The organism is Azospirillum brasilense (assembly GCF_022023855.1).
Taxonomy (GTDB): domain Bacteria; phylum Pseudomonadota; class Alphaproteobacteria; order Azospirillales; family Azospirillaceae; genus Azospirillum; species Azospirillum brasilense_F.
Genome location: NZ_CP059453.1, coordinates 305,185 through 362,855, shown reverse-complemented (window position 1 = coordinate 362,855; position 57,671 = coordinate 305,185). Strand labels below are relative to the sequence as shown.

The 57,671-nt window shown below is 68.5% G+C and carries 43 protein-coding genes and 1 tRNA gene (2 of these 44 only partly in view); 25 read left to right on the top strand and 19 right to left on the bottom strand.

The features are described from left to right. From H1Q64_RS31390 to H1Q64_RS31355, 8 genes are all read left to right on the top strand, one after another. On the top strand, positions 1–2,604 hold the 3' portion of the coding sequence (locus tag H1Q64_RS31390) for a PAS domain S-box protein (RefSeq protein ID WP_237907758.1). Its footprint begins 39 nt before the window's first position; 2,604 of the gene's 2,643 nt are visible here — the last part of the coding sequence; the start codon falls outside the window, past its left edge; its stop codon occupies positions 2,602–2,604. A gap of 116 nt (positions 2,605–2,720) precedes the next feature. Further along, the gene (locus tag H1Q64_RS31385) at positions 2,721–3,314 is read left to right on the top strand and encodes a hypothetical protein (RefSeq protein WP_237907757.1); all 594 of its coding nucleotides are present in this window, start codon (positions 2,721–2,723) and stop codon (positions 3,312–3,314) included. 279 nt (positions 3,315–3,593) lie between these two features. Further along, positions 3,594–5,087, top strand: coding sequence for an ATPase domain-containing protein (locus H1Q64_RS31380; protein ID WP_269145439.1), 1,494 nt, complete (start codon positions 3,594–3,596; stop codon positions 5,085–5,087). A gap of 9 nt (positions 5,088–5,096) precedes the next feature. Further along, complete coding sequence (locus tag H1Q64_RS31375; protein ID WP_237907756.1) at positions 5,097–6,764, top strand: ATP-binding protein; 1,668 nt, start codon at positions 5,097–5,099, stop codon at positions 6,762–6,764. 94 nt (positions 6,765–6,858) lie between these two features. Continuing rightward, entirely contained in the window at positions 6,859–7,356 is a 498-nt protein-coding gene (locus H1Q64_RS31370) for a DUF2946 domain-containing protein (protein WP_237907755.1), read from the top strand. 39 nt (positions 7,357–7,395) lie between these two features. Further along, entirely contained in the window at positions 7,396–7,902 is a 507-nt protein-coding gene (locus H1Q64_RS31365) for a copper chaperone PCu(A)C (protein WP_170295955.1), read from the top strand. Between the two features lie 180 nt (positions 7,903–8,082). Next, positions 8,083–9,000 carry a DMT family transporter gene (locus H1Q64_RS31360; RefSeq protein ID WP_237907754.1) on the top strand — a complete coding sequence of 306 codons (918 nt, stop codon included), beginning with the start codon at positions 8,083–8,085 and terminating at the stop codon, positions 8,998–9,000. A gap of 169 nt (positions 9,001–9,169) precedes the next feature. Further along, positions 9,170–9,367 (top strand): hypothetical protein, encoded by a 198-nt coding sequence (locus H1Q64_RS31355; protein ID WP_237907753.1) that lies wholly within the window; start codon positions 9,170–9,172, stop codon positions 9,365–9,367. A 90-nt stretch (positions 9,368–9,457) separates the two neighbouring features. Here H1Q64_RS31355 and H1Q64_RS31350 read toward each other — a convergent pair whose 3' ends face one another. Together H1Q64_RS31350 and H1Q64_RS31345 are read right to left on the bottom strand one after the other, a co-directional pair. After that, the gene (locus H1Q64_RS31350) at positions 9,458–10,960 is read right to left on the bottom strand and encodes an aldehyde dehydrogenase family protein (protein ID WP_237907752.1); all 1,503 of its coding nucleotides are present in this window, start codon (positions 10,958–10,960) and stop codon (positions 9,458–9,460) included. A 116-nt stretch (positions 10,961–11,076) separates the two neighbouring features. Continuing rightward, positions 11,077–12,735 (bottom strand): thiamine pyrophosphate-binding protein, encoded by a 1,659-nt coding sequence (locus H1Q64_RS31345; RefSeq protein WP_237907751.1) that lies wholly within the window; start codon positions 12,733–12,735, stop codon positions 11,077–11,079. Positions 12,736–12,844: 109 nt separating this feature from the next. Here H1Q64_RS31345 and gcvA point away from each other — a divergent pair, with 109 nt between their 5' ends. Next, complete coding sequence (gene gcvA, locus H1Q64_RS31340; RefSeq protein ID WP_237907750.1) at positions 12,845–13,759, top strand: transcriptional regulator GcvA; 915 nt, start codon at positions 12,845–12,847, stop codon at positions 13,757–13,759. Between the two features lie 166 nt (positions 13,760–13,925). Here the strand turns inward: gcvA and H1Q64_RS31335 are convergent, their stop codons facing one another. After that, positions 13,926–14,561 (bottom strand): hypothetical protein, encoded by a 636-nt coding sequence (locus H1Q64_RS31335; RefSeq protein ID WP_237907749.1) that lies wholly within the window; start codon positions 14,559–14,561, stop codon positions 13,926–13,928. A gap of 594 nt (positions 14,562–15,155) precedes the next feature. Further along, positions 15,156–15,231: transfer RNA gene (locus H1Q64_RS31325), tRNA-Phe, on the bottom strand. Positions 15,232–15,570: 339 nt separating this feature from the next. Here H1Q64_RS31325 and adhE point away from each other — a divergent pair. Next, positions 15,571–18,231, top strand: coding sequence for a bifunctional acetaldehyde-CoA/alcohol dehydrogenase (gene adhE / locus H1Q64_RS31320; protein ID WP_237907748.1), 2,661 nt, complete (start codon positions 15,571–15,573; stop codon positions 18,229–18,231). A 294-nt stretch (positions 18,232–18,525) separates the two neighbouring features. Further along, the gene (locus H1Q64_RS31315) at positions 18,526–20,187 is read left to right on the top strand and encodes an AraC family transcriptional regulator (RefSeq protein ID WP_237907747.1); all 1,662 of its coding nucleotides are present in this window, start codon (positions 18,526–18,528) and stop codon (positions 20,185–20,187) included. Positions 20,188–20,341: 154 nt separating this feature from the next. Here the strand turns inward: H1Q64_RS31315 and H1Q64_RS31310 are convergent, their stop codons facing one another. The 11 genes from H1Q64_RS31310 to H1Q64_RS31260 form a co-directional block, all read right to left on the bottom strand. Then, positions 20,342–25,465: a hypothetical protein gene (locus H1Q64_RS31310; RefSeq protein ID WP_237907746.1), complete on the bottom strand. Its 5,124-nt coding sequence runs from the start codon at positions 25,463–25,465 to the stop codon at positions 20,342–20,344. Between the two features lie 123 nt (positions 25,466–25,588). Beyond that, positions 25,589–26,005: a hypothetical protein gene (locus H1Q64_RS31305; RefSeq protein ID WP_237907745.1), complete on the bottom strand. Its 417-nt coding sequence runs from the start codon at positions 26,003–26,005 to the stop codon at positions 25,589–25,591. Positions 26,006–26,250: 245 nt separating this feature from the next. Then, positions 26,251–27,330 (bottom strand): hypothetical protein, encoded by a 1,080-nt coding sequence (locus H1Q64_RS31300; protein ID WP_237907744.1) that lies wholly within the window; start codon positions 27,328–27,330, stop codon positions 26,251–26,253. 22 nt (positions 27,331–27,352) lie between these two features. Continuing rightward, positions 27,353–27,703: a hypothetical protein gene (locus H1Q64_RS31295; protein ID WP_014200165.1), complete on the bottom strand. Its 351-nt coding sequence runs from the start codon at positions 27,701–27,703 to the stop codon at positions 27,353–27,355. Positions 27,704–27,764: 61 nt separating this feature from the next. Continuing rightward, positions 27,765–28,232 (bottom strand): RebB family R body protein, encoded by a 468-nt coding sequence (locus tag H1Q64_RS31290; protein ID WP_237907743.1) that lies wholly within the window; start codon positions 28,230–28,232, stop codon positions 27,765–27,767. After that, positions 28,229–28,462, bottom strand: a complete 234-nt coding sequence (locus H1Q64_RS31285) for a RebB family R body protein (RefSeq protein WP_014200163.1) — start codon at positions 28,460–28,462, stop codon at positions 28,229–28,231. The genes H1Q64_RS31290 and H1Q64_RS31285 overlap by 4 nt, the downstream gene beginning before the upstream one ends. Before the next feature lie 125 nt (positions 28,463–28,587). Further along, positions 28,588–28,860 (bottom strand): RebB family R body protein, encoded by a 273-nt coding sequence (locus H1Q64_RS31280; RefSeq protein WP_014200162.1) that lies wholly within the window; start codon positions 28,858–28,860, stop codon positions 28,588–28,590. 96 nt (positions 28,861–28,956) lie between these two features. After that, positions 28,957–29,223 (bottom strand): RebB family R body protein, encoded by a 267-nt coding sequence (locus H1Q64_RS31275; RefSeq protein WP_014200161.1) that lies wholly within the window; start codon positions 29,221–29,223, stop codon positions 28,957–28,959. Between the two features lie 91 nt (positions 29,224–29,314). Next, positions 29,315–29,584 carry a RebB family R body protein gene (locus H1Q64_RS31270; protein ID WP_014200160.1) on the bottom strand — a complete coding sequence of 90 codons (270 nt, stop codon included), beginning with the start codon at positions 29,582–29,584 and terminating at the stop codon, positions 29,315–29,317. Between the two features lie 100 nt (positions 29,585–29,684). Beyond that, the gene (locus H1Q64_RS31265) at positions 29,685–29,975 is read right to left on the bottom strand and encodes a RebB family R body protein (RefSeq protein WP_014200159.1); all 291 of its coding nucleotides are present in this window, start codon (positions 29,973–29,975) and stop codon (positions 29,685–29,687) included. A gap of 407 nt (positions 29,976–30,382) precedes the next feature. Then, on the bottom strand, positions 30,383–30,595 hold the full coding sequence (locus H1Q64_RS31260; protein WP_237907742.1) for a hypothetical protein: 213 nt from the start codon (positions 30,593–30,595) through the stop codon (positions 30,383–30,385). Position 30,596: 1 nt separating this feature from the next. Between H1Q64_RS31260 and H1Q64_RS31255 the strand changes: the two genes are divergently transcribed. Continuing rightward, a complete protein-coding gene (locus H1Q64_RS31255) occupies positions 30,597–31,112 on the top strand; it encodes a YitT family protein (protein ID WP_237907741.1) in 516 nt (171 codons plus the stop codon). Between the two features lie 125 nt (positions 31,113–31,237). On the opposite strand, the gene H1Q64_RS31250 is transcribed toward H1Q64_RS31255, so the two are convergent. Next, positions 31,238–31,546: a GIY-YIG nuclease family protein gene (locus H1Q64_RS31250; RefSeq protein WP_419468878.1), complete on the bottom strand. Its 309-nt coding sequence runs from the start codon at positions 31,544–31,546 to the stop codon at positions 31,238–31,240. Between the two features lie 171 nt (positions 31,547–31,717). On the opposite strand from H1Q64_RS31250, the gene H1Q64_RS31245 reads away from it, so the two are divergent. Beyond that, on the top strand, positions 31,718–32,350 hold the full coding sequence (locus H1Q64_RS31245) for a DUF2239 family protein (protein WP_237907739.1): 633 nt from the start codon (positions 31,718–31,720) through the stop codon (positions 32,348–32,350). 235 nt (positions 32,351–32,585) lie between these two features. Further along, positions 32,586–33,794, top strand: a complete 1,209-nt coding sequence (locus tag H1Q64_RS31240) for an arabinose transporter (RefSeq protein ID WP_237907738.1) — start codon at positions 32,586–32,588, stop codon at positions 33,792–33,794. Between the two features lies 1 nt (position 33,795). On the opposite strand, the gene H1Q64_RS31235 is transcribed toward H1Q64_RS31240, so the two are convergent. The 3 genes from H1Q64_RS31235 to H1Q64_RS31225 form a co-directional block, all read right to left on the bottom strand. Further along, positions 33,796–34,746 (bottom strand): flagellar motor protein MotB, encoded by a 951-nt coding sequence (locus tag H1Q64_RS31235; RefSeq protein ID WP_237907737.1) that lies wholly within the window; start codon positions 34,744–34,746, stop codon positions 33,796–33,798. A 9-nt stretch (positions 34,747–34,755) separates the two neighbouring features. After that, positions 34,756–35,643 (bottom strand): flagellar motor stator protein MotA, encoded by an 888-nt coding sequence (gene motA, locus H1Q64_RS31230; protein WP_237907736.1) that lies wholly within the window; start codon positions 35,641–35,643, stop codon positions 34,756–34,758. Between the two features lie 70 nt (positions 35,644–35,713). After that, on the bottom strand, positions 35,714–38,098 hold the full coding sequence (locus H1Q64_RS31225) for a tetratricopeptide repeat protein (RefSeq protein ID WP_237907735.1): 2,385 nt from the start codon (positions 38,096–38,098) through the stop codon (positions 35,714–35,716). Between the two features lie 143 nt (positions 38,099–38,241). Between H1Q64_RS31225 and flgF the strand changes: the two genes are divergently transcribed. The 11 genes from flgF to H1Q64_RS34050 form a co-directional block, all read left to right on the top strand. Beyond that, entirely contained in the window at positions 38,242–38,970 is a 729-nt protein-coding gene (gene flgF, locus H1Q64_RS31220) for a flagellar basal-body rod protein FlgF (protein WP_237907734.1), read from the top strand. Between the two features lie 18 nt (positions 38,971–38,988). Then, positions 38,989–39,774 carry a flagellar basal-body rod protein FlgG gene (gene flgG, locus H1Q64_RS31215; protein ID WP_094305780.1) on the top strand — a complete coding sequence of 262 codons (786 nt, stop codon included), beginning with the start codon at positions 38,989–38,991 and terminating at the stop codon, positions 39,772–39,774. A gap of 5 nt (positions 39,775–39,779) precedes the next feature. Then, complete coding sequence (gene flgA, locus H1Q64_RS31210) at positions 39,780–40,511, top strand: flagellar basal body P-ring formation chaperone FlgA (protein WP_237907733.1); 732 nt, start codon at positions 39,780–39,782, stop codon at positions 40,509–40,511. Between the two features lie 23 nt (positions 40,512–40,534). Further along, on the top strand, positions 40,535–41,281 hold the full coding sequence (gene flgH, locus H1Q64_RS31205) for a flagellar basal body L-ring protein FlgH (protein WP_237907732.1): 747 nt from the start codon (positions 40,535–40,537) through the stop codon (positions 41,279–41,281). A gap of 18 nt (positions 41,282–41,299) precedes the next feature. Beyond that, positions 41,300–41,794 carry a hypothetical protein gene (locus tag H1Q64_RS31200; protein ID WP_237908172.1) on the top strand — a complete coding sequence of 165 codons (495 nt, stop codon included), beginning with the start codon at positions 41,300–41,302 and terminating at the stop codon, positions 41,792–41,794. Between the two features lie 211 nt (positions 41,795–42,005). Beyond that, complete coding sequence (locus tag H1Q64_RS31195) at positions 42,006–42,182, top strand: periplasmic nitrate reductase, NapE protein (protein ID WP_237908171.1); 177 nt, start codon at positions 42,006–42,008, stop codon at positions 42,180–42,182. A 7-nt stretch (positions 42,183–42,189) separates the two neighbouring features. After that, on the top strand, positions 42,190–42,483 hold the full coding sequence (locus tag H1Q64_RS31190) for a chaperone NapD (protein ID WP_237908170.1): 294 nt from the start codon (positions 42,190–42,192) through the stop codon (positions 42,481–42,483). Between the two features lie 44 nt (positions 42,484–42,527). Next, positions 42,528–45,038 carry a nitrate reductase catalytic subunit NapA gene (gene napA, locus H1Q64_RS31185; protein ID WP_237908169.1) on the top strand — a complete coding sequence of 837 codons (2,511 nt, stop codon included), beginning with the start codon at positions 42,528–42,530 and terminating at the stop codon, positions 45,036–45,038. Between the two features lie 11 nt (positions 45,039–45,049). Then, positions 45,050–45,532 (top strand): nitrate reductase cytochrome c-type subunit, encoded by a 483-nt coding sequence (locus H1Q64_RS31180; RefSeq protein WP_035682930.1) that lies wholly within the window; start codon positions 45,050–45,052, stop codon positions 45,530–45,532. After that, on the top strand, positions 45,529–46,149 hold the full coding sequence (locus H1Q64_RS31175; RefSeq protein ID WP_014200142.1) for a NapC/NirT family cytochrome c: 621 nt from the start codon (positions 45,529–45,531) through the stop codon (positions 46,147–46,149). The genes H1Q64_RS31180 and H1Q64_RS31175 overlap by 4 nt, the downstream gene beginning before the upstream one ends. Positions 46,150–46,654: 505 nt before the next feature. Beyond that, positions 46,655–57,671, top strand: partial view of a Calx-beta domain-containing protein gene (locus tag H1Q64_RS34050; protein WP_330874665.1) — the 5' portion only. It continues 3,896 nt past the right edge of the window; 11,017 of the gene's 14,913 nt are visible here — the first part of the coding sequence; its start codon is at positions 46,655–46,657; the stop codon falls past the right edge of the window.

The following is a 57,671-nucleotide window of genomic DNA, read 5'->3' as shown; positions in this document are numbered from 1 at the left end:
CTGCGCGGGTACCTGCTGAGGCTTGTGCTCGTGACGCTGGTGCCGATGCTCCTGCTCGGTGGCATGCTCATTGGCTGGCTGGTGCAGCAGCAGCGGGACGCCGTCGAGAACAACATGTCCGACACGGCGGAGGCGCTGGCCCTGATCGTCGACCGGGAGTTGGAAGCGACCATCGAGGCGCTGCGGGCGCTGTCCCGCACGGACGCTCTGGCGGCCGACGATCCCGCCGGTTTCTATGAGCGGGCGACGCTGGCGCTGACTCAGCACCCCTCCTGGACCAACATCGCGCTGATCGACCCGTCGGGGCGACAGATCGTCAACACGGCGGTCAGGCTCGGCGCTCCGCTGCCGGATGTGCCCCAGCGCGACGCGCTGCAACGGCTGACCGTGACCCGCCAGCCGGCGGTGTCCGATCTGGTCACCGCGACGGCGGCGGAGCGCCCGACGATCGCCGTCATGGTGCCGGTGCTGCGCGACGGCAGCCTGCGCTACATCCTGTCGGCGGTGGTCGATCCGCAGACCTGGAGCAATCTGCTGGAGGGCTTCGAGACGCGGTCCGGCCTGATCGCCGCGATCATCGACGGCCAGGACCGGATCGCCGCCCGCTCGCGCGAGCATGCGGAGTATCTGGGGCGGACGGTGCCCGACTGGTTCCTGGCGGCGCGCGGCACGGCGGAGACCGGCAACTACCGCGGCGCCACGCTGGACGGGGTGGAGATCATCGGCGCCTTTCACCGCTCGCTACGCGCAGACTGGACCCTGGTCGCTGCGACGCCGACGGAGGCCGTGCTCAATCCCCTGAACCGCACGGTGGTGCTGGCGTTGGGGCTCGGACTGGTCCTGCTGGCCGTGTCTCTGGCGTCGGCGGGGGTCTTCGCGCGTCGGCTCGCCCACCCCGTCCGTGAACTGGCCGCCCATGGCGGCAGCCTGATGGAGGGGCGGGCCATCCGCTATGACGGCGGCGTTCCGGTGCGCGAGATCGACGAGTTGCACCGCGTCCTGGCCGAGGCAAGCGCCGCGCTGGTCGGCGCCAGCGAATCCGTGGCCCATGCGGAGGCCCGCTACCGCTCCATCGTCGACACGGCGGTGGACGCCATCGTGGTCATCGACCGGGCCGGCGTCCTGCACAGCTTCAACCGCGCCGCCGAGCGGATCTTCGGTTACGCCGCGGACGAGGTGATGGGCCGCAACGTCAGCATGCTGATGCCCGATCCCGACCGCAGCGCGCACGACGGTTATTTGAAGCGCTACCACCGCACGGGGGAGCGGCGGATCATCGGCATCGGGCGCGAGGTGACGGGCCAGCGCAAGGACGGGTCGGTGTTCCCTCTGGAGCTGTCCGTCGCCGAATGGAAGGCCGACGGCGAGGTGCGCTTCACAGGCATCGTCCGCGACATCACCGCCCGCAAGACGGCGGAGGAGGCGTTGCTTGCCGCCAAGGAAGCGGCGGAGCAGGCGATGGAGCGCGCGCTGGCCGCGGCGGACGAGGCCCGGCGGGAGAAGAACCGCGCCGAGAAGGCGGAGCGGGCGAAGACTCAGTTCCTGGCGGCGGCCAGTCACGACCTGCGCCAGCCCGTGCAGTCGCTCTACTTCTTCGCGCAGGTGCTGGGCGACAAGCTGCACGGCCATCCCGGCCACGAGCTGGTGGCCAGCATGGGCCATTCTCTGGACGCGCTGAAGCTCCTGCTCGACGGACTTCTCGACGTGTCGCGGCTCGACGCCGGAGCGGTGGAGCCCAGCGTCACCGAATGCGCGGTCGGGCCGCTGCTCGACCGGCTGGCCGCGGAATACGGACCGCAGGCGGAGGGGCAGGGGCTGCGGCTGCGGATCGTGCCGACCTCGCTGTGGGCGCGCACCGACCCGATGCTGCTGGAACGCATCCTGCGCAACCTGATCGAGAACGCGCTGCGCTACACCGAGCGGGGCGGCGTCGTGGTTGGCTGCCGGCGCGGCAACGGTGCATTGCGCATCGAGGTGGCCGACAGCGGCGTCGGCGTGCCGGAGGACCTGCAGCAGGTCGTCTTCGAAGAGTTCTTCCAGATCGGCAACCAGGAGCGCGACCGTGCCAAGGGGCTGGGTCTCGGCCTCGCCATCGTGAAACGGCTGGCCGGGCTGCTCGGCCACACGATCGCCCTGCGCTCGCGGCCCGGACGGGGCAGCGTCTTCTCGGTGGAGCTTCCCTCCGTGCGCGCCCGCGCCATCCTGCGCCGCAACGGGCCGGACCGGGCCAACGACGACGGGCAGGGATTGGTGGTGGTCATCGACGACGAGGCCATCGTGCTGCTCAGCCTGCGCACTCTGCTGGAACAGTGGGGCTACGAGGTGGTGGCCGCCGTGTCGGCGGAGGAGGCGGTTGACGTCCTGCACGGGCTGGGCCGGCTGCCGGACCTCATCATCGCCGATTACCGCCTGCGCGAGGGGCGGACGGGCGTGGAGGCGATCCGCGACATCCACGGCGTCTGCGGCGTGCGCATCCCCGCCGTCGTGCTGACCGGCGACACCGCGCCCGAACGCATCACCGAAATCCGCGGCGCCGGCTTCCGCCTCGTCCACAAGCCGATCACCCCGCACATCCTGCGCGAATTGTTGAAGCCCGCGGCCTGATCCGGGACGGTTGATCGACCAAAGGCCGGTTTTTGACCCTGGCTGCCCGCCGGCCGGGTCTTTAGTTTTTCCGCCTCCTTGGGGAAGAGCCTCCTTGGGCAAGAGGGAGACGGGACATGAATTGGAGCAAGGGCCTGTGGCGGGGCTGGCTGGCTGCCGCCCTGCTGTGGGGGGCGGTGGTCGCCGCCTTCGCCGCCGCCGATCTGCAGGGGCGCCATCCTTTCGCCGGTCTCTACGCCTATTCGGACGCAAGGGACGCCTTTCTGCCGCAGCACTACGCCGCCGACGAGGCGGTGGTGGAGGATGGGGTGAGGCGGGGCGTCGTGGCACGGACGGACTTCCCCGACGGCACCAGCCTTGCCGCCCCGCCGGGCCTCGGCGAGGAGCGCGTGCGGCAGATCGCCGAGCGTTTCTGGGCGGAGCGCTGGACGCGCCGGGCGGAGGTTCTGTGGCCCTGGGGCCTGCGCGCCGCCGTGCCGCCGCTGCTGCTTCTGCTGTCCGGCGCGCTCGTCCTGTGGATCGCCCGCGGCTTCGGCAGGGCGAACGCTGCCCCGGAGACGGCCATGGAAGAGGCGGCGATGCCGGAGAAAGCGGAGGAGGACGCGCCGAAGGCGGTCTTCAACACGCGGTCGGCCGGCGGATTGCCGCCCTTTATCCGCTCGCTGGGACCGGACCCCAAGCGCCGCCGCGTGCTGGGGTCGGGCCGGTAAAGGTCGCGCCAGTCGAACCCAGGCGTCGTTCGCACCGCCGCCCAACATCGCGGTAACCCGCGGCGACGTCCAAGCATCCCCGACGGTCGGCATCCCGAAGGCACAAAGGAACAGGAACCCCGGCATTGGGTTGATGGTGGCGGAGCCGCGCCCGCGGGGCGTGGATGTCCTCCGAGGCTGTGCGTTTGTCCGTCCGTCCAGGCGTTCGGGCCGTTCACCACATCACGGCGGCGTGTGGCGCGAGGCGCTGCCAGCGGGCCAGACCAAGAGGAGACCTGGGTGTCGGAGCCGACCAAGACGGACAAGATCCTGACCGGAATTCCAGAATTCGACATGGTCCTGAGGGGGGGCCTGCCGCGCGCGCGGCTGCATCTTCTGGAGGGCGCGCCGGGAACCGGCAAGACGACCATCGCGCTTCAATTCCTGCTGAAGGGCCTGCGCGACGGCAAGCGGGGCCTGTATGTGACCCTGTCGGAAACCGAGACGGAGTTGCGCGCCTCGGCCGCCAGCCACGGCTGGTCGCTGGACGGCATCGGCATCTTTGAACTCGTCCCGCTGGAGGCGCAGCTCGACCGCCAGCAGAGCGTGCTCTACCCGTCGGAAGTCGAGCTGGGCGAAACCATGCGCCTGATCACCGAGCGGATCGAGGCCGACAAGCCGGACCTCGTGGTGATCGATTCCCTGTCGGAGCTGCGCCTGCTCGCCCAGGACCAGCTTCGCTACCGGCGGCAGATCCTGGCGCTCAAGCAGTTCCTGCAAGGACGCCACTGCACCACGCTGGCGCTGGACGATCTGACCAGCCAGACCGGCTCCATGGAACTGCACAGCCTGATGCACGGCGTGGTCAGCCTGGAGCAGATCGAGCGTTCCTACGGCGCGGCGCGGCGGCGCCTGCGGATCGCCAAGATGCGCGGCTCCGAATACCAGAGCGGCTGGCACGATTTCGCCATCACGCCGGGCAACGTGCTGATCTTCCCGAGCCTGATCGCCGACGAGCACAAGGCGGAGTTCGAGCCGACCTCCGTGTCGAGCAGCCTGAGTGGGCTGGACGAGCTGATGGGCGGCGGGCTGACACGCGGCACGACGACGATGCTCGTCGGTCCGTCGGGCGTCGGCAAATCGTCCATCGCCCTGCAATATGTCGCGGCGGCGGTGCGCCGTGGTGAGCACGCCGCCTATTTCTCCTTCGACGAGTCCTTCGAAACCCTGGCGCTGCGCAGCACCGCACTCGGCATCGACATTGAGGAGGCGGTGCGCAAGGGCGAACTGGGCTGGGAGCGCGCGAACCCGTCGCGCCTGTCGCCGGGCCAGTTCGTCTGGCAGGTCCGCCGCCAAGTGGAGGACCGGAAGGCGCGCGTCGTGGTCATCGACAGCCTCAATTCGTACCTCAGCACCATGCCGGAAGAAAAGGCGCTCATCCTGCAGATGCATGAACTGCTGACCTATCTGAACAACCAGGGTGTCGTGACCATTCTGATCCTGGCCCAGCAGGGCATCGTCGGGGACATCCAGAATCCCGTGGACCTGTCCTTCATGAGCGACACCGTGGTTCTGCTGCGCTTCTTCGAGGCGGCGGGACAGGTGCGCAAGGCGATCTCGGTGGTCAAGAAGCGCACTGGCGTCCATGAGCTGGCGATCCGCGAGTTCCGTCTGTTCCCCGATGGCATGCAGGTCGGCCCGCAGCTTCTTGAATTTCAGGGGGTGCTCACCGGCGTGCCCAGCTATGACGGGGCGGCAGACCCGTTGTTGCGCGGGCAGAGCGAGACGGGTTGACGGCAGCGCATGGACGCCCCGATCCTCGTGCTCGCCCCGCATGGCCGGGACGCGGAGGTCATCCGCCTCGTGCTGGACGAGGTCGGGCTGACCACGCAGTTCTGCGTCGATCTGCCGGCTCTGTGCGATGGCCTGACGAGGGACGTCACGGCCCTGCTCCTCTCCGAAGGCGCGTTGCTGAGGGCGGGGATGGAGCCTCTGGTCGCCTGTCTGGAGGCCCAGCCGCCCTGGTCGGACCTGCCTGTTCTGGTGCTCACCGCGCGCGGCAACCGGTCGGCCAGCAAGGCGCGATGGACGCAGTTCCAGCGGCTCGGCAACGTCACGCTGCTGGACCCGCCTCTGCATGCCGAAGCCCTGCAAAGCGCGGCACAGTCCGCGGCGCGGACACGCCTGCGCCAATATCGCATGCGGACGCTTCTGGCCGACATCGAGCGGGCCAACAATGAACTGGAAGGACGGGTGGCGGAGCGCACCCAGTCCCTGCAGACCGAGATGCGGGAACGCCGCAAGGCCGAGGAGGCGTTGCAGCAGGCCCAGAAGATGGAGGCGGTCGGCCAGCTCACCGGCGGGATCGCCCACGACTTCAACAACCTGCTGCAGGTCATGCTCGGCAACCTGCACATGCTGCAAAGCACGCTGCGTGCCGATGATCCGCTGCTGCGGCACGTTGCCATGGCCGTCACGGCGGGCGACCGCGCCGCGGCGCTTACCCGGCACCTTCTCGCCTTCGCCCGGCGCCAGCCGCTGACGCCCCGCAGCCTGGACCTGAACACTCTGGTCGCCGCCATGAGCGGCCTGATCCAACAGTCCGTCGGCGAGTCGATCCGGGTGGAAACGGCGTTGGCCGACGGGCTTTGGCGGACCTGGGCGGACGCCAACCAAGTCGAAAGTGCCCTGCTCAACCTCGCCATCAACGCCCGCGACGCCATGCCGGACGGCGGGCTCCTGCGCGTCGAGACGAGCAACACCGTTCTGGACGAGACCGTCTCGGACGCGCAGGGGGATATCCTTCCCGGCCGCTACGTCCTGCTCCGCATCACCGACACCGGAAGCGGCATGCCGCCGGACGTGCTGGAGAGGGCGTTCGAACCCTTCTTCACGACGAAGCCAATCGGCCAGGGCAGCGGCCTCGGGCTGAGCCAGCTCTACGGCTTCGCGCGTCAATCGGGCGGGCACGCGGCCATCCGGTCGCAGCCCGGCCAAGGCACCACCGTCAGCCTGTACCTGCCGCAGCATGACGGTGTGGACGGCGCCGACAGCTCGGCCCCCGTTGCGGACTTGCCGTCGCAGGACCCGTCCCGCAACGATGAAACCATCCTGGTGGTCGAGGACGAAGCCCTCGTCCTGATGCTGTGGGTCGAGGCGCTGGAAGGGCAGGGATACCACGTCTTGCAGGCCGCCGAACCCGAGGCGGCGATCCGCATCCTGGAGTCGGATACGGCGATCGACCTTCTGATCACCGACGTCGGACTGCCCGGAATGACCGGGCGGGATCTGGCCGACGTCGCGCGGGAGCTTCGCCCTGGGTTGAGGGTGCTGTTCGTGACCGGCTACGCGCATTACGCCGCTCTCGAAGCGGACAGCCTGGGAGCGGGCACGCGGATGCTCAGCAAGCCGGTCGGCGTGGACACCTTGCAGATCACGGTGCGTTGTCTGCTGGACGGGGATTCGGCCTGACGTTGCGGTTTCGAGTGAACGGCGGCAACTCGACAAGCTCCACGCACATCGCCTACAACCGGTCATCCGTCCTGTGGGTGGAATGGAAACCGGTTTGAACGGGGCAACGTCAGCACGGCCATCGGCCTCCCCTCTCCGTTCTGGGGAGTGGGGCGGGCTGAGCGGGCATCGCGAGAAGGGCGGCGCCGCGCTCGCGGCGCTTGCGCTCCGCGGGCGATCCGGGCTGGCTGCGGCGCTGGCCGCCGTTCTTCTGCTGATCCTGGCCCAGGTGCCGGGGCAAGCGGTCGCCATGCTGTCCGCCGGTCTGGCGCAGTCCTTCTGGGCGGCGTCCATGTGCGGCCCGGATGGGGCGACGGACCGGATGCCCGGCGCGCCCGACCAGCCGAAGCACGATCTGGAGCATTGCCTGGGCTGCCAGCTCGGCTGCGCGCCGCCGGCGATGCTGACCCCGGTGGACGTCACCGTTCCGCCGCCGCGCCTGTCAGGGGCGCTGCGCGCGCTTCCCCTTCGAACCCGCAAGCTGCGTCGCCGGAGCGTTTTCCGCCCGAACGCCCGTGCTCCGCCGATGATGCGTCCTGCCCCGATCAACTGACCATTCGATTCATCATTCTCTTTGCAGGACTCCGTCATCATGAAGAAGCACGCCCTGGCGCTCGCCGCGCTGATCGCCCTGACCGCCGGCACCGCCCTGGCCCATGGTTTCAAGGCCGGACCGGTTGACATCGAACATCCCTGGGCGCGCGCGACCGCACCCTCGGCCCCGAACGGCTCGGCCTACATGGTGCTGAGCACCCACGGCCCGGACAGCGACCGTCTGCTGTCGGCCAGCACGCCTGTCGCCGACAAGGCCGAGCTGCACACGCACCTGATGGACAACGGCGTCATGAAGATGCGTCAGGTCGACGCCATCGAGGTGTCGCCCGGCTCGCCGACCGCGCTGCAGCCCGGCGGCCTGCACGTCATGCTGTTCGGCCTGAAGCAGCCGCTCGCTCCGGGGAAGGCGTTCCCGCTGACCCTGACCTTCGAGAAGGCCGGGCCGGTGACCGTCCAGGTGGACGTGCAGAGCGCAGGGTCCGCCGCCCCGTCGCATGGCGGTGCCGGCGGGCCGCAGGCCGGCGGCACGCAGCACAAGCACTGACGGGCATGCGCCACGCCGGCCCCTTTCCAATGGCCGGCGTGGCCGCAACTGCAGGTCCGTACTGATATACCAGCATCGCATTTGACCGTCCGGCCCCAGGGGCGCAGGGTGTGGCGCGCCCGTCCGGCATAAGGACCGGCGCGCCACAGGAAGGACCGCCCCGCCCATGAGCGCCGCCCGATGACCACCACCGAAAAGGCCCTGTCCGCAGCCTCCTCCGGGCGGGCCGGCATCGCCTGGATGCTGCTGACCACGCTTCTGTTCGTGACGCAGGACGCGACCCTGCGCGTTCTGGTGCAGACCTATCCCTTCGCCGAGGTCGCCTGGGCGCGCTTCGCGGTGCATCTGGCCATCGCCTTCGCCGTGGTGGCGGTGCGCTCCCCCAGCCATTTGATCGCCAAGCGTCCGGGGATCCAGATCCTTCGCTCCGCCCTGCTGGCGGTGCTGACGCTGCTGGTGGCGGTGTCCTACAAGACGCTGCCCTTCGTGGACGTGGCGGCCATCGCCAACGTGGCGCCGGTCCTGGTCACCGTCCTCTCCGTTCCGCTGCTCAAGGAGAAAGTGGGCTGGCGGCGCGGTCTGGGGGTGCTGGGCTGCTTCATCGGGGCGATGATCATCATCGGCCCGGCCAGCATCGTCTTTCAATGGGCGATCCTGCTGCCGTTGGCCGCCGCGCTGTGCAACGCGCTCTACCAGATCGTCACCCGGCTGCTGCGTGGCGGCGATTCCACCCTGACGACCTTCTTCTACACCAGCATGGCCGGTACGGTGCTCTGCGGGCTGCTGCTGCCCTTCGGCTGGGTGACGCCGGACCTGACGGGGGCGGCGCTGATGATCATGCTCGGCGTGCTGGGGGCGTGCAGCCATTACTGCCTGATCCGCGCCTACACGGTGGCGGACGCGGCGACGGTGGCGCCCTTCGGCTACACGACGCTGATCTGGGCGGTGCTCTACGGCCTGCTGGTCTTCGGGGAATCGCCCAGCGCCTCGACCCTTGCCGGCGGTCTGGTGATCGTCGCCAGCGGCATCTACATCTTCCACCGCGAGCAGGTGCGGGCGCGCGAGGCGGCGGCCAACGAAGCGGCGAACGGGGCCTGAACGGCCCCCGTTTCTCCCGCTGATTCCCTATGCCGGAGGCACGTACACAGGACGTTCAGGTACCCGAAATATCACGGGCCGTACGCGTCGAACTGTAACATGCTCCGCGTACCGTACGCCTGCCGGTGAGGGCCGGCGTTTTTTCAACCCACAAGCAACGAGAACAGCAATGAACGGACTGCCCAAGCAGACGTGGCGCTGCCGCGTTGCCGAACTGTTGAACGACCCGGTGGTCCAGGCCGTGTTGCGCCGGGACCGCCTGACCCACGAGCAGGTTCTGGCACAGCTCACCCCCATTGCCGAGCACCTGCGCCGCAACACTCCCCCCGATCGACCCACAAGGCGGCTTCCGCGCGAAGCCTTCTGACCTTTCGACGACCTTCCAATGAGAAAAGGCCGCCCGGTGAAACGGGCGGCCTTCTTCTTGCGGGACGATTTCTTGCAAGCCGGTTGCGGATCAGCCGGCGATCTCGAACTTAATCCCCTGGGCCAGCGGCAGGGCGCGGGAGTAGTTCACCGTCGCCGTCTGGCGGCGCATGTAGCCCTTCCAGGCGTCCGACCCGGACTCGCGCCCGCCGCCCGTCTCCTTCTCGCCGCCGAAGGCGCCGCCGATTTCAGCACCCGACGGGCCGATGTTGACGTTGGCAATGCCGCAGTCGCTGCCCGACGCCGACAGGAAGCTCTCGGCCTCGCGGATGTCGGTGGTGAAGATGCAGGACGAGAGTCCCTGCGGCACCGCGTTCTGAAGCGCGATGGCCTCCTCGAGCGTCTCGTAGGTCAGGACGTAGAGGATCGGGGCGAAGGTCTCTTGACGGACGATGTCGGTCTGGCCCGGCATCTCGACGATGGCCGGCTGCACGTACCAGGCGTCCGGATACTGGTCGGCGAGCGCACGGCCGCCGCCGGTCACCACGCCGCCGTCGGCCTTGGCCTGCTCCAGCGCGCGCTGCATGCCCTCATAGGCGCCCTTGTCGTTGAGCGGGCCGACCAGCACGCCGGACTCCAGCGGGTTGCCGATGGGAACGGAGCCGTAGGCGGCCTTCAGGCGCGGCAGCAGCGTGTCGCGCACGTCCTTGTGGACGATCAGGCGGCACAGCGTGGTGCAGCGCTGGCCGCAGGTGCCCACCGCCGAGAAGACGATGGCGCGTACCGCCATGTCGAGGTCGGCTGACGGTGCCACGATCATGGCGTTGTTGCCGCCCAGCTCCAGGATCGGGCGGGCGAAGCGCTCCGCCACCTTCAGCGCGACCTCGCGGCCCATGCGGGTCGAGCCGGTGGCCGATACGATGGGGATCAGCGGGCTGGCGACCAGCGCCTCGCCGACGTCGCGGCCGCCGTTGACGACCTGCAGCAGGTCCGCCGGGGCGTCGCCGAAGCGGGCCACCGCGCGCTCGAAGATGCGCTGGCAGGCGAGCGCGGTCAGCGGGGTCTTCTCCGACGGCTTCCAGATCACCGGGTCGCCGCAGACCAGCGCCAGGGCGGCGTTCCAGGCCCAGACCGCGACCGGGAAGTTGAAGGCGGAGATCACCGCGCAGGGGCCCATCGGATGCCAGGTCTCGCGCATCGCGTGGCCCGGACGCTCCGACGCGATGGTCAGGCCGTAGAGCTGGCGGGACAGGCCGACCGCGAAGTCGCAGATGTCGATCATCTCCTGGACCTCGCCCAGGCCCTCCTGGACGATCTTGCCCATCTCCAGCGTGACGAGACGGCCCAGGTCTTCCTTGGCGTCGCGCAGCTCCTCGCCCAGCAGGCGGACCAGCTCGCCGCGGCGCGGCGCCGGGACGGAGCGCCACGCCTCGAAGGCGCGCTGGGCGCGGGCGGCCACCTCTGGGATCTCCGACGCCGGGGTGACCGGCGCCACGCCCAGCGCAGCGCCGTCAATGGGCGAGCGGACGGACAGGCCGGCGCCGTCGGCGGGAAGCTCAAGGCCGAGGCGGGAGAGAAGGTCGCGGTGCTGCATGGAAAAGGTCCTCGGTGTAGGGCAACCGGTGGAGGGGTGGCGCGTGGCGGGAGGTCCGGCAAAAGCGCACCCCCCTCACCCTAACCCTCTCCCCAGAGGGGAGAGGGGACTTTGGGTTAGCGCTGGCGCCCGGCGGCGCGGATGTCGGACAGGCTGCGGTTCGGCGTCAGGGCTTCGGGGTCGAGCTTGACGTGCAGGATGGCCGGCCGGCCGGCGGCGCGGGCGCGCTCGAAGGCCGGGGCGAACTCCTCCGTCCGCTCCACCGTCTCGCCATGGCCGCCATAGGCGCGGGCGAGCGCGGCGAAGTCCGGGTTGGTCAGGGCGGTGCCGGACACGCGGCCCGGATAATCGCGCTCCTGGTGCATGCGGATGGTGCCGTACATGCCGTTGTCGATGACCAGCACGATCAGGTTGGCGCCCTCCTGCACGGCGGTGCCGAACTCCAGCCCGGTCATCTGGAAGCAGCCGTCCCCGGCGAAGCAGACCACCTCGCGCTCCGGGTGCAGCAGCTTGGCCGCCACGGCGGCGGGCAGGCCGTAGCCCATCGAGCCGCAGACCGGCGCCGCCTGCGTGGCGAAGCGGCGGAAGCGCCAGAAGCGGTGGATCCAGGTGGCGTAGTTGCCGGCGCCGTTGGTCAGGATGGCGTCGTCGGGCAGGGTGTCGCGCAGCCAGGACATGACGGCGCCCATCTGGACGTCGCCGGGGATCGTGGCCGGCGGCTCGCTCCAGGCGGTGTAGGCGGCGTGCGCGGTCTCGGCCTGGCCGGCCCAGGCGGGGGAGGCCGGCGCCTCCAGCCCGGCGACGGCGTCGAGGAAACCCCCCGGCGTGGCGTTGATGGCGAGGTCGGGGTTGTAGACGCGGCCCAGCTCCTCCGCCCCCGGATGGACGTGGATCAGCGTCTTGCCGGTTTCCGGGATGCCGAGCAGCCCGTAGCTCTGCGACGGCACCTCCGAGAAGCGGCCGCCGAGCAGCAGGATCACGTCGGCGTCCTTCACCAGGGCGACCAGCTTCGGGTTGATGCCCAGCCCGATGTCGCCCGCGTAGTTCGGGTGCGCGTGGTCGAACAGCATCTGGCGGCGGAAGGTGACGGCCACCGGCAGCGCGAAGGTCTCGGCGAAAACGTGCAGCGAGGCCACCGCGTCCTCGGTCCAGCGGGAGCCACCGGCGATGACCAGCGGGCGCTTCGCCCCGGCGAGCAGACGCCCGACCTCGGCGACCTGGGCGGGGGTGGGGGCGCTGTCCACCGGCTGGGCCGGGCGGGCGGCGGCCGCATCCGCCGTTTCCACCAGCATGTCCTCCGGCAGCACCAGCACGACCGGGCCGGGACGGCCGGCGAGCGCGGTGTGGAAGGCGCGGCTGACCATTTCCGGCACGCGGTCGGCGCTGTCGATCTCCGCCACCCACTTGGCCATGCCGCCGAACATGAGGGTGTAGTCGACCTCCTGGAAGGCGTCGCGCCCGCGCATGCCGCGCTCGATCTGGCCGATGAACAGGATCATCGGGGTGGAGTCCTGCTGCGCCACATGCACGCCCGGCGCGGCGTTGGTGGCGCCGGGGCCGCGGGTGACGAAGCAGATGCCCGGCCGGCCGGTCAGCTTGCCCTCGGCCTCCGCCATCATGGCGGCGCCGCTCTCGTGGCGGGCGTTGATCGTGCGGATCGGGGAATCGTGCAGCGCGTCCAGCACGGCGAGGTAGCTTTCGCCCGGCACGCAGAACACACGCTCGACGCCCTGCGCCTCCAGCGCATCGACGATCAACTGGCCTCCGGTCTTCATGGCGCGCTCGTTCCTCGGCTGGGCGTTCAAATCCTCCTCAATCTGGCGGCAGGCCCCGCCCCGCGCAACCGACTTTCTTTCCCCAGGTCATGAGCTATAGTCATGACCCATGGGTCTGCAACGCCGCCTTCTCCCGTCCATGAGCGCGCTCTCCGCCTTCGAGGCGGCGGCGCGCACCGGCAGCTTCACCGCCGCGGCGCAGGAGTTGGCGCTGACCCAGGGCGCCGTCAGCCGGCAGATCAAGGCGCTGGAGGACCAGCTCGGCGTTCCGCTGTTCGTGCGCCGCGACCAGCGCGTGGCCCTGACGCCGGCCGGCGAGTCCTACGCGGCGGAGGTGCGGGAGGCGCTTCACCGGGTGGGGGCGGCGACGCTCCGGGTCATGACCGCGCCGCAGGGGGGCGTGCTGAAGCTGGCCGTTCTGCCGACCTTCGGCACGCGCTGGCTGGTGCCGCGCCTGCCCGCCTTCCAGGCGGCGCACCCGCAGATCATCATCCATTTCATGACGAAGATGGAGCCCTTCGACTTCCGGTCGGAGGATCTGGACGCCGCCATCCATTTCGGCGCCGCCGACTGGCCCGGCGCGGTGTGCGAGCGGCTGATGGAGGAGGAGGTCCTGCCGCTCTGCGCTCCGTCCTTCCTGGCCGCCCACCCGATCCGCACGGCGTCGGACCTCGTGGCGCTGCCGCTGCTGCACACCACCAGCCGTCCGGAGGCGTGGCGGGACTGGTTCGCCGCCCAGGGCATTGAGCGGCACGAGGGCGCCGGCATGTTCTTCGAACAGTTCTCCACCACTGCCCAGGCGGCGATCACCGGGTTGGGGGTGGCGCTGCTGCCAACCCTGCTGGTGCAGGCCGAGTTGCGGGACGGGGCGCTGGTCCCGGCGCTGGACCGGCCCTACCGAAACCCGGACCGTGCCTATCACCTCGTCCACCCCTCGTCACGGGCGCATCACCCGCCACTGATGGCGTTCCGGGAGTGGTTGCTGGGGGCCTGCGCGTCGGCTTCCGCCGGTCGCGGCCGCTGAAGGCCCATTTCAGGATCGGCGGCTTGTCCGCCGGGCGGGTTCATTGGGTGGTGCGCCCCCGATCCGATTCGCATCGTTGGGAGAAAAATGGGCGCTTCAGCGTGCCGGCCTCACTCTTGGCCATCGCGGCGCAGGGGAGTGCCCCGCTCTTGCCTGCGCGAACATGTTACAATTTGCGGTTGGCCAGGACGTAGGCGACTTTGGCTGTTATCGTGTTGTCAGCCAGCCATTTATTGAACATGCCGCCCAAGTTGTCGATCTTCGGCTTATAGGCGTTGGGGCCGTTGTTGCAGGAAGCATAGGTACCGCTGGGACCGAGGCCGTAAGTGCCGCCACCTTCTGCTTTGATTTGACAGGGATGGTCAACAGACCACTGCTTGTAAAGCCATCCTTCGCTGTCCGTGCCAAATTCAAAAACGACACCGGGATCCGAGTTGGTGACATACTGCATCACGTAGGAAAAACGTGGGGCAATCCCAACAAAGGATTTCTCCGGCAATCCCAGTCTAGAGTAATTGCTGTTGATAAAGTCATTTGCCTGTTGGGTCGGCATGCCGCGGTACCAGAATTTTGCTTTTTCGGCTTCAGCATCCGCGAAAGTTGCATAGTTCCTAACCAATTTCATGGCGTTGACGGTGGTGTTCTTACTATCGAGAATCAGAATGCCTTTTTCATACATTGGGATGAGAACATCCATGTTGTTTCTTTTCAAGGTGTTGATGATATCGCTGGCGGTCATGGTGTCGGCTGCGGCGATGTTGGGCAGCAAAGCCAGGATGATGAAAAACAGGAACCTCTTCATGATCCGTCATTCCTTTCCGAAGTCGCATCGTGGGCTTCTCCGGACCCATGCGCTTGATGCGGTGTCCGTAATGGTGTCCGTCATTCCCACAGGAAAGCGGGCGGCCTGAAGCGAACGAAAGCTTGCATTAGCGGTGGGTCCGCGGCTTTGCTGGGAGCGCCCTAAGCATTGCCTTCAAAAATGACGCCTGAATCGCGTTTTTGTGAATGGAGGCCCGTTTGTTTCTTCGCAGCCGGTTATTCAGACAGCGCAGACAATCGATCGATTTTTGGCAAGATGGTGTCGATGGGCTTGGGCCACGCCAAAGGCTTGGCGTCCTTGTTGCGGGCGCGAATGAGGCGGGCAATGGTGTCCTGTGCATCGGCAACGGATTGCAGGATGCCGCGTGGGATGCGCCGCCCGCAGGGGCTCACACTGCCGCTTTGACTGTGCCACGATTGTGCTGGCACAGCGAAAAATCGACATCATAAAAAAATGGAGATTTCAATGGCTTGGCAGGCGAGGAATGATTTCCTCCGCGACTAGGCCAAGTTCGGGCTGGGCGAGTCGGCTTTACCCGATCCGCCGCCGATGGTTTGATCGGCAAAAGAAAAATGGTGCCCAGGGACGGAGTCGAACCGCCGACACGGGGATTTTCAGTCCCCTGCTCTACCAACTGAGCTACCTGGGCGCCGCTGCGTGCGGGGGCGTCTTATAAGAAGAACCGGGGCGCTTGTCCAGGGCAATTCGTCACCCGTTCGAAAGAGATTTTCCAAGGCGGCCGGGTGGGGCAGGGTTGGCGCTACCCCGAAAGTGGTCATACCAGTTTTGACCTGAGTCATGGTCCTTCCCTCCGCGGTGGGGGATAGTTTCCCTGCCGCGCGGACCGGAAAGAAGCGCCGCCCGGCCATGACCGATTTTCCGTGCGTGCCCCGGATGCCGTTCCACAAGGGCTTCGACCCGTCCGCATCCGGTTTCCCTGTCCGGCCCGAAGGGGCTGGCGGCGCGCCAACCGCAGAGGCGACACGATATGCCCGTCACCACGCTTGCAGACCTCAACGACCTCGTCCTTCGCGTCCGGGAGGCGCAGAAAGTTTACGCCGGCTTCCCGCAGGAGACCGTGGACCGCATCTTCCGCAACGCCGCCCTGGCCGCCGCCAACGCGCGCATCCCGCTGGCGAAGCTGGCGGTTGCCGAGACGCGCATGGGCGTGATGGAGGACAAGGTCGTCAAGAACCACTTCGCCTCCGAATACATCTACAACAAGTACAAGGACGAGAAGACCTGCGGCATCCTCGAGGAGGACCCGGAATACGGCATCATGACGATCGCCGAGCCGGTGGGCCTGATCTGCGCCATCGTGCCGACGACCAACCCGACCTCGACCGCCATCTTCAAGGCGCTGATCAGCCTGAAGACGCGCAACGGCATCGTCTTCTCGCCGCACCCCCGCGCCCGCAAGGCGACCTGCGAGGCCGCTCGGATCGTGCTCCAGGCGGCGGTGGAGGCTGGCGCGCCGCCGGACATCATCGGCTGGATCGACGAGCCCTCGGTGGAATTGTCGAACGCGGTGATGCACCACCCCGACATCAACCTGATCCTGGCGACCGGCGGGCCGGGCATGGTCAAGGCGGCCTACTCCTCGGGCAAGCCGGCCATCGGCGTCGGGGCCGGCAACACCCCGGCGGTGATCGACGAATTCGCCGACATCAAGCGGGCCGTCGCCTCCATCCTGATGTCCAAGACCTTCGACAACGGCGTGGTCTGCGCGTCCGAACAGTCGGCCATCGTCGTGGACGCCGTCTATAACGCGGTGCGCGACCGCTTCGCCCACCATGGCGGCCATATCCTGTCGGCTGGGGACGCCGACGCGGTGCGCAAGGTGCTGCTGAAGAACGGCGCGCTGAACGCCGACATCGTCGGCCAGTCGGCCGGCGCCATCGCCGCCATGGCCGGGGTGAGCGTTCCCGCAAACACCAAGGTGCTGATCGCCGAGGTCGAGGCGGTGACCGAGAACGAGCCCTTCGCCCACGAGAAGCTGTCGCCGACCCTGGCGCTCTACCGCGCCCGCGACTTCATGGACGCCTGTGACAAGGCGGCGGCGCTGGTCGCGCTGGGCGGCATCGGCCACACCTCCGCCCTCTACACCGACCAGGACCAGCAGCCGGAGCGCATCCGCCACTTCGGTCAGGCGATGAAGACCGCGCGCATCCTGATCAACACTCCGTCGTCGCAGGGCGGCATCGGCGACCTCTACAATTTCCGGCTGGCGCCGTCGCTGACGCTCGGCTGCGGTTCCTGGGGCGGCAACTCGATCTCCGAGAATGTCGGGCCGCAGCACCTCATCAACCGCAAGACCGTGGCAAAGCGGGCCGAGAACATGCTGTGGCACAAGCTGCCGAAATCCATCTACTTCCGCCGCGGCTGCCTGCCCTTCGCCCTGGAGGAACTGGGCGGCAAGAAACGCTGCCTGATCGTCACCGACCGCTTCCTGTTCGAAAACGGCCACGTCGACGAGACCGTGCGCATCCTCAAGGGGCTGGGCCTCGCGGTGGAGACTTTCTTCGAGGTCGCCGCCGATCCCACCCTGGCGGTGGTGCGGCGCGGGCTGGCGCTCGCCAACGCCTTCCAGCCGGACGTCATCCTGGCGCTGGGCGGCGGCTCGCCGATGGACGCGGCCAAGATCATGTGGGTGATGTACGAGGCGCCGGACGTCGCCTTCGAGGATCTGGCCCTGCGCTTCATGGACATCCGCAAGCGCATCTACACCTTCCCCAAGCTGGGGGTGAAGGCGCAGTTCGTCGCCGTTCCGACCACGTCCGGCACCGGGTCGGAGGTTACGCCCTTCGCCGTGGTGACCGACGAGCGCACCGGCATCAAGTACCCGATCGCGGACTATGAACTGACGCCGAACATGGCGATCATCGACGCCAATCTGGTGATGGACATGCCGAAGGGCCTGACCGCCGCCGGGGGCATCGATGCGGTGACCCACGCGCTGGAGGCCTACGTCTCCATCCTCGCCAACGAATACACCGACGGGCAGGCGCTGCAGGCGCTGAAGCTGCTGAAGGAGCATCTGCCCTCCGCCTACGCCAACGGCGCCAAGGACCCCAAGGCGCGCGAGCAGGTGCACAGCGCCGCCACGCTGGCCGGCATCGCCTTTGCCAACGCCTTCCTCGGCGTCTGCCATTCGATGGCGCACAAGCTGGGGGCGGAGTTCCACCTGCCGCACGGCGTCGCCAACGCGCTGCTAATCGCCAACGTCATCCGCTACAACGCCGCCGACATCCCGACCAAGCAGACCGCCTTCAGCCAGTACGACCGGCCCAAGGGCGTTGCCCGCTACGCCGAGATCGCCCGGCACCTCGGCCTCGGCGGCAGCCGCGACCATGAGCGGGTGGAGACGCTGGTGGCCTGGGTGGAGGAGCTGAAGCGGACGCTGGACATCCCGGCCTCGATCCAGGCCGCCGGGGTGCCGGAGGCGGAGTTCCTGGCCCGGCTGGACGCCATCGCCGAGGCCGCCTTCGACGACCAGTGCACCGGCGCCAACCCGCGCTTCCCGCTGGTCGCGGAGATCCGGCAGCTCCTGCTCGACAGCTACTACGGCCGCGCCTACGCCGAGGACGCGGGGCGTGTGCAGGAGGCCGGGGCGGAGCGCAAGCCGGTGGCGCTGGTCCGTTCGCGGTGACTCCTTACACGCTGATCTAGGCCTGACGGGCCGCCCGGCGCCGGGACACCGGACGCCGGGCGGCCCATTTGTTTGTCCGGAAAAAAAGCCGGTCTGCCGAAGACTTCACGCCCTGACGCCATGAAGCGTCGATTGGCTGTGAACCCATTGTCTGAAACGGCGGCAGGTGATTCCGGTCATGATTCGATCTTATCAATCCGATTACCGCCATCGCGGCTCCGCGATGCATGCATTTGTCTTCAGGGTCCGGCGTGCGCGGAAGATGCGGCACGGCTTTACCAAGGAGGCGGTGCGATGACTGTATCGGTCTGTGGCACGCTGGACGAGATCCTACACCCGGCCTCGGCCGATTTCCGCAGCCTGCCGGACCTGATCGGCGGGCTGATGGACCGGCTGGCCGACCGCGCGCCGCTGCGCGGCGGAGCGCTGTGGCTCCAGGACATGGGCACGCTGGTGCTCGCCCAGGACCGGGCGGGCGGCCGTCTCTGCTGGACGGCGGACGGCGACCCCAACGACGCCGCGGCCGACCCGGAGGCGGTGGTGGTGCCCATCACCTACGCCGACGCGCCGGTCGGCGAGATGCGGCTGGTTCTCGACCATGCGCCGGACGGCGCCGCGCCCGAAGCGCCCATTCTGCAGGACGTCGCCCGCCAGTGCGGCTATCTGGCCAAGCGCTACGAGGTGCGGCGCTGGGCGGAGCGGCGGTTCGGGCGGCCCCTGATGATGGTCGGCATGAGCCAGGCGCTGCGCGAACTGGACGCCTTTCTGGAACAGGCCGCGCACAGCGCGCTCCCCGTCCTGCTGACCGGGGAGTTCGGAACGGAGAAGGCGCAGCTCGCCGCGGCGATCCACGGCTGCGGACCGCGGCGCGACGGCCCCTTCGTCCAGATCAACGGGGCGGACCCGGCGGGGACTCCCGCCGACTGGTTCGCGCGGGCCGCCGGGGGCACCCTGTTCCTCAGCGGCGTGGACGAGATGACGCCGGCCCTTCAGGGGCAGATCGTCCAGCACATGCCGTCCCAGCTCGGTCAATGGCTCGACGCGCCGGGCGGCTGGACGCACTCCGGCAATGGGGCGGGCAACGGGATGACAAGCGGGATGGCCAACGGAATGGGGAGCCTGCGGGTGATCGCCTCGACGACCGCCGACCTGCGGCGGCTGGCGGAGGAGGGGCGGTTCTCCCGTCCGCTGCTGGCCGAGCTGGATTTCCTGTGCGCCACCGTGCCGCCGCTGCGCGACCGGCCCGCGGATATCGAGCCGCTGGTCCTCGCCGCCCTGGATCGCCACGGCGGACGCGCCGACGAGACGCGGACTGACGAGCTGATCGCCCTGTGCAAGGCCCACAGCTGGCCGGAGAACCTGTTCGAGCTGGAGCGGGTGATCGCCCGGCTTGCGGTGATGACCGGAGGCAAGCCGATCCGCCATGGCGACGTGCGCCGCCACGCCCCCTGGATGGTCGGCGGCGCCATGCCGGCCTACGCGGAGTCCACCATCCAACCGGCTGACCAATCGGTTGGCCAGTCGGAGGCCGCGCCGGTTCCCCCGCCGACCCCGGCGCCTGCCGACCACTGGGTGTATTGCGCGCTGACCCGGGACCCGGCGGCGCTGGCCCGGCTGCACGGCGGCTTGCGCAAGGCGCTGGTGTTCCTGGGCGAGCGCTTCGCCGATCCGATCACGCTGGACGAGCTGTCCCGGCAAGCCCATGTCAGCCCGTCTCACCTCAGCTACCTGTTCCGGACGGAGCTTCACACCTCCTTCAAGGGTCTGCTCGGCCGCATCCGCATTCACAAGGCGCAGGAAATCCTGGCCGCGGATCGCCGCCTCCCTATCACCGAAGTGGCGATGAACGTCGGCTACGGCGACCTCAGCCATTTCGAGAAAAGCTTCCGCCGTATCGTCGGGCAGAGCCCTCGGGAATACCGGCGCAACCTGCCGGGAACCCCCGCGCGCGGCTGATCGGGGGAATCGTGGAAACGGGCCCGCCGGATTTTCTCCCGGCGGGCCCGTTTCATTCGTGCGTCGGTTCGCAGGCCCGCATCGGTGAGCGGATTGTGTGCCGGGCGTCGGAAGATATTGACAGGCTTCAGGCACGTTGTCGGGCGGCAAGCCGTCAGATCCGCATCAGATTGGCCAAGCGCGCCACCAGACCGGGCGTGATGTCCGTGTTGGCCTCGATCACGGCCATGAGCATCCTCACGTCATCGGGGTGGTCCAGAACGATGCCAATGGCGTCGACCTTGGACCTGTTCAGCGATTCCGGTTGGACGCCGACGAGCTGTTTGATCGCGCCTCCGAAGTCCGTTTCCTTCAAATTCAACTCTTTCAGGGCATGGTCGACTTGGCCTTCGAAGGCGATCTCGACCCCGGCATTGAAAATCAAACGTTCGTAGATCGGGAAATGCCCGTTCTCGATCGCCTCGGACAGAGAATAATTGCCGGTCGCCAGCGTGAGCGGCTTGGCCTGCCATTGCAGCGCGTTCATGACCGGGGCCGGCACGCTGTCCGAGATGATGACCGTGGAGCTGGATTTGACTTTGGCCGTCAACGTCGTCAATTGACCGGTCTTCCCTTCGGAATTGGGAATGCGGTCATTGACGAAGAGCGCGTCGCTTCGGTCCATCTGGAACGGCTTGGCGATCTTGGTCGCGCCATAGAGCCCGATGATCAGCGCCGGGCCGCCGGTCCCGGCCACATGCGCGCTGACCGCGTTGATCCAGCCCTGAACGCTGGGCACCGTGTTGGCGTAACCGATGTAGATGGCGGGGTTGCCGTCAATGAGCCGGAGAATTTCAGAGGTGGTCCGGCTGGTCTCGGCAAACGCCTTCAGCACGGCGGGCAGATCGACCGGACCGGACCGGCTTCTCGAATTGTAGAAGGCGCCGATTTCACCATGCCCCATGCCCATGAAGGCGTGATGCGGATCGTTGGCGAAGTTGACCACGTTCATCTTTGAAGCCGGCGTTGTCCCATTCTGCCTTTCCGATTGCACCAATTGGCCTCCCCGGTAATCGAGGGTGCCGTATTCATAGAGCCGCAGATTGCGGACCTCTTCCAACTTGAGATTGGTTTTGCGCATCACATCCACCTGCGTGGGCAGTGATGTGTCTTTGAACATGACCGGATCGGACAACGGCCCCTCGATCACGAAATCCCCAGGCTTGATCTTCTCCAGCATGGTTTCTGAAGTCATGAACCGGTTGGCGTTGAAGGAGGTGCCGGGGGAGAAGGCGCTGTTTTCCTCCTTCACTCCAGTCGCTTTCAAACCGAGTCCCTGGAGCAGACCGACCGTGCGCACGATGAAGGCGGTATCGCCCTGACCCATGGCGCTGAAACCCATCACGTAGAACGTCATGCCCGTGTCGGAGCGCAGAAGCGCCAGATTTTCCTCGTAGGACGGGTCATGCGCGAGGCGCTCGTTGAGGGCCTGCGCCGCTTCCTTCGCCTCGGTCGTTTTGGTCGGCGGACGGTTCGGCAACAGCGCCGGCGGGCGGTACCTGCCCGGTTTGATCATTTGGCGGCGTTTCGCCTCCAGCTTGGAGAATCCAAATTCCTCCTGGGCCTGGGTGGCGCTGTGCATGAACCCCTCCCACGCCCGGCCCGAGCCGGGACTCTGGGCGAGGTTCTCGACCCACCGAAGCGTCGCATTGCCCGGCCCGCGCCGCAGTTCCGCCAGGGCTTCGGTGGCTTGCCGGTCGGCGGACGGCGCCGCGCGGCGGAGCATCCCCTCCAGCTTGCCGTCGAAGGTTTCGAAGGCGGCGTCGAGGCAAAGCTCGCCGGTCCGGGCGCCGTAGAGCGCGATCCGGGACGGGCAGCGCGACAGGCTGGGGTCAAGGGCCAGCAGATGGGCCCAGCGGCTGTCGAGCCGGCTCCACAGATCATCCGATTCCGATCCGGACATTTTCGATCTGAACAGGGGCAGGTCGGCCAGCGCCTTCGGGTCCAGGCCAATCCCCCAGACGGGATCGGTGAGAACCTCCACCACCCGGCTGCGCAGCCGGGTGCGCAGTTGCTCCAGGGCATCCGTCGTCATCGCCCCGACCTCCGTCGGGAAATCCTTCAGAACAGCCTTGTCCGCGTCGGCGAAGTCGTTCCAGGGAAGGGGCGTGGTCCGCAGAGTCCGCAGCATGGTCTCAATGCGGTCGAGCGGCGCGTCGGGACTGCCGAGCGTCTCGCCGAGCGGCTTGAGGCAGCGCAGGAGCGACACCGCGTCCCGCCCGTCGGGATCACCGGTCAGATAGGTGTTGATCTCCGCGTCCGTGGCGGTGAGGAAGCTCTTCAGATGGACTTGACCCGTCATGCCCGTGGTCAGCCACCCGATCCGTCTCTCGATGGTCTCGTCAATGACCGTGTCGGCGGCCTTCGCGTCGTTGTCGGCAAGCGCCGGGCGGACCGACTCCCACAGGCCGCGGTCCATGACGGGTTCGGTGCCGCCGTAGATGATGCCGATGATCCGGCCGGCCGGGGCGCACAGCGGTGCGAAGGCCGGCATCGCCGCCACCGACATCGGATAGTCCAGAATGATCGTCCGGGCTTCCAGCCCCGACTGCGTCAGCGGCTTCACGATGCTGCGGACCATCTCCTCCGTCGTCCACGGCCCCGGCGACAGGCGGTCGCCGCCGCCGCTTCCCTGGTTGACGACCAGCAGCCTGAGGGTCCGGCCGGTGGACCCCTTGACGAGGTCGGAAAGCTGGAGCGCGACCTCCGCCGGATTGGCGCCCAGCGTGATCCTTACGGCGTCGTCGGGATAATAGCTTCGCGGGTAATCGGCGTCGGCGCCCTGCGCCAGCTCCGCGCTGCTCAGCATCAGATGGCGGCATCGGCCCTGGCGCAGAGCCTCCAGCGACGGATCGGCGCCTTCCGGCATTCCGGTGCGCAGGCTTGCGTCGATCAAGGCGTTCAGCGTGCCGGCCAGCCGGTTGTGCACGGCGACATCGTCCGTCAGCACCACGCTTTCGCAGACCGACCGGATCGTGTCGGACAGGGCGGTGACGGGCACTCCGGCGAGCAGCGAGAGGGGTGGCCCGCCTTCCGCGGCAGCCGTCACGGAGAGTGTGGCCCCGACCGGGGCGTAGCGGAAGGGGCCGAGATCCACCTCGGCGTTCCCGACGATGACCAGCCGCCCGCCGTCGCGCTTCAGCGCGAGGTTGCTGCCGTGAGTGACCAGCCAACCCTCGATCAGCGGGGCGGTGGCGGTGAGCAGTTCGTCCGGTTGGCGCCCGGTCTCGCCGTCCTGGAGCAGGATGGCGAGGGGGGCCGCCGTCGCGGCTTTTTCCCGCCGCGGCCCGGAATGCTCCAGATGCAGAACCGCCGCCCAGGGACCTTCGATCATCGGTTGGACGTCCGGGCTTTTCAGCGTCGCTGCCAGGGTGGCCAGCGTGTCGGGGGCGTCGAAGCGGGCGCGCAGGAAGGACGCGCGTTTCTCGATATGGTCCTCCATGACCGTCGACACCCACAGGCCGAAGCCCACGGCGCTCGCGGTGGCCGCGGCCCCGTCGCTCCAGGCTCCTTCGCTCTTGGCCGCCCTGATCGCCTCCGAGACCGTCTCAGGCAGGGTGGCCAGCTCCGCGTAATCGGGAAGCTGGGCGGCGAACCAGCCGTCGAAGGCCGCCGCCAGCGCCTTGTCTGTGGCAAGACCGTAGCCCTGGCAGACCTGCTCCAGCATCACGACGAGCAGCCGCTGGACCGTGGCGTCGTCAAATCCGTCGATGGCCTTCAGCGACAGGGGGACGACGCCCTCGCGGATGCGGGCGCGGATCGCCGCGATGCCGTCCGCCGTCGCCCGATCCTGGCAGGCCAGCAGGCCGTGAAGCCGCGTGATCAGCGCCGGAACGGCATTCTCCGGCGGGAGCGAGGATTGGCACAGCGCATTGATCGCCTGCAGGGCGGAGGTGATCCGGTAGGCCTCTCCTGGGCGGGGCAGGCCGTCCTCAAGCCGCACGTCTCCGGTGAAGCGCCGCCACTGCTGCTGAACGGCCAGCGTGCCGTGACGCGGGATGGTCACGTCGACCAGAACGGCGGCGCAGCCGTTGCGCCCGTAGTCCGAGGCACCCCGGCTTCCGATGCCTGTCACCCCGTCCTCCGTCACCCCGCTGCCTGCGTCGTCCGCTGGGAGTTCCGCGGGCGTCGCGCCGGCGAGCCGGTGCAGCAGCCCGTACAGCTCCAGCTTGAGCGAGAACAGCGCCATGACAAGGATGTTGTGCAGACGCTGGAACAGGGCGAACCAGGACGGCGCCGGCAGGCTGGGGTTGACGAGCAGCTGGACGGTCCAGCCGTCCGCGCCTTCGCCTCCATCCTCCAGGACGATGAACCGGCTGTTTCCGGACGGATCGGTTTCCGCCATCCGCTGCGCCAACGTCCGCAAGCGGCTGCGCATCCACCCCGCCAGTTGCGGATAGCCGCCGTTGAGGAGACGGGTCATCGCGCGGTCGGCGGCGGCCAGCCGGTCCGCGGGCAGCGGGCGATCATGCCGGACCTTGAACCGGATGGCGAGCCGGAGGCGGCAGGCGGCTTCGGCGGCGTAGGACAGATGAACGCCCCCGACGGCCTGCGTCGCGTCGCCCAGCGCGTCGGTGATCCGGGCAAGGCCCGCCACGATGGCCGTCACCGCGTCCCAGCTTCGCGCCGCCGCAATGTCCTGGTCGAGGCCGAGCAGCTGTCGCCGCTCCCCCGCAAAGGGGGCGGTGCCGCCAGCCTCCTCCGGTCCGGCGAACGCGTCGATCAGCGGCATCAGAACGTCGCGGGCGTCGCGCAGCCGGCGCGAAATGGCATCGTCCCCGATGGGCTTGTCGTCCTTCGCCTCTCCGACGACGCGCAACGCCTGCTTCAACAGATCAAGGGCGGCGTTCAGCCGGTCGTCGGGAAGGGGAAAGCGCTCGCCTTCATAGATCGCTCCCGGCGCCACGCCCAGCAGTGCCGCGTTTCCGTCGTCCGCCACGAACAGCCGGTCCATGGCGGCGGTCTGGGCGGTGGCCCGCTCGCCGGGTGCTTCGATCCCCAGGGAGGACTCCCGGACCATCCGCAGCCAGGCGGTCTGAAATGGTTGGAGCGGGTGGACGGCGGCGGCGGTCCAGCCGCGCATTGCGTCGCGTTGGGACGCCACCGTCACCGGCAGGCCCAGCGCCGTCGCGGCGGCGGCCACTGCGTCCATGCTCGCCTCCACCGGGGTGGAGGGCGGGGTGGAGGACGGGGATTCGGACGCGACAACGATCAGTCTCCGGCGCGTGCGGGACGGCATGCAGGATGTCCTTCGGCTCGGTTGGGGGCGTGTTCGGGAATGGGCGGAAACGCGCCCGCCCCGCGCCCCCCGGTGGAGCCGCGCGGCGTCGCGGTCCCACCGGGGCGGCGGATCGTCCGGGCTTTACAGGGCCGGGTCGCCCTTGCTGTTCATCGCCCGCGCGATCTGAGCGCTGGCCGCCGCCATGGCCTGCTGCGCCGCCTCGTTGGCTGCGGTGACAGCCTTCTGCTGCTGCTCGCTGGCCTGCTGCATCGCCTGACCGCCGGCGCCGCTGCTGGCCCGGAGGGCCTGAGACATCGCCTCCTGCGCCTGCGACATGGCGCCCTGCTCGTCGGCATGGCCGCCGGGGGGGGCGGTCAGGCCGGGGATCGCCTCCACGGCGTGGCCGGCGAGCTGGATGGCCTGCTCGACCGCGGACAGGGCCTGCTCGGCGGCGGCGTTCACACTCTTCACCGCATGGTCGAGCAGCGCACTGGCGATTTCGGCGGGCGTCTTGGCGCCGGTTTCGAACGGCGACGCATCGGGCGTCGCATCGGTCACCGGTGTCGTCAATGACGGTGGCGACGGTGGCGGAGCGGCCGGCGGTTCAGGGTTCGGGCTGCTGGGGGGCTGGGAAACGCCCATCCTTCGATCTCCTTCGTCCGTTTCGGTTTTGCGGGGCGCTGGCCGGCGCCTCCGTCGGCGCTGGCGTCTCCGCCGCTGATGCGGTCGGCGTGGATGGCGCAGAGGCTGGCGCGAAAGGCGGTGCAGAAGGCGCCGCCCCGGTCACGGCCGGCAGGGGCGGGTCAGGCGGCGGTGGCGGTGGTGACGGCCGTGGTGGTGGCGGGGGGATCGGGGCGAAAGCAGCGCAGCGAGATCACCCCCGCGGCCCCCATCTGGATTTCCGCCTGAACGCCCTTGCCGAAGACGGGGAAGAGACAGGACGCGCCGTCCTGGCCCATGATGCCGCGTTGCGGCGGCGTCGCCGACAGCAGGGTCTGCGCCCCGGCGAGATAGCCGGCCACCAGCACCCGCACCGCGTCGCCGGTCTCGTCCCGGAAGGCCGTGTCGCGGACGATCTGCAGGGCCCCGTCCGACAGGCGGGCGAAGCCGACCGGCCGGCCGCGCTTCTGCCAGTTGGAGACGGCCCGCGCCACTTCCGCCGGGGCGGCCAGTGGAGCGACCTGCGGGCATTCCAGAAAGCCGAACAACTGTGGAAGGATGGTTTCCAGCGCGCCGCCGGCCCGCTTCTTCCGGTCGTCCGGCGTCGCGGTCAGGGAGCCCAGCCGGTTCACGTAGATCAGATAGAATTGATAATAGTCGGCGAACTCCTGCACGGTGCGCGCCTGGTCCACCGCGAAGGCGGCCGCCTCCCTCTGAAGCTCGGGGTTGGCCGTCCCCTGGCTTTCCTTGCGGTAGAGCAGCTCCTGCACCGCCAGCTGCTCGTCGAAGCCCATGAACTGGAAGACCGGAGCCCCGGAGACCCCCAGCCCGGCGAGGAAGGACGCGCTGGCGGCGAAGTCGTCCTGCGTCAGGAGATTGTGGTCCGCGAGGATGCGTTTGACCTGGGCCGACACCGTGGCGCTGGCGTCGCCGGATTCGGCGTCGGCCAGCGTGCGCAGGCTGTCCACCCCCAGCGTCATCAGCTTCACCGGGCTGACCATCAGCTTCATGGTGGGCAGCAGGGCCAGCCGCGTCGCGTGAAGACCCTGCTGGACCTGCTCCACGAGCGTGCTCTCGTCCGGGAAATCATAGCGCGGACCGGCGTTGCTGATGGCCCAGTCGAGCCACTCCGACCCGCCATCGATGAAGGCGAGCGCAAGCCGCCCCAGGTCGGTGAGCCCGGCGCGGTTCTGGATCATCTTGTTGGCGACAGAGACGGTCATGGTGGGGACACCTGCGTAAGGGTCAGCTCGACGGGAAGCTATTCAGGACCGTGGAGGCCGCGGTACCGATGCTGGTGAAGTCGTTGGCGGCGCTCGTCATCATTCCCTGGGCCTGGGTCAGGGCGGTGACGTATTTCGGGTCGCCCGTCGCCAGGAGCTGCGCCATCGCGACACCGATCGCCGTGGTGGCGATGGTCGAGACGTTGCGCAGCGTGTCCGTCGCGTCCTGCACGGCCATGGCCGTGGACTGGGCGACCGCCTGATAGGCTTTCCCCGCGCCGCTGGTGGTGACGACCTGCTGGCTCATGGTCGCCGTCTGCGTCTGGTTTATGACGTCAATGATCTGCGCATTGACCTTCGTGGGCTCCGACATGAAGGCTCCTTGCTCGTTGTGGCCTGGACGGCCGGCCGCTGGGGGATGGGCGCGGGGTCAATCACGACCCGCCGCTGACGGTGCTGTTTCCGGTTCCGCCGGCGACGGTGCTGTTTCCGGTACCACCGGCGACGGTGCTGTTTCCGGTCCCGCCGGCGACGGTGCTGTTTCCAGAGCCGCCCGCGACCGTGGAGGGCAGGGTGGTGAGCGAGGTCGTCAGCAGCGGGGTCAGCGGCTGCAGGGGTGACGCGTTGCCCCCGGAGGTGGGCGAGCCCGAGGGCGGCGGCGGGGGCGTGGTTGGGAAGGGCACGGACAGCATCTTGGCGCAGGCGGCGGTGACCGCGGCGGAGTTGACCATGCCGGCGTTCTGCTGGCGGTGCACGGCGTTGTGCATCGCCATGCCGAGCGTCTCGACCATCACGGCGTCGAGCATGGCGAACGACTGCGCGGGGGACTGTCCCGTCAAAAGCGTGACGATGTCCGACGTCGCGTCGATCACCTGGGTGTTCACGGTGCCTTCGTCGCTCATGATTTTGCGGTTCCCTTGGTGATGATCAGCGTAAGGACCTGGGCGAGCGCGGCCTCGGTGATGACCTGGGCGCGCTGCTGGTTGGCGACGGCGTTCTGCATGGCCAGGCCGAGGCTGTCGGCCATGGCGACGTAGGTCATGTCCATCGCCAGGGATGGGGTCAGGCCAAGCGGTATCGCCGTGTTCGCCGCGACCGATCCGGCAAGACTGGAGGAACCTCCATCCGGCATTCACGCACTCCTGCCTTCAGGCTCCTGCCACTGGCTTCTGCGGACACGGGCTTATGCGCGACCGGGCGCTTCAACCTGCGGCGGAGGCCGCCCCCGGTGCTCCGAGGGCGGCCTTCCGGCTCTCCTTAGGAGAGGCCCAGGATCTGGGTGGTGACGACGCCGGTCGAGGCCGTGTCGACGGAGTACAGGGTCGACAGGCCCTGCGTGGTGGCCGCCTGCATCACCACGTAGGACTGCTGCTGGTTGTTCGTGGCGTTGTGGGCCGCGTTCGACAGCGCCTGGCTGGTGGCGACGAACAGGTTGCCCATCGCGACGGCCGGGGCGTCGCCCAGGACCTTGGTGTTGACCTGGGAGACCGAGTCCGTGATCTGGTTGTTCAGGGCGGTCGGGAAAGCCATCGTGTTTGCTCCTTACATCGGATGTTGCGTTGGTTTGAGGCCAAAGCGCCGGCGGCGGTCCGGCGGACGGCGGCGGGTGCCGCGTCCGCCGTCCGGTCAGCCGAGGAGCTTCGACGTGGCGGCGCCGGTGGTCGCGGTGTCGATGGAGTAGAGCATCGCGACGCCCGTCGTCGTGGCGGCCTGCGCCGTGACGTACATCTGCTGCTGCGCCAGGGTCGCGTTGTGGGCCGCGTTGGCCAGCGCCTGGGCGGTGGCCTGGTACAGGTTGCCCATGGCGATCGCCGGCGAGCTGCCAACGACCTGGACGTTGCTCTGGGCTACGGAATCGGTGATCTGGCTGTTGACTGCCGTCGGGAAAGCCATCTGACGTTATTCCTTGGCGAATGGTTCGGGATGGATGGCCGATGGCCCGTTCCGGATGCCCGCGGGCGCCCGGTCCTGGCCGGTCGGCTCATCAGCTCCCCAGGATCGACTTGGTGGCGACGCCGGTGGAGGCGGTGTCGATCGAGTAGAGCGTCGCGACGCCCATGGTCGTGGCGGCCTGCATGGTCACGTAGGACTGCTGCTGGTTGTTGGTGGCGTTGTGCGCCGCGTTGGCCAGTGCCTGGGCCGTGGCCTGGAACAGGTTGCCCATGGCGATCGCCGGAGCGTCGCCCAGGACTTTGGTGTTGGCCTGGGTGACGGAATCGGTGATCTGGTCGTTCACGGCGGTCGGGAAAGCCATTTGTTCGTCCTCTTCGGTTGCCTGCCGCCCGCCCGCCGCCCGTCATGGAAGGCGGGGTGGCGCAGGTGGTTTGGAACATCGACGGCGGCGAGGGCCCGGCTTACGAGCCGAGGCCCTTGACGCCGGTGCTGAGGATGCTCTTCGTCGCCACGCCGGTGGAGGCGGTGTCGATCGAGTAGAGCGTGGCCACGCCCTGGGTGGTGGCGGCCTGCGCGGTCACGTAGGACTGCTGCTGGGCGTTGGTGGCGTTGTGGGCCGCGTTGGCCAGCGCCTGGGCCGTGGCCTGGAACAGGTTGCCCATGGCGATCGCCGGAGCGTCGCCCAGGACCTTGGTGTTGGCCTGGGTGACGGAATCGGTGATCTGGTCGTTCACGGCGGTCGGAAATGCCATTGTCTTTCCTCACTGGTGGGGCCGGTTTCAAAGGCGGCCGCTGGTGGCGTCGATCATTCGCGCGGCTCCATGCGACCATGGAGTGCGTGAACAGCGGACGATGCGACTGTAGCGAGGTGCATCGTCGCGCGATTGGTCTATCCGGCGAAAGAAACCGGTAGACCGCGTGATTTTTGTGCGCTTGGGTTGCGCTTTGGCGAGCGATGCGGGGAAAGTGTGTGGCGCCGGCCCGACCGATTCTTGCGCGGCGGGCGCAACGATGGACGCAAGGCCGTGCAATTCCGCGTCCCACCGCCCGCGCCCCCGCGCGGAAAACCGGCGCCATCCGGAGGAATCGACGGCGAGGGGAGGGGCGACGGGAACGTGAAGCGGCGACGCCCCGCGGATTGAGGGGAGTCCCAACGAAATCACGTCGCTCTATTCTTGGTCTGGTCTTTGATGATACTGTCGAAAGGGATTGAAGTCTGGAAGGTGCCGAGCGTGCTCAAGAAAAGTGCAGTATCCGTAGCCGCCAACACTGCCGCTGCAACAAATGAAACCAAACGGGCGTCGCACAGCGCATTTGATAATGCGCAAGGGCAGCTGTTCGGCATCATCATGACCGCGTTCGGGATTTCCATATTGCATGCCGCCGGATTGATCACCGGGCAGGCGGCGGGGCTGTCCTTCGTCATCGCCTATGCCACGGGGCTGGATTTCGGCCCGGTGTTCTTCGTGGTGAACCTGCCCTTCTACGCGCTGGCGCTGGCGCGCATCGGCTGGCGCTTCACCGCGAAATCGCTTCTGGCGGTCACCAGCATCTCGGTGCTGACCACTTTGGCGCCCCACGCGATCCGCTACGACGCGCTGCACCCCTATGTGGCGGCGGTTCTGGCGGGCTTCTGCATCGGCATCGGGGTGATCGGCCTGTTCCGCCACGGCTCCAGCGGCGGCGGGGTGGGCATCCTCGCCTTCTACATCCAGGAGAAGACGGGCTTCCGCGCCGGCTGGCTCCAAGCCCTGTTCGACGTGGTGATCTTCTCCATGGCGGTCTTCGTGATCGATGGGAAGGCGGTGCTGGCCTCGATGCTGGGGGCGGCGGTGCTGAACGCCTTCGTCGCCTTCAACCACCGGACGGACTGGTACGTGGCCCGCTGAAGGCCGTGGATCCGATAAGGATCGGATAGGAGAGGTGCGGCCCCGCACCTCCCGGCACCTTCATCACCGTTTTGTCGGGTGCACCTGCCGCTCATGGCGCTTGACCCGGTCAGGGAAAGCCAAGGTCAAAGCATCACCGCATCCAGCGCTTCGCGCCAATGCTGAACGCGTTTCTTCAAAGCCGCTCTCTGGGCATAAACCAGCGTTTCCTCCTCCAGACGCTCGAGGATCTCGAAACTCAGGCTGTCCGCTCCATGCTCGTTCCAGATGGCCTGGAGGTCACGGCTGGGGCTGGAGTTCTGTTTGAGCTGAAACCACAAGCGGTTCTGGATGGTGCTCAGATCGGGGGCGGCACCCACCCAGACCTTGCCGGCTGCCACGCACCGCAGTGCGTAGACACCGGCGGACACCTTCCGCTCCTTGTAGGCGGTCACGGCCGCCTTTCTGTCCTGACCAGTTGTCATTGTTCCGCTCACTCCGGCTGCGCGGTCTGAACCTCAACGTTCTGGATTTGCCATTTACACCCGGGTAATATTGCGTTCAAGATTTTTATCCGGGTATAAATTGATCACGCTTGCCCACACACATGTCATCGGAGAGCCACCGTGAACGATGCCCCGACCGAGGGACCGTCCTGCACCGCCTTCATCGGTGACGGGCTGTTCGCTGCCGGAACACCGAAGGATGTGGCGCTTGCCATCAAGCGGGCCGCCACGTCCGGCAACGATGCCGTCATCCTTGTCTTCGACGACCAGACCGGGCGCCAAATCGACTTCGATCTGAGCGGAAGTGAGGAAGAGGTCGCCGAACGTCTTCGCACCACGAAGGACGACGTGTCGCCGCAAAGGCAGAGCATGGGTGTGCCGACGCGGGGCCGGCCCAAGCTTGGGGTCGTCGCGCGGGAGGTGACCTTGCTCCCGCGCCACTGGGAGTGGCTCGCCGCGCAACCGGAGGGCGCGTCAGCGGTGATCCGCCGGTTGATCGATGCCGCCCGCAACCAAAGAAGCGGTGTCGAGCGCGCGCGTCAGGCCCAAGCTGCAGCGGACCGTTTCATGATGTCCATGCTGGGCGATCAGCAGGGGTGGGAGGAAGCCTCACGGTCACTTTATGCCGGCGATGGGAAACGCTTCCAAGAGTTGACGGAGTTCTGGCCTGTGGACCTGCGAAACCATGCACGCCGATTGGCGGCGCCGGCCTTTATGACAAAGGTTGAAAATCTGCGGGATTCCGGCACCTGACGTTCCGCATCGGAATGGGACTTCCTCTCTGGGAAGAGGGAACGTCAAAGGCGACAGCCCCGACCGACGCGGCCTGTTGCAATTCTCCGTGGGCTTGGTACCCTGTTCCGCATCGCCAGCCACGCTGGCCGTAAGCGTTCAACGTCAACCAACGCACTCAACGATCCTCGCCGATCGGAGTGCGTTCGCGTGTTCGGACGGACGGCCATCGGCGGGGACCAGTGTGGAGCACACCATGGGTCCCCAAATAAGGCCGGCGTCGGCGCGCGATCCGGCGCAGGGCCGCCTGATCATCCTGACCGCCGTCCTGTTCGTCTCCTACCTCTGTGTCGCCCTGTCCCTTCCCGTCGTGCCGCTGTTCGTGGCCGGGGATCTCGGGATGGGCAATGTCTGGGCCGGGCTGGGCGTGGGAAGCGCCTTCCTCGCCACCATCCTCAGCCGCGGCTTCGCCGGAACCTTCTCCGACCGACGCGGCGCCAAGCGCGCGGTCGGGCGGGGGCTGGCCTTCTATGTGGCCGGCGGGCTGGTCTCGATGGCCGCCGGTCCTCTATCGCTCTCGCCATGGGCGGCCTTTTCCGTGCTGGTGGCGGGCCGCCTGCTCATCGGCGTCGGCGAAAGCCTCGTCGGGGTCGGGGTGGTCGCCTGGGGGATCGGCATCGTCGGACCGCAGCGCTCGGGCCGTGTGCTGGCGCTGATCGGGGCGGCGCTCTACGGCGCCTTCGCGGCGGGCGGACCGCTGGGGCTGGCGCTGCTCGACCGCTTCGGCTTTTCCGGCGTCATGGCGGTCAGCGCGCTGTTGCCCGCCGTCGGGCTTCTCGCGATCCGGCGCATGGAAGGGATCCCGGCCCATTCCGACGCTGAACGCCCGCCCTTCCGCAGCGTGCTGGGGCGGATCTGGCGGCAGGGCGCCATCGTCAGCCTTCAGGGCATCGGCTTCGCCGCCATCGGCGCCTTCTTCTCGTTGCACTTCGTCCGCGAGGGCTGGCCCTACGCCGGGCTCGGCCTGACCGCCTTCGGCCTTGGCTTCGTGCTCGTCCGCTTCGCGCTGGGCCATCTGCCCGACCGCTTCGGCGGGCTGCGCGTGGCGATGGGGTCGCTGGCGGTGGAGGCGGTCGGGCAGGCGCTGCTGTGGACCGCGGGCGACCCCGTCACGGCGCTGGCTGGCGCCTTCCTGACGGGGCTCGGCTGCTCGCTGGTCTTTCCCGCCATGGGGCGGGAGGTCGTCCATCTGGTCGAGCCGCAACTCCGCGGCACCGCGCTCGGCGCCTTCGCGGCGTTCCAGGACGTCGCCTACGGCCTGACCGGACCGCTGGCCGGGCTGCTCGCCGACCGGGTGGGCTACGGCGGCGTCTTCCTGCTGGGGAGCGTCGCCGCCGTCCTGGGTTTTCTGACCACCGTCCAACTGCTCCGTGCGCGGCCGGTTGTGAAGACGAGTCCGACCTGAGCTATTCCCCCGCCGCGGCCTTCAGGAGGGTGATGCTGATCCGCCGGTTCTGCGGGGCCAGCGGGTTGGCGGCGTCGAGATGGTCGAGGTCGGCGCGGCCCTCCACCCGGACGATCCGCCGGGCCGGCACGCCGGCGGCGATCAGCTCGCGGCGGGCGGCGTTGGCGCGGTCGCTGGACAGTTCCCAGTTGCCGTACTTCGCCCCGTCCGCATAGCCCAGCGCGTCGGTGTGGCCAGTGATGCTGAGGCGGTTGGGCGACGACGCGACGGCGCCGGCGACCAGCCGCATCAGGCGCCGCCCTTGCTCGTTCATCTGGGCGGAGCCGACGTTGTACATTGACACCTTCGCCTGATCGGTGAGCTGCACGCGCAGGCCGACGGACGTCTGCTCGATGACCACGCTGCCGGCGAGCGCTCCCAGCTCCGGCATCGTCTCCAGCGCCGTGCGCAGGTCGCGCTCGGCCTTCTCCAAACCCTGCTGTTCGCTCAGCGCCGCGGTCTGGCGGTCGAGCAGGGCCTCCAGTTCCGCCCGCGCGTCGCGGTCCGGCTGGCTTTTGCCGCCTGGCAGGTTGGGCATGGGGTCCTTGCGCCCGGCGGGCTCGCGGTCGCTCTCGCCCAGCGAGGCGACGACGGGCGGGGCGGCGACCGGCACGCTGTGCTCCCCCGGCGCGTTGGGGGTGGACAAAGCCCCCGTCTTGTCCACCGCCCGCCCGGCGAGCATGCCGTCGGCGCCCGAATTGGACTGGGACAGCGCCACCGGGTTGAAATAGTCGGCGATGCCCTTGCGCTGCTCCACCGTGGTGATGTTCATCAGCCACATGATCAGGAAGAAGGTCATCATCGCCGTCACGAAGTCGGCGTAGGCCAGCTTCCAGGCGCTGTTGTGCTCCTCCTCCTCCTCGCCGTAGCGGCGCTTGATGATGATCGTCGGCTCGATGCGCTTGCGGGGCATGGCGGGGCCTCAGGCGGGCTGGCTCGCCTCGCGGGCCTTCGCCTGCGAGGAGAGCGTGGTGGCGACCTCGACCTCGGCGAGACTCGGCTGCGTGTCGGCGAACAGCACCTTGCGGGCGAACTCCGCGCAGACCTGCGGGGGGCTGCCGCGCAGATAGGCGCCGAGCCCCGCGCGCACGCAGATGAACAGCGTCAGCTCCGACTCGCGGCGATGGCGGGCGGCGGCGGCGATCGGGCCGACCAGCCCGTATGACAGCAGCACGCCCAGGAAGGTACCGGTCAGCGCCCCGCCGATCATGTGGCCCAGCACCTCCGGCGGCTCGCTGATCGCGCTCATGGCGTTGATGACGCCCAGCACGGCGGCGACGATGCCCAGCGCCGGCAGCGCGTCGGCCAGATTCTGCAACGCCTTCGGCACCTGGTTCAACTCGCGTCCGATGGTCTCGATCTCCTCGTTCATCAGGGCTTCCAGGTCGTGCGGGTTGTCCTGGCCGAGCGCGATCAGGCGCATGTAGTCGCACAGGAAGGTGACGCAGCGCGGCTGGCGGAAGACCGAGGGATACTGGGCGAAGATCGGGCTGTCGTCCGGCTTGTCGATGTCGCTCTCGATGTTCGACACGCCCTTGGACTTCGCCTGCCGCAGCAGAGCGTAGAGCAGCGAGATCAGGTCCAGATACTCGTCCTTGCTGGTGTGCCGACCGCGGGCCACCGCCCCGATGGTGCGCACGGTGGCGCGCAGCACCGCCATCGAGTTGGCGATGACGTAGCCGCCGATGCCGGCGCCGACGATGATGACGATCTCCACAGGCTGCCACAGCACGCCCATCCGCCCGCCCATGGCGGCGAAGCCGCCGAGCACGCTCAGGAAGACCGCGACGATTCCGAACAGCAAACGCATGATGTGAGTCCTCCGGCTCGGCCGAAAAAGGGGATCGGGCTCAGGGAGCCGTCGTGTGGGGCGGGAGCGTTCAGGGCGACTTCCACCGGCGCACCATGCCGGCCAGCGCGTCGGCGGCGGCCAACTGGCCGCTGACGGTGGCGCTGGACAGCGGCTTGCCCGGCGGGTCGGGCGGGACGGCCAGGGCGTCGAGCAGGCCGGCCCAGCGGGTTCCGGCCAGCGCTTTGCCGTGGCGCTCCGCGGCGGCGACGACCGCCGCGTTGTCACCCGCCCGGAAGGCGGCCAGCGCGTGGAAGGCGATGTCGTCCGGCAGGGGCGCATCCTGCCCGCCCAGCAGCTCGGCGTAGGCGGCGCGGGCCGCCGGCCACTCGCCGGCGCGGAACAGGCTGTCCGCCCGGATGCGCGCCGCTTCAGGGCCGGTCAGGCCGCGCAGCGCGTCGAAGGCGCGCATCGCCTCGCCCTCGGTGGCGAAGGCCTCGGCGCGCAACAGGGCGCGGCGCTCAGCCGCTTGAGCGTCCGGCGCAGGGCCGGCGGTGTGGTCCAGCACGGCCAACGCCTCCGTCCCGCGCCCGGCGTCCAGCAGCACGCGGGCCAGTTCCAGCCCGACCGCCGCGCGCTCGGCGCCGCGCGTGGCCTCGGCGACGGTGTGGAGCAGACGCGCGGCCTCCAGCGTGAAGCCGCCGCGGGCCAGCAGCCGGGCGAGACGGCGCTGCTGCGTTCCGGCATCGTCGTCGGTCAGCGCCACCGTGCGGCCGTAGCGCACCTGGAGGGACAACGCGTCGAGCGCGCTGCCCGGAGTCGTCTCCAGATGGCCGATCACCGCGTCGAGAAGCCCCCGCCCGGTGGTCAGCGCCGCGCGCCCGCGCGCCGTCGCGCCGAAGCGGCGACCCAGCAGGCCGAAGATGTCGAGCGCCGCGTCGATCCGCCCGGCGCGGGTGTAGGCGGCGCCCAGCGCGGCCAGCGCGTCCGTCTCCACATCGCCGCCGCGCCAGGCGTAGCGCAGGCTTTCCAGCTCCGCGATGGCGCCGGGATCGTCCAAAGCGCCGCTGGCCAGCCGCAGCTCGATGGAGCGCACCTGGGCGCGGTGGCCGTAGAGGTTGGGCAGGGCGGCGGCGCGCTTGTAGTGGGTCAGCGCCTCGGCCGTCTCGTTGTGCAACTCCGCCAGACGACCGCGGAAGAAATCGAGCCGCCCGTCGGTGGAGCCGATGCCGTCCAGCGTGATCATCTCCAGCACGATCAGGTTCAGCGACGGACCGTCTGCCGCCTCGCCCGCCGATTCGGCGAGCAGGGTGAGCAGGCGGCCGCGCAGGTCGGCGGGGTAGGACAGCAGCCGCTTCAGCGCGATGGGCAGGCTGGATTTCGCCGCGGTCCAGCGGCTGGGGGCCAGGGTGGCGCTGCGCCAGACATGGTGGTCGGCGGCGGCGGGGGTGGGCTGGGCGCGGACGAACTGGCTGTCGTCGGGATCGGCGGTGCCGTCCAGCGCGCGGAAGGCGTCGCGCAGCAGGCGCAGCTCGTAGCGCTGGTCCGGCCCCGGCGTCAGGCTCTCCGCGGCGTCCAGCGCGGCGCGGCCCTCCTCCGGCAGGGCGCGGGCCAGCGTGAAGCGGGCCATGGCGAGCAGCGCGTCCACCCGCGCGCGGCCCTGGCTTTCGGCAATGCGCTGCTCCAGATGCTGCTTGCGCGCCGGGTAGTCGTCGCCGGCCCAGGCGTCCAGGTCGAAGGCGCGGATCGGCGGGTCGGTCTGGATGGCGGGGGCGGGGGCCTGAGGCACGGCCGGCGGCGGCACGGCGGCCGCCGTCCGGGCGGGTTCCGGCTTCGGCGGCGGCGGGGCCTTGGCGACCTGTTGCGGTTGAACCGGTGGCGGCGCCTGTGCCACGGGCGGGGCTTGTACGACTGGCTGCGCCTGGGCGCTGGCGACCGGGCTCAGCCGCTCGGCGAGGCTGATGGGCGCTGTTGGGGCAGGCGCCGGTTCGGGAACCGGTGGCGGCGCGATCATCGGAAAGACCGACGCGCCGGGCGCCTCGGCCAGCAGGACACCTTCGGACGCCGGGACCGGGGCGCCGGGCTTGCGCGCCGGGCGCGGCGGGTCGGCCACGTCGATGAAGGTGATCCGCCGCTCGCGGCGCACGGTGACGCGGGCGCCGCAGGGCCAGTCCATGGTCAGGCTGCGCCCCTCCTCCCCGGTCTGGAAGCCGGTCAGCCGCCGCGAATAGGTGCCGTTCAGCGCTTCCAGCGGCCAGGGGACCGCCTGCGAGAAGGCAACGCGCCCGCCGCAGCTTCCCACATCGACCGCCGGGGCGCCTTGCGCGTTGACCAGCGCCAGACGCGAGAAGTCGGCGTGGTCGCCCGTCTGCACGGTGATCGCTGCCGGTGCCTCCGCCGCGGCGGGAGGCGCCGTCAGGGCGGTGGTGACCGACAGCAGGGCCAGGGAGATGGACAGGGTCCGGCAGGGATGCATCGCGACTGCCCCAAATTTTATCTAAATCGGAATCAAATCCCCCAAGACACCGGTCAGTTCCCGTCGTGGCGCCTCAGGTTGAAACCCGGCTTTAAACTGCATCACCTAGGTTAAGGCGGCGTTCAAACCGAAGGTGTCCGGCGATGGAGAATCCCCTTTACATTGGATTGTCGCGGCAAGTGGCGTTGCGCCGGCAGCTCGATGTCGTGGCGAACAACATCGCCAACATGAACACTGCGGGATTCCGCGGCGAGCGCATGCTGTTCGAAGCGGCGATGGAGCGCGGCGGCATGAAGCCGTCCGACAAGATCGCCTTCACCATCGACCGCGCCACCTACACCGACTTCACCGCCGGCAGCCTGAAGCCGACCGACAACCCCTATGACGTGGCGCTGGACGGCGATGGCTGGCTCCAGGTGCAGACGCCGGACGGCCCGCGCTACACCCGCGACGGGCGGATGCGGCGCGACGTGGACGGGCAGCTCGTGAACGCCGGCGGCTTCCCCTATCTGGACGACAACCAGCAGCCCATCGTCATCCCGGCCGACCGCAGCCGGATGGAGATCGGCAGCGACGGGCTGGTCTCCGCCGACAACGAGATGATCGCCCGGCTGCGCGTTGTCCGCTTCGAGAGTCCGCAGGCGCTGGCCCAGACCGGCGACGTGCTGTTCGACGCCGTGGACGCCCAGCCGCTGCCGGCCCCCGACACCCGGATTATCCAGGGCAAGGTCGAGCAGTCCAACGTCCAGTCCATCGCCGAGATGTCGCGGATGATGGAGCTGACGCGCGACTACCAGTCGGTCACCCGCATGATGGACGACGGGCAGGACCTGCTGCGCTCCGCCATCAACCGCCTCGGCAAATCCGCTTAAAATCAGGAGATTGCGTCCATGCGCGTGCTCAGCATCGCTTCGACCGGCATGATGGCCCAGCAGTTGAACGTCGAGGTCATCTCCAACAACATCGCCAACATCAACACCACCGCCTTCAAGCGCGGGCGCGCCGAGTTCCAGGACCTGATGTACCAGTCGGAGCGGCGCCAGGGCAGCCAGTCCACCGACGCCGGCACCATCATCCCGACCGGCATCGAGGTCGGCCTCGGCGTGCGTCCGGGGGCGGTCAACCGCATCAACACGACCGGCAACCTGACCTCCACCGGGAACGAGCTGGACCTTGCCATCGAGGGGCGCGGCTACTTCAACATCCGCATGCCGGCGGGCGAGACCGCCTACACCCGCGCCGGCGGCTTCAAGCTGTCGCCGGAGGGCACCATCGTAACCAGCGACGGCCACCCGGTGCTGCCCGAGGTCACCGTGCCGCAGGGCACGCGGGAGATCGCCGTGAACGCGTCGGGCGAGGTGCAGGCCTTCGTCGACGGGCAGACCCGCCCGCGCGTGCTGGGCCAGCTGGTGATGACCGTGTTCGTCAACGAATCCGGGCTGGAGGCGATGGGCGACAACCTCTACCGCGCCACCCCCGCCTCGGGCGAGCCGCAGGACGGCACCGGCGGGCAGGCGGGCTTCGGCACCATCCGGCAGAAGTACCTGGAATCCTCCAACGTCAACGTCGTCCAGGAGATCACCGAACTCATCTCCGCCCAGCGCGCCTACGAGATGAACGCGAAGGTGGTCGAGGCCGGCGACCAGATGGCCTCCACCCTCTCCAACATGCGGTGACCGCCATGCGGCGTTCCGTTCGTCATCTGGCCGGACTCGCGGTCGTCCTGCATCTGCTCGGCGCGCCCGCCCAGGCGGCCACCCTGTCCGACGGCGAGGGGGCCGTGGAGGCACTGCTGGCGCAGGAGCTGGCGGCCTCGCTCGGCCCGACGGTGCCGCCGGACGCGCGGGTGTCGCTGGTGCTGACCGCGCCCTTCTCCGGCCCGGTGGAGGCGGTGCGCGACCTGTCCTACGACCCGCGCGGCGGGCTGGTACGCGCGTTGGTGAGCAGCAACGGGCGCGTCGTCGAGGTGAAGGCCAAGGCCGACATCATGGTGGAGGTGCCGGTGCCGACGCGCCGCATCCTGCCCGGCGAGGTGATCGCCGACAGCGACCTGACCACCATCCCGATGCCGCTGGAGCGGCTGAACGGTGCCGTCATTACTTCCCGCGACAGCTTGGCCGGGCTGGCCAGCCGCCGCCAGCTCTCCGCCGGGCGGCTGATCCAGACCTCGGCGGTCGGCGCCCCGCTGGTGGTCCAGCGCAACAAGCCGGTCAGCCTCGTCTACGAGGACGGGCCGTTGCAACTGATGGCGCGCGGCCGCGCCCTGCAGGACGGCGGGGTGGGGGAGTTGGTGCGGGTGATGAACGTCGCCAGCAACATCGTCGTCACCGGCACCATCACCGGCCCGCAGACCGTCACCGTCAGCGGGCCGCCCGACGCCATGCCCGCCATCGCGGCTCCCGCAAAATTCTGAGTCCAGTCAAGGACACCAACACCATGCGCACCCTGCCGTCCCGCCGCGTCCTGCTTCCCTTCCTCGCCCTGACGGTGGCGCTCGCCGGCTGCGGGCGGCTGGCCGACGTGGGGCAGGCGCCGCGCCTGTCGGAAATCTCCAACCCCGCCATGGCGCCGGAGGCGCGCGTCATCTCCATGCCGATGCCGCGCCCCAACACCAACGAGCAGGTGCCGAGTTCGCTGTGGCGCACCGGGTCCCGCGACTTCTTCCGCGACCCACGGGCCAAGCAGGTGGGCGACCTGCTGACCGTCATCATCAACATCGCCGATCAGGCGCAGTTGCAGAACCAGACGCAGCGCCAGCGCTCCAACGCCGAATCGGCGGCCGTGCCGAACTTCTTCGGGCTGGAGTCGCGGCTGCCCGCGGTGCTGCCCGACGCGGTGAACCCCTCCAGCCTCGTCGACATGGACAGCTCCTCCTCCTCCTCCGGCACCGGGACCATCCAGCGCAACGAGCGCATCGCCATGCGCGCCGCGGCGGTGGTGACCGAGGTGCTGCCCAACGGCAACTTCGTGATCGCCGGGCGGCAGGAGGTGCGGGTGAACTACGAGCTGCGCGAGATGCGCATCGCCGGGGTCATCCGGCCCGAGGACATCACCAACGTGAACACCATCGACTACGACAAGATCGCCGAGGCGCGGATCACCTACGGCGGGCGCGGCCAGATCACCGACGTCCAGCAGCCGCGCTACGGCCAGCAGGTCTTCGACATCATCATGCCCTTCTGAGCGGTGGGAGACGCGACCATGGCGGACCGCCCCGGACCCAGCCGATACTCGGTCTTCGTGCTCTGCGCCGCCCTGGCGGCCGCGGTCGGCTACGGCATCGGACGCCTGCAACTGACGCTCGGCGCCGAGGAGAAGACCGTGGAGCAGACGGCCGGCGCCGGGCCGGACCTGCCCAGCGACGGTCCCGGCCCCTTCTATGTGGAGGTCGGGCAATTGATGGTGCCGGTGCTGGTGGAGGGCCGCACCAACGCCTTCATCCTGACGCAGATCACCCTGCAGACGGGCAGCGTCGAGCAATCCAACCTGCTGCGCCGCCATCTTCCCCACGCGCGCAACGCCCTGCTGCAGGCCCTGTTCGGCATGGCGGGGGCGGGCGCCTTCGACGGCCCGTCGGTCGATCCCGCCGCCGTCGCCAAATCCCTGAAGCAGGCCGCCGCCGAACAGCTCGGCCCCGATCTGGTGCGCGGCGTGCTGATCGACCGCCTGATGCGCCAGGAAAACACCCGGCTGTAACACGCCCGATCCCGGTTCGCTTCCTCAACCCCTCCCCCGCACCCGGCGGGGGAGGGGTTTTGCGTTGGCGTGCGGCAAAACGTCCAGAACGACAAAAGTACCGGTACTTAGGGATTGAGTTGGTACCGACACTTGACCTCGGTCAAGCCACTCATGATGCGAAAGGATGAAGCTCCGCGGCGATACCGTTCGATCAATCCATGGGATCGCCATGAACGCGCCGCCCGCCCGCACCGTCGATACCGCCGCCCCGACCCGCCGCTTCGAGGGGCTGGTCTTCTTCGCTCTTTCCATCCTGATCTGGCCGTTCCTGGCGATCGGGCTGGTCGGGGCCTACGGCTTCTCCGTCTGGATGTACCAGATCCTGTCTCACTCCGGCGGGATGTGAGGCGGCCATGCCCGAACTGCACATTTCCAGCCTCGTCATCCAGCACGCGCCCGACCGCACCGCCGCCCTGAAGGAGGTGGTCTGCGCGCTCGACGGCGCCGACTGGCACGCGTCGGAGAACGGCAAGGCCATCGTCACGCTGGAAACCGCGACGGAAGCCGAGGTCCTGGACCGCATCGCCGACATCAACGCCATGGCGGGCGTCCATACCACCACGCTGGTCTACCACCACTACGAGGATGCCGAGCGCTGCGCGGAGCCGATGCCCGCCGACACCGCTCTCGTTCCCCACGCCCATTGACGTCCGTCCAAGAAAAGACGACCCGCCCCAGGAGGCACCCCCCTATGTCCCTGACCCGCCGTGATTATCTGAAGGTCCAAGCCGCCGTGACAGCGGCGGCGGCGGCCGGTGTGAGCCTGCCGTCCGTCATCCAGCCCGCCGAGGCCGGCGCCCTGACGGCCGGCGCCGACGCCAAGCTCACCTGGTCGAAGGCCCCCTGCCGCTTCTGCGGCACCGGCTGCGGCGTCATGGTCGGTGTGAAGGAGGGGCGCATCGTCGCCACCCACGGCGACGTGAAGGCCGAGGTCAACCGTGGCCTGAACTGCGTGAAGGGCTATTTCCTGTCCAAGATCATGTACGGCGAGGACCGGCTGACCCAGCCGCTGCTGCGCATGAGGGACGGCCAGTTCCACAAGGAAGGCGAATTCACCCCGATCACCTGGGACCAGGCCTTCGACATCATGGCCACCAAGTGGAAGGAGACCCTGAAGAAGAAGGGTCCGACCGCGGTGGGCATGTTCGGCTCCGGCCAGTGGACCATCATGGAAGGCTACGCCGCCTCCAAGTTCATGAAGGCGGGCCTGCGCTCCAACAACCTGGACCCCAACGCCCGCCACTGCATGGCGTCGGCGGTGGTCGGCTTCATGCGCACCTTCGGCATGGACGAGCCGATGGGCTGCTACGACGACATGGAGCAGGCCGACGCCTTCGTGCTGTGGGGCTCCAACATGGCGGAGATGCACCCCATCCTGTGGACCCGCGTCACCGACCGCCGGCTGACCCATGAGGGCTGCAAGGTCGCCGTCCTGTCGACCTACGAGCACCGCAGCTTCGACCTCGCCGACATCGGTCTGGTGTTCACGCCGCAGTCCGATCTGGCGATCCTCAACTACATCGCCAACCACATCATCAAGACGGGCCGGGTGAACCAGGAGTTCATCGCCAAGCACGTCAACTTCAAGCGCGGCCGCGACGACATCGGCTACGGCCTGCGGCCCGAGCATCCGCTGGAGCAGAAGGCGAAGAACGCCGCCAAGGCCACCGAGTCCGACCCGATCTCCTTCGAGGAGTTCGCGAAGTTCGTCGAGCCCTACACGCTGGAGAAGGCGCACGAGCTGTCGGGCGTGCCGAAGAACCGGCTGGAGGCGCTGGCCGAGCTGTACGCCGATCCGAAGGTGAAGGTCATGTCCTTCTGGACCATGGGCTTCAACCAGCACACCCGTGGCGTCTGGGCCAACAACCTCGTCTACAACATCCATCTGCTGACCGGGAAGATCAGCCAGCCGGGCTGCGGCCCCTTCTCGCTGACCGGCCAGCCGTCGGCCTGCGGGACGGCGCGCGAGGTCGGCACCTTCGCCCACCGCCTGCCTGCCGACATGGTGGTCACCAACCCGGAACACCGCAAGCACGCCGAGGAGATCTGGAAGCTGCCGGAAGGCACGATCCCGGACAAGGTCGGATACCACGCCGTCCAGCAGGACCGCATGCTGAAGGACGGCAAGCTCAACGCCTACTGGGTCCAGTGCAACAACAACATGCAGACGGCGCCGAATACGGCGAACGAGACCTATCTGGGCTACCGGAACCCGGAAAACTTCATCGTCGTGTCGGACGCCTATCCGACGGTGACGGCGCTCGCCGCCGACCTGATCCTGCCGACCGCCATGTGGGTGGAGAAGGAAGGCGGCTACGGCAACGCGGAACGCCGCACCCAGGTCTGGCACCAGCTCGTCGGCGCGCCCGGCGAGGCGCGCTCCGACCTCTGGCAGATCATCGAATTCTCCAAGCGCTTCAAGATTGAGGAGGTGTGGCCGGAGGAGCTGATCGCCAAGAAGCCGGAGGTCCGCGGCAAGACGCTCTACGACGTGCTGTACTGCAACGGTCAGGTCAACGCCTTTCCGCTGTCGGACTGCGACCCGGCCTATGAAAACCGGGAATCGCAAGCGTTCGGCTTCTATGTCCATAAGGGCCTGTTCGAGGAATACGCCGCCTTCGGGCGCGGCCATGGCCACGACCTTGCCCCCTACGACATGTACCACCAGGAGCGCGGCCTGCGCTGGCCGGTCGTGAACGGCAAGGAAACGAAGTGGCGCTACCGCGAGGGCTTCGACCCCTACGTCCCGGCGGGCGAGGGCGTGCGCTTCTACGGCAACAAGGACGGCAAGGCGAACATCTTCGCGCTGCCCTATGAGCCGGCGGCGGAATCGCCGGACAAGGACTACCCGTTCTGGCTCTGCACCGGCCGCGTGGTCGAGCATTGGCACTCCGGCTCCATGACGCTGCGCGTTCCGGAGCTGCGCAAGGCCTTCCCCAACGCCGTCGTCTTCATCCATCCCGACGACGCCAAGGACCTGAACCTGCGGCGCGGGCAGGAGGTGCGCATCGCCTCCCGCCGCGGCGAGGTGCGGGTACGGGTCGAGACGCGGGGCCGCAACAAGCCGCCGCGGGGCCTCGTCTTCGTGCCCTTCTTCGACCACACGGTGCTCATCAACAAGGTGACGCTGGACGCCACCGACCCGCTGAGCAAGCAGACCGACTTCAAGAAATGCGCGGTCAAGATCATTCCTGTCGCGTGAGGAGCCCGTCCATGAAGACCCGCATCACCTTTGCCGCCCTCGCGCTGGCCGCGGCCATGCCGCTCCTGGTGTCCGGCGTGTTCGCCGCGGACGGGGCCGCCCCCGCGAAGGTTCCCTCCGGCCCGCACCCGATCACCCAGGAGATCCCCGCCGACCCGATGGCGAAGGAGATCACCGACGATCACAAGCGGGCGCGGAACTACGCCGACCAGCCGCCGCTGATCCCGCACGCGATCCGCGACTACCAGATCGACCTGAACATCAACAAGTGCATGACCTGCCATGACCGCAAGAACACCGAGGGCTCGCAGGCCCCGATGATCTCGGTCACCCACTTCCAGGACCGCGACGGCCAGACGCTGGGCGCGGTCAGCCCGCGGCGCTACTTCTGCACGCAGTGCCACGTGCCGCAGACCGACGCCCAGCCGATCACCGGCAACCGCTTCCGCGACATCGACAGCATCCTGGCCGGCGGAAAGGAAGGCGCCAAATGAAGGGCCTTCTGAGCTTCGCCGGGCGCTTCTGGCGTGTCTTCTCGCGGCCCAGCGTGCATTTCAGCCTGGGCTTCCTGACCCTGGGCGGCTTCCTGGCCGGCGTGATGTTCTGGGGCGGATTCAACACCGCCCTGGAGGTCACCAACAAGGAGGCCTTCTGCATCTCCTGCCACGAGATGAAGAACAACCCCTACGAGGAGTTGAAGCAGACCATCCACTTCACCAACCGCTCCGGCGTGCGCGCCACCTGCCCGGACTGCCACGTCCCGCACGACTGGACGCACAAGATCGGTCGTAAGATGCAGGCGTCGAAGGAGGTCTGGGGCAAGATCTTCGGCACCATCGACACCCGCGAGAAGTTCCTGGACAAGCGGCTGGAACTGGCCACCCACGAATGGGACCGGCTGAAATCCAACAACTCCCTGGAATGCCGCAACTGCCACAGCGCGGAATCCATGGACATCACCCGCCAGAACCCGCGGGCCGCCAAGATGCACGAGACCTACCTGTTCACCGGCGAGCGGACCTGCATCGACTGCCACAAGGGCATCGCCCACCGGCTTCCCGACATGAAGGGCGTGGAGCCCGGCTGGACCGGAACCGTATCGGCGAAGTGAACCATTAAGGGTTGATCTTTGGCTCCGGCCTCTCCGTCTCGCGGCGGAGGGGCCGGAGGCGTTTTGAAAATTATCTATTTTGATAACATATTCGAAGTGCCTGCTCGACTTCAGGGGCAATTTCCGCGTTACGATGTATTCTGTAAGTTGTTTTTCTACGTCACCGGTTGCTCATAAGAAGAAGTACCATGATCGGCGTGGGAGGTCCTTTCTCATGGCATTGTGGCGCTATCTCTAAGGTCCTGTTTTTACGGGAATTTGCATGCGGCATGTTGCCGCATAAGATGTTTTCATGGGATTAAACACAGTTTTTGATTTTGGCGAATGCATCTCATGTTTCTTAATCGCGTAATTCGCAGCATAGATTACATCTGAAAAATACATAGAATTAAACATTTTTAATTTTAAGATGATTTAATCATCATCGAAAAAACTAGAAGTTGATATGACATTCGCACAAAGGTAGGAGGAAAGTAGAAGAAATTTCTTTCCAACGGGGTATTCGATGTCCGAGCTGACTGGCACTTCGGGAAGCGACACGCTGACGGGCGGTAACGGCGACGACACGCTGGACGGTTACGGCGGCTACGACGTCCTGACCGGCGGTGCGGGCAACGATACCTTCCGCTTCTCCAGCCTGAGTGACATCGGCTATGACCGGATCACCGATCTCGCGCCGGGTGACCGCATTGACCTGTCGGCGTTCAACCTGACCTTCATCGGCGACGGGGCCTTCACCGGGTCCCCGCAGAACAGAGGGCCGGCGCAGGTCCGCACGCGCACCGACTTCACCGGCCCGATCTTGGAGATCGACAGCGACGGCGACGGTTTCCCCGATCGGTTCATCACCGTCAGCGGCTCTGTCGTCCTTCGGCAGGTCGACGGCGTGCCCGGCGTGCTGGAGGCCACGCCCGGCCAGTCGCTCACCGGCACGAGCGCGGCGGATATATTGGAAGGCGACGGCGGCCCGGACACCATCAGCGGCGGCGACGGCAACGACACGCTGCGCGGTTTCGCCGGCAACGACAGCCTGAGCGGTGGTGACGGCGACGACACGCTGGACGGCGGCACCGGAAATGACACGTTGACCGGCGGCCTGGGAAACGACACCTTCCTGATCTCCAAGCCCGCCACCATGGGCTACAACGAGGTGCGGATCACCGACCTCGCGCCGGGGGAACGCATCGATCTGTCGGCCTGGAACGCCACCTTCATCGGCGAAGGGGCCTTTACCGGGACGAACGCCGCCCATGGACCGGCTCAGGTGCGCGTGCGCACCGACATGGCCAACACCACGCTGGAGATCGACAGCAACGGTGACGGCTACAACGATTGCTCCATCTACATCGCCGGTTCTCCCGAATTGCAGGCGGTGGCCGGTTCCCCCGGCGTGTTCGAGCGGGTCCGGGACCAGTCGATCACCGGCACCGCGGCGGGCGAGACGCTGGAGGGCGGCGCAGGACGTGACACCATCAGCGGCGGCGGCGGCAACGACCTGCTGCGCGGTCTGGGCGGCCATGACAGCCTCTCCGGCGGCGCCGGCGACGACACGCTTGAGGGCGGCACGGGCAACGATACGCTGACCGGCGGGGCCGGCAACGACATCTTCGTGATTTCCAAGCCGGCCACCGTGAGCTACGGCGAAGCTCGCATCACCGACTTCGCCCAGGGCGACCTTATCGACCTGTCGGCCTGGAACGCCACCTTCATCGGCGAAGAGGCGTTCACCGGGAAAGATTCGGCCCGTGGTTCGGCGCAGGTGCGTGTGCGCACCGACATGTCCGACACCACGCTGGAAATCGACAGCAACGGCGACGGCTGGAACGATTATTCCATCCGGATCGCCGGATCGCCCGGATTGCAGCCGGTGGACGGCTCGTCCGGCCTGCTCGAGCGCGCGCCGGACCAAGCGGTCACCGGCACGGCGGACGGCGAAACGCTGGAGGGGGGCCCCGGGCGCGACACCATCGACGGCGGTGCCGGCAACGATCTGCTGCGCGGCCTGGGCGGCAACGACAGTCTGATTGGCGGTTCGGGGGACGACACGCTGGCCGGCGGCTCCGGCAACGACACGCTGGCCGGCGGGGCGGGCAACGATACCTTCCTGATCTCCAAGCCAAGCACGACGGGTTACAGCGAAAAGCGCATTATCGATTTCGCGCAGGGCGACCGCATCGACCTGTCGGCCTGGAACGCCGCTTTCATCGGTGAGGGGCCCTTCACCGGTTCCTACAAGTGGGATGGGACGACCGCTTCCTACGGGCCGCCGCAGATGCGCGTTCGCGTGGATTCCACTTCCACCGTGCTGGAGATCGACAGCAACGGCGACGGCATGGCCGATCGCTACCTTTACCTAACCGGCGCGCATATGCTGCAGGAGGAGACGGCGGGTTCGGGCGTGTTGGTGCGCATCCCCGACCAGACGCTGACCGGCACGGCGGAAGCCGAGACGCTGGAGGGCGGCGGCGGTCGTGACATCATCAGCGGCGGCGGCGGCAACGACCTGCTGCGCGGTCTGGGAGGCAACGACAGCCTGTCCGGCGGTTCGGGCAACGACACGCTGGACGGCGGGGCCGGCGGCGATACGTTGACCGGCGGCCTCGGCAGCGACACCTTCCTCTTCGCCAACGCGGCCGAGATCAACGGAGACACGATCACCGACTTCGCCCAGGGCGACCGTATCGACCTGTCGGTCTTGAACGCTGCCTTCATTGGCGAGAAGTCTTTCAATGGAGTCTCCATCGTCGGTGGGGGGGCGGCGGAGATCCGTCTCAACCAGAACTATTACGGTTCCACCGCGCTGGAGATTGACAGCAACGGCGACGGCATGGCCGATCGCTACATCTATCTGACCGGCGCGCCTTCCCTGCAGGAAGAGACGGCGGGTTCGGGCGTGCTGGTGCGCATCCCCGACCAGACGCTGACCGGCACGGCGGAGGCCGAGACGCTGGAGGGCGGTGTCGGGCGAGATACCATCGACGGCGGTGCCGGCAACGACCTGCTGCGCGGTCTGGGAGGCAACGACAGCCTGATCGGCGGTTCGGGCGACGACACGCTGGATGGCGGGGCCGGCGGCGACACGCTGACCGGCGGCCTCGGCAGCGACACTTTCCTCTTCGCCAGCGCGGCCGAGATCAACGGAGACACGATCACCGATTTCGGCCAAGGGGACCGCATCGACCTGTCGGCCTTGAACGCCGCCTTCATCGGCGAGGGACCCTTCACCGGCTCCTACAAGTGGGATGGGACAACCGCTTCCTACGGGCCGCCGCAGATGCGTGTTCGCGCGGATTCCGCTTCCACCGTGCTGGAGATCGACAGCAACGGCGACGGTATGGCCGATCGCTACCTTTACCTAACCGGCGGGCAAGCGCTGCAGGAGGAGACAGCGGGTTCGGGTGTGCTGGTGCGCATCCCCGACCAGATGCTCGCCGGCACGGCGGAAGCCGAGACGCTGGAGGGTGGTGCAGGTCGCGACACCATCAGCGGCGGCGGCGGCAACGACCTGCTGCGCGGTCTGGGAGGCAACGACAACCTGTCCGGTGGCGAGGGCGACGACACGCTGGATGGCGGGGCCGGCGGCGACACGCTGACCGGCGGGGTCGGCAACGACACCTTCCGATTCGCCAGCCTGAGCGACGTCAACGGCGACGTTATCGAAGACTTCGCCCTGGGCGACCGTCTCGACCTGTCTGCCCTGGGCGCCACCTTCATCGGTGATGGGGCTTTCACCGGCTCCTTTATGAACACCGGGCCGACGCAGATCCGCGTCCGCATGTACGGTGGGCAGACGTCTTTGGAAATCGACAGCGACGGCAACGGCTACGCCGACCGCTACATCTATCTGAACGGCGCGCCTGCGCTGCAGCAGGTGGCCGGTTCGCCCGGCGTCTTCGAGCGCATTCCCGACCAGACGCTGACCGGAACGGCGGAGGCCGAGACGCTGGAGGGCGCCGCCGGGCGCGATACCATCAACGGCGGCGGCGGCAACGACCTGCTGCAGGGACTGTCCGGCAACGACAGTCTGACGGGTGGCGAGGGCGACGACACGCTCGAAGGCGGCGCCGGAGCCGACACGCTGACCGGCGGGCTCGGCAACGACGTCTACCGGTTCGCTCTCACCGACATCGACGGTGACGTCATCACCGACTTCGGCCTCGGCGACCGGTTGGAGATCACCGGGTTGAACGCCACCTTCATCGGCGAATCCCCCTTCACCGGCAGCTATTCCAGCAACGGTCCGGCGCAGATCCGCGTCCGTGCCGACGCCACCGCCACGGTCCTGGAGATCGACAGCAACGGCGACGGCTATTCCGACCGCACCATCACTCTGAGCGGTGGGCCGGCGCTGCAGCCGGTGGCCGGTTCGCCCGGCGTTTTCGAGCGCATTCCCGACCAGACGCTGACCGGCACGGAGGAGGCCGACACGCTGACCGGAGGCATCGGGCGCGACACCATCAACGGCGGCAACGGCAACGACCTGTTGCGGGGCCTGGGCGGCAACGACAGCCTGTCCGGCGGCTTCGGCGACGACACGCTGGACGGCGGGCCCGGCGGCGACAGCCTGACGGGCGGGGCGGGCAACGATATCTTCCGCTTCTCCAACCCGACCGACGCCGGCGGGGACATCATCACCGACTTCGCGAACGGCGACCGCATCGACCTGATGGGGTTGGATGCTGTCTTCATCGGCGAAGGCAACTTCACCGGCACCAGCATGGGCAACGGACCTGCGCAGGTGCGGGTCCGCCAGGACTACGGCACCACCGTCCTGGAGATCGACAGCAACGGCGACGGCTATTCCGACCGCAGCATTTCCCTGACCGGTCAGCACGCGCTGCGGGAGGTGGCCGGTTCGCCCGGCGTGCTGGAGCGTGTTCCCGACCAGACCCTGACCGGCACGGCGGATGCCGATATCCTGACCGGCGGCGCCGGCATGGACACCATCAGCGGTGGCGCCGGCAACGATCTGCTGCAGGGTCTGTCCGGCAACGACAGCCTGTCCGGCGGCGACGGCGACGACACGCTGGAGGGTGGCGAGGGCAACGACACGCTGGTCGGCGGCGCCGGTGCGGACACCTTCCGCTTCGCCGCGGGGCCGGTGAGCAACGGCTTCACCACTTACAGCTATGACGTCATCACCGACTTCACGGTGGGCGACCGCATCGATCTGACCGGTCTGAACGCCACCTACATCGGCGGCGGCTCCTTCACCGGCAGCTACAGCAACAAGGGGCCGGCGCAGGTGCGCCTGCGCCAGGACAACAGCAACTCCACGCTGGAGATCGACGCCAACGGCGACGGCAGCGCCGACCGCTACATTCAGTTGCCCAACGGGGCGGCGCTCGAGGAACTGGCGAACGCGCCCGGCATCCTGGTTCGCGTGCCCGACCGGACGCAGACCGGCACGGCCGGCGACGACGTCCTGGACGGTGCGGCGGGCCGCGACACGCTGTCCGGTGGCACCGGCAACGACACGCTGCGTGGCTTCGCCGGCAACGACAGCCTGACCGGCGGCGCCGGCGACGACCTTCTGGAAGACGGCATCGGCTTCGACACGCTGTCCGGCGGCACCGGCAACGACACCTTCCGCATCGCCGCGGCACCGGCCGGAACCGCTTCCAGCTATTCCGTCTATTCCAGCACCTACGTCAGCGATTTCGCGCAGGGCGACCGCATCGACCTGTCGGCACTGAACGCTGTCTTCGTGGGTGAGAACGGCTTCCCGGGGAACGGCACCGCGGCGGTCCGCCTCCGCACGGATCTCAGCAACGGCACGCTGCTGGAGATCGACAGCAACGGCGATGGTGTCACCGACCGCCAGATCCAACTGGCCGGCGCCCATGCCCTGGAGGAACTGGCGGGCTCGCCCGGCATCCTGGTACGCGTGCCCGACCAGACGAAGACCGGCACGGTGGGCGACGACGAGCTGAATGGCGGCGCCGGGCTCGACACCATCAACGGCGGGGCGGGCAACGACCTGCTGCGCGGCATGGGCGGCGCCGACAGCCTGAACGGCGGCGACGGCGACGACACGCTGGACGGTGGTACCGGGCGTGACATGCTGACCGGCGGGGCAGGCAACGACGACTTCCGGTTCGATGGGATCGGCGACGTCGGCAGCGACGTCATCACCGACTTCGGTCCGGGCGACCGCATCGACCTTTCCGAGATGGACGTCCAGTTCATCGGCGAACGGGTCTTCACCGGCAGCTATCCCAACTATGGCCCGGCGCAGGTGCGCTACCGCACGGACGTCGGCAGCACGGCGCTGGAGTTCGACACCAACGGCGACGGCGTCGCCGACCACTGGATCATTCTGACCGGTGCCCACGCGCTGGAGGAGCTTGCGAACACGCCGGGCGTGCTGGTGCGGGTTGCCGACCGCTCCCTCGTCGGGACCGAAGGGGTGGACACGCTGACCGGCGGTCCGGGCTTCGACAGCCTGTGGGGCGGCGGCGGCAACGACCTGCTGAACGGCCTGGGCAGTGGCGATGTGCTGGACGGCGGGGCCGGCGACGACACGCTGGTCGGCGGCGACGGTGCCGATCTGCTGATCGGCGGCGAGGGCAACGACACCTTCCGCTTCACCGAGGCCAGTCAGCTTGCCGGCGACCGCATCGCCGACTTCTCCCCCGGCGACCGCATCGACCTGTCCGCCCTGAACGTCACCTACATCGGCGAACAGCCCTTCACCGGCACCTTCCAGCAGAAGGGAGCGCCGCAGGTCCGCCTGACCATGTCGGGCGACGACACGCAGCTCGACTTCGACCTGACCGGTGACGGTACCGTCGACGGCCGGATCATCCTGTCGGGCTCGCACGCCCTGATCGTCGATCCGGGCACGCCGGGCGTGCTGGTCCGGGCGCCGGAGACGGTCCGGACCGGGACCGGCGGCAACGACACGCTGGAAGGCGGAGCGGGCAGCGACACGCTGTCCGGCGGGGCCGGCGACGACACGCTGTCCGGCCTGGGCGGTGCCGACAGCCTGGACGGGGGCACCGGAAACGACCTGCTCCTCGGCGGGGCGGGGGCGGACCTGCTGCGCGGCGGAGCGGGCGACGACACGCTGGACGGCGGGGCCGGGTCCGACCAGCTCTTCGGCGGCGAGGGCAACGACACCTTCCGCTTCACCAGCGCCAACGACATTTACGGCGACCGCATCGCCGATTTCGCGGATGGCGACCGCATCGATCTGTCGGCGCTGAATCCGGTTTACATCGGCTCGGCGGATTTCACCCTCTATCCCAACGGCGGCGGTCCGGTCCAGGTGCGCTCGGTCATTTCCGGCGGCGTGACCCGGATCGAGGTGTCCAGCAGTGGCTTCGGTTGGCTCAACACCTTCTTCACGATCGCCGGCGAGCATGATCTCAAGGTCGATCCGCAGGCGCCGGGCGTGCTTGTCCGTATTCCGACCCAGGCGGTGACCGGCACCGACGGCAACGACAGCCTGACGGGCGGTCCCAGCCGCGACACGCTGTCGGGTGGTGCTGGCAACGACACGCTGGAGGGCCTGGGCAGCAACGACCTGCTTCAGGGCGGCACCGGCGACGACGCGCTGATCGGCGGCGATGGGGCCGACACGCTGGAAGGCGGCACCGGCGACGACGTGCTGACCGGTGGCGATGGGGCCGACATACTGGAAGGCGGCACCGGCAACGACCGCTTCGTCTTCGGTTCGGCGTCGGAGATGAATTACGACCGCATCCTCGATTTCGGCCCCGGCGACCGCCTCGACCTGTCGGCGCTGAACGCGCATTTCCTCGGGGAGGGGGCGTTCACCGGCAGCGTGTCCAATCCGGGCCGCGCCGAACTGCGCGTCTACTACAGCGCGGACACCACGACCGTTGTTCTCGACTCCAACGGCGACGGCGTGGCCGACGTCGGCATGTGGCTCAACGGTGTGGTCCCTCTGGTCGAGATGGCGGGGGCGCCGGGCGTCCTCATCACAGAATACGGCAAGTCCCTGACGGGGACGCCCGGCAACGACAGCCTGACCGGCGCCTCCGGTCCGGACACGCTGATCGGCGATGACGGCAACGACACGCTGAGCGGCGATTACGGCAACGACCTGATCATTGGCGGGGCCGGCAACGACACGCTGATCGGCGGCGACGGCATCGACACGCTGGAGGGCGGCGACGGCAACGACACGCTGAACGGTGGCCCGGGCGGCGACCTGATGACCGGCGGAGCCGGGCGGGACAGCTTCCGCTTCAACCGGGCCGGCCACATCGACGGCGACCGCATCACCGATTTCGGACCCAACGACCGCATCGACCTGCGCGACGTGAACGTCACCTTCATCGGCACCGCCGCCTTCACCGGCAGCGTCGCTCAGCCCGGCCCGGCCCAGGTCAACGCCGTGATCGTCGGCAGCGGCCCGCTGGCCGAGACCCGGCTCGTCTTCGACATGAACGGCGATGGCATCGGCGAGCGGATGATCATACTGTCCGGCACGCACACGCTGATCGCGACGCCCAATGACCCCGCCATCCTGGTCCGCGTGGACGATCTCGTCCTCACCGGGACCGACGCGGGCGAGACGATGGAGGGCGGCGCCGAGCGCGACAGCCTGTCCGGCGGCGGCGGCAACGACAGCCTGACTGGCGGTGTCGGCAACGACACGCTGTCCGGCGATGCCGGCGACGATACGCTGGTCGGCGGGGCGGGCACCGACCGCCTGACCGGCGGGGCTGGCAACGACACCTTCGTCTTCGCCGCGGACGACATCGCGGGCGACCGCATCACCGACTTCGCGGACGGGGACCGCATCGACCTGTCGGCGTTGAACGCCGCCTTCATCGGCACCTCCGCCTTCAGCGGCACGGGGAGCGCGCAGATCCGTGTGTCGGCGGTGGGTGAGCCGGGCTTCCGCAACACGCTGCTCGAGATCGACCTGAACGGCGACGGTGTGACTGACCGCAGCATCGAGATCACCGGGGAGCACATCCTCCAAGTCGATCCGCAGGCGCCGGGCGTCCTGTTCCGTGCCACCGGCCAGCGCATCGGGGGCACCGACGGTCCTGACAGCCTGACCGGCGGGGCCGGCGACGACACGCTGACCGGTGGGGCCGGCAACGACAGCCTGACCGGCGGGGCTGACCGCGACCTTCTGTTCAGTGGCGACGGCGACGACACGCTGCTCGGCGGCGACGGGGCCGACACGCTGCTCGGTGGCGACGGCAATGACACCTTCCGTGTGCTGACTGTGGGGGATGCCGCGGGCGACCGCATCACCGACTTCGCGGACGGCGACCGCCTCGACCTGTCGGCGCTCAACGCCACCTTCATCGGCGGTGGCGCCTTCACCGGTTCCTCCATCAATCTCGGCCCGGCCCAGGTCCGCTTCGCGGTGACCGGCCCGGAGGGGCAGCAGCGCACCCGCGTGGAGATCGACGGCAACGGCGACGGCATTGCGGACTCCGTGATTGCGCTGGACGGCGGCCATGCCCTGCGGGAAGACGGTGCGGGCATCCTGGTCCGCGTCTCCAACAAGATCCTGGCGGGCACCGGCGCGGCGGAGACGCTGACCGGCGGTGAGGGCGCCGACAGCCTGTCCGGCCTGGGCGGCAACGACCGGCTGGAGGGACTCGGCGGCGACGACCGGCTGGACGGCGGCGACGGCAACGACACGCTGGACGGCGGCGAGGGCGGCGACGCCCTGTCCGGCGGGGCCGGCAACGACAGCCTGACCGGCGGGACCGGCAACGACACGCTGGCGGGCGGCGACGGCGACGACATTCTGGTGGGGTCGGAAGGCCGCGACGAGCTGTCCGGCGGGGCCGGCAACGACACCTTCGTCTTTGCCCGCGCCACCGACATCGATGGCGACCTGATCACCGACTTCGCCACCGGCGACCGCATCGACATTTCTGGCCTGTCGGCCAGCTTCCTCGGCACCACGCCGCTCTCCCAGCGCTTCGGTTCCGGCGTGGCGGTGAACTACGTCAACTCCGGCACGGGCGCCTTCGCGACCACCGATCTCCAGTTCGACATCGACGGCGACGGGGTGGCGGACCGCGTCATCCATCTGGCCGGCACTCACGCGCTGGCCGCCGATCCGTCGAACAGCGGCGTTCTGGTCCGCGTGACCGCCATCTCCGCCACCGGCGGTGACGGCGCGGACACGCTGACCGGCGGCGCGGCGTCCGACACGTTGACCGGCGGAGCCGGCGACGATCGCCTCGACGGCCTCGGCGGCGCCGACTTCCTCTATGGCGGTGCTGGTGACGACACGCTGGCCGGCGGGGCCGGCGAGGACGTGCTGAGCGGCGGCGAGGGCAACGACACCTTCCGCTACGCCAGCGTGGCGGAGGCGAACGGCGACCGCATCACCGACTTCGCGGCGGGCGACCGCATCGACCTGTCCGGTATTCCCTTCACCTTCGTCGGCAGCGGACCCTTCACCGGCACCGTGGCCCAGCCGGGCGGCGCCCAGGTCGGTTTCCGCTTCGTCACCTCCGGCGGCGCCACCACCCAGCTGCTGTTCGACGCGAACGGCGACGGCGTGGCCGACGCTACCCTGACGCTGGCCGGTTTCCACGAACTGCAGGAGGCCGAGGGCAGCGCCGGCGTTCTCGTTCGGGCCACCGGCCTCGACCTGGCCGGCACCGCCGACGCCGACACGCTGACCGGCGGCGACACGCCGGACCGGCTGATGGGCCAGGCCGGCGACGACCGGCTGTCCGGCAACGGCGGCAACGACAGTCTGTCCGGCGGTCTGGGCAACGACAGCCTGGATGGCGGTCTGGGCAACGACCTGCTGTCCGGCGACGCCGGCGACGACACGCTGAACGGCGGGGCCGGCGACGACACGCTGAACGGCGGTGACGGCAACGACCTGTTCCAGGCCAGCGGCGGCACCGACGATATCAACGGCGGCGCCGGACTCGACGCGGTGGTCTTCACCGACGCGAAGGCGAACTACGACATCGTCAACAACGGCGGGACGATCACCGTCACCCACGCCCGCGGCACCAGGACGGACGGCGTCGCCCGCATCACCGCGATGGAGGAGCTGCGCTTCACCGACCAGACGGTCGACCTGACGCCGGCCTCCGCCATCGGGGCGCGGCTGATCAGCGGCCTGGGCGGCACCGCCGGCTTCGGCGAGAACGAGCTGGACCGCAGCAACGACGGGTCGAGCGCTTTCATCGACATCCGGTCGGTCTTCGCCGACGGCATCAACGTCTTCGGCAAGGTCTACACCGGCTTCTACATCAACACGAACGGCAGCATCTCCTTCGACGCGCCGCTGGCCGCCGGTCCGTTGGCCGGCGCGTTGTCGGCAACGTCTCCGGCGATGATCGCGCCCTTCCTGTCCGACGTGGACACGCGGGGCGGCACTGGCGCGGCGACTCCTGGGGGCACCTCGCAGGGCACCAACCGCGTCTATTACGACCTCGACCCGGTCACCGGGACCATCGTCATCACCTGGGACGACGTGGCGGCCAACGGCGGCACTGACGAGGGGCGCAACGCCTTCCAACTCGTGCTGACCAACGCCGCCGGCGCCACTG

What these genes read in the sequence shown, in the direction of transcription:
- H1Q64_RS31385 (WP_237907757.1), top strand. Translation starts at nt 2,721, where the DNA reads ATGAATTGGAGCAAGGGCCTGTGGCGGGGCTGGCTGGCTGCCGCCCTG.
- H1Q64_RS31375 (WP_237907756.1), top strand. Translation starts at nt 5,097, where the DNA reads ATGGACGCCCCGATCCTCGTGCTCGCCCCGCATGGCCGGGACGCGGAG.
- H1Q64_RS31365 (WP_170295955.1), top strand. Translation starts at nt 7,396, where the DNA reads ATGAAGAAGCACGCCCTGGCGCTCGCCGCGCTGATCGCCCTGACCGCC.
- H1Q64_RS31360 (WP_237907754.1), top strand. Translation starts at nt 8,083, where the DNA reads ATGACCACCACCGAAAAGGCCCTGTCCGCAGCCTCCTCCGGGCGGGCC.
- H1Q64_RS31355 (WP_237907753.1), top strand. Translation starts at nt 9,170, where the DNA reads ATGAACGGACTGCCCAAGCAGACGTGGCGCTGCCGCGTTGCCGAACTG.
- H1Q64_RS31350 (WP_237907752.1), bottom strand. Translation starts at nt 10,960, where the DNA reads ATGCAGCACCGCGACCTTCTCTCCCGCCTCGGCCTTGAGCTTCCCGCC.
- H1Q64_RS31345 (WP_237907751.1), bottom strand. Translation starts at nt 12,735, where the DNA reads ATGAAGACCGGAGGCCAGTTGATCGTCGATGCGCTGGAGGCGCAGGGC.
- gcvA (WP_237907750.1), top strand. Translation starts at nt 12,845, where the DNA reads ATGGGTCTGCAACGCCGCCTTCTCCCGTCCATGAGCGCGCTCTCCGCC.
- H1Q64_RS31335 (WP_237907749.1), bottom strand. Translation starts at nt 14,561, where the DNA reads ATGAAGAGGTTCCTGTTTTTCATCATCCTGGCTTTGCTGCCCAACATC.
- adhE (WP_237907748.1), top strand. Translation starts at nt 15,571, where the DNA reads ATGCCCGTCACCACGCTTGCAGACCTCAACGACCTCGTCCTTCGCGTC.
- H1Q64_RS31315 (WP_237907747.1), top strand. Translation starts at nt 18,526, where the DNA reads ATGACTGTATCGGTCTGTGGCACGCTGGACGAGATCCTACACCCGGCC.
- H1Q64_RS31310 (WP_237907746.1), bottom strand. Translation starts at nt 25,465, where the DNA reads ATGCCGTCCCGCACGCGCCGGAGACTGATCGTTGTCGCGTCCGAATCC.
- H1Q64_RS31300 (WP_237907744.1), bottom strand. Translation starts at nt 27,330, where the DNA reads ATGACCGTCTCTGTCGCCAACAAGATGATCCAGAACCGCGCCGGGCTC.
- H1Q64_RS31295 (WP_014200165.1), bottom strand. Translation starts at nt 27,703, where the DNA reads ATGTCGGAGCCCACGAAGGTCAATGCGCAGATCATTGACGTCATAAAC.
- H1Q64_RS31290 (WP_237907743.1), bottom strand. Translation starts at nt 28,232, where the DNA reads ATGAGCGACGAAGGCACCGTGAACACCCAGGTGATCGACGCGACGTCG.
- H1Q64_RS31285 (WP_014200163.1), bottom strand. Translation starts at nt 28,462, where the DNA reads ATGCCGGATGGAGGTTCCTCCAGTCTTGCCGGATCGGTCGCGGCGAAC.
- H1Q64_RS31280 (WP_014200162.1), bottom strand. Translation starts at nt 28,860, where the DNA reads ATGGCTTTCCCGACCGCCCTGAACAACCAGATCACGGACTCGGTCTCC.
- H1Q64_RS31275 (WP_014200161.1), bottom strand. Translation starts at nt 29,223, where the DNA reads ATGGCTTTCCCGACGGCAGTCAACAGCCAGATCACCGATTCCGTAGCC.
- H1Q64_RS31270 (WP_014200160.1), bottom strand. Translation starts at nt 29,584, where the DNA reads ATGGCTTTCCCGACCGCCGTGAACGACCAGATCACCGATTCCGTCACC.
- H1Q64_RS31265 (WP_014200159.1), bottom strand. Translation starts at nt 29,975, where the DNA reads ATGGCATTTCCGACCGCCGTGAACGACCAGATCACCGATTCCGTCACC.
- H1Q64_RS31260 (WP_237907742.1), bottom strand. Translation starts at nt 30,595, where the DNA reads ATGGAAATCCCGAACGCGGTCATGATGATGCCGAACAGCTGCCCTTGC.
- H1Q64_RS31240 (WP_237907738.1), top strand. Translation starts at nt 32,586, where the DNA reads ATGGGTCCCCAAATAAGGCCGGCGTCGGCGCGCGATCCGGCGCAGGGC.
- H1Q64_RS31235 (WP_237907737.1), bottom strand. Translation starts at nt 34,746, where the DNA reads ATGCCCCGCAAGCGCATCGAGCCGACGATCATCATCAAGCGCCGCTAC.
- motA (WP_237907736.1), bottom strand. Translation starts at nt 35,643, where the DNA reads ATGCGTTTGCTGTTCGGAATCGTCGCGGTCTTCCTGAGCGTGCTCGGC.
- H1Q64_RS31225 (WP_237907735.1), bottom strand. Translation starts at nt 38,098, where the DNA reads ATGCATCCCTGCCGGACCCTGTCCATCTCCCTGGCCCTGCTGTCGGTC.
- flgF (WP_237907734.1), top strand. Translation starts at nt 38,242, where the DNA reads ATGGAGAATCCCCTTTACATTGGATTGTCGCGGCAAGTGGCGTTGCGC.
- flgG (WP_094305780.1), top strand. Translation starts at nt 38,989, where the DNA reads ATGCGCGTGCTCAGCATCGCTTCGACCGGCATGATGGCCCAGCAGTTG.
- flgA (WP_237907733.1), top strand. Translation starts at nt 39,780, where the DNA reads ATGCGGCGTTCCGTTCGTCATCTGGCCGGACTCGCGGTCGTCCTGCAT.
- flgH (WP_237907732.1), top strand. Translation starts at nt 40,535, where the DNA reads ATGCGCACCCTGCCGTCCCGCCGCGTCCTGCTTCCCTTCCTCGCCCTG.
- H1Q64_RS31200 (WP_237908172.1), top strand. Translation starts at nt 41,300, where the DNA reads ATGGCGGACCGCCCCGGACCCAGCCGATACTCGGTCTTCGTGCTCTGC.
- H1Q64_RS31195 (WP_237908171.1), top strand. Translation starts at nt 42,006, where the DNA reads ATGAACGCGCCGCCCGCCCGCACCGTCGATACCGCCGCCCCGACCCGC.
- H1Q64_RS31190 (WP_237908170.1), top strand. Translation starts at nt 42,190, where the DNA reads ATGCCCGAACTGCACATTTCCAGCCTCGTCATCCAGCACGCGCCCGAC.
- napA (WP_237908169.1), top strand. Translation starts at nt 42,528, where the DNA reads ATGTCCCTGACCCGCCGTGATTATCTGAAGGTCCAAGCCGCCGTGACA.
- H1Q64_RS31180 (WP_035682930.1), top strand. Translation starts at nt 45,050, where the DNA reads ATGAAGACCCGCATCACCTTTGCCGCCCTCGCGCTGGCCGCGGCCATG.
- H1Q64_RS31175 (WP_014200142.1), top strand. Translation starts at nt 45,529, where the DNA reads ATGAAGGGCCTTCTGAGCTTCGCCGGGCGCTTCTGGCGTGTCTTCTCG.